This window comes from Acinetobacter sp. UBA991 (assembly GCF_002292065.1).
GTDB lineage: Bacteria > Pseudomonadota > Gammaproteobacteria > Pseudomonadales > Moraxellaceae > Acinetobacter > Acinetobacter higginsii.
In genome coordinates this window covers 1-57,671 of record NZ_DBBF01000008.1, presented here as the reverse complement: position 1 = coordinate 57,671, position 57,671 = coordinate 1, and the positions used below count along the sequence as shown (strand labels likewise).

The following is a 57,671-nucleotide window of genomic DNA, read 5'->3' as shown; positions in this document are numbered from 1 at the left end:
ATTGAACAATTTCATTCCACAAGTGACGCAGTTTGACTTGGCGGATATTACCGAGCTTGAAGCATGGCGCGGTGAACTGAAAGATGGCTTTAAAAAGCAAGGTTTGAGCTTAACCATCTTGGCCTTTATTGCCAAAGCGGTTGCGCACTTGCTGAAAGAAGAGCCGTATTTTGCTGGGCATTTGGCTGATGATCAGAAGTCTGTGCTATTGCGTAACGAAATTCATATGGGGATTGCAGTTGCAACCCCAGATGGTTTAACAGTGCCTGTATTGCGCAATCCTGATCAAAAATCAATTAAGCAAATTGCAGCAGAATTGGCTGAACTCAGCCAAAAAGCCCGTGATCGTAAATTGTCACCGAAAGATCTACAAGGTGCCAATTTTACCATTACCAGCTTAGGCAGTATTGGTGGAACAGCATTCACACCATTGGTGAACTGGCCGCAAGTTGCGATTTTGGGTATTTCACCGGCGACCATGCAACCTGTGTGGAATGGTAAAGACTTTGATCCGCGCTTAATGTTGCCATTATCATTGTCTTATGATCATCGTGTGATTAATGGTGCGGATGCAGCGCGTTTTACCAATAAGCTGACTAAATTGTTAAAAGATATTCGTAGCTTATTGCTCTAATTACTGTTTGGATTTAGAAAACCTCGCTTTTGCGAGGTTTTCTATTTTTAGGCTGAACAAAAGATGAATCTATGTATGCTATGTTGAACTTAAAATAAATTTTCATTGCTTGAAGGAGCAGGGATGTTGGTGATTTATCGGGTGATGCTGCCTTTATTGCTGATTGTTTTTGTGGCGATGGGCTTGTGGGTCAGCTTCTTACATTTTCCATGGGATTGGGTGATGTATGTGGTGATGGGGGTTGAAGTGTTGCTTGCGACTGTCGTTATGGCGATGGAATATCAAGCCCAAGATGTGGGCGGAGCGAGTGGCTGGGGTAGCTTTGGTTTTCTGGGCTTAAGTGCTTATTTGGCGTTTTTACTTGGTTGTCTGCGTGTGTTGATCTGGAGTTACCAAAAATTTTGGGTTTAACCATTCAAAACCATTTTATTGTTTGCTAGAATAGTTTCACTTCATTGGGGAGTAGCCGCTCTTTACGCAAAGTAAAGAGGTGATGATCAACATAATTGTTCAACCGAACATGGTCATCATAGCAAAGAACCAAGAACAGCTTCTCAGCTGTGCTTTTGTTGGCAAGACCTTTGATTTACCACTCTGCATCAATCTATTTGATTTTGGCTAGCAGGAGGGGTAGGTCATCGGTATATTTTGCTAGCCAGAGCATTCAACTATGTATGAATTTCTCATTTCCACCTCAATTGTTGCCCTTGCTGAAATGGGCGATAAAACGCAATTACTCGCTCTCTTGCTTGCAGCACGTTTCCGTAAACCGATTCCGATTTTAATTGCCATCTTATTGGCCACCACGATTAACCATGGTATTTCTGCTGTCTTGGGACAATGGATTACCACCGTACTCAGTCCTGAAGTTTTGTTATGGATTTTGGCACTTGGATTTATTGGTATGGCCATCTGGATGTTGATTCCAGATGAATTGGGAGATGAAACTGAAAACATCAATAAATGGCAGAAATTTGGGGTATTTGGTGCTACCTTCATCTTATTCTTCTTGGCTGAAATTGGCGATAAAACCCAGATTGCAACCGTGGCTTTAGCGGCACGTTTTGATAGTGTGTTCTGGGTGATGTTAGGTACCACATTTGGGATGATGCTTGCCAATGCCCCTGCGGTATTTATTGGCAATAAGCTGGCGGATAAATTGCCGATTTCATTAATTCATAAAATTGGCGCCGCGATTTTCTTGATTGTGGGTATTTCAACTTTAGTGCAGCATTATTTCTTCTAAATGATTCGAATTTAAAATCAGTCCAGACCCATCCAATAGTGATGGGTCTTTTTTTATAAATTATGATAAAGGTCCAATATTTGATTGAAACATGAACTAAATCCCATTATTTTATTATGGAATTAAAAATATTTCATATTTAAAGATTTTTTCTGGGGTAGTTATGAGTTTTGAACGGACAACATCGCAAATACTGTTTGATAATGGCACACATAAATGCATTAGTTTTACCAGTTTAGTCAAAGGCGAAGGTATTCAGGCCAATCAATTTTTAATTATTGATCATGATCGTGCCGCTGTCTTAGATCCGGGTGGCGATCTGACGTATGTTCCTTTAACCATGGAACTCAATCGCTATACCAAATTGAAAAATCTCGACTATGTCATGGCCTCGCATCAAGACCCTGACATTATTACCTCAATGCCGCGCTGGTTGGTGTATACCGATGCCAAAGTGGTGGCTTCTAAGCTGTGGGCACGGTTTTTACCGCATTTAAATTCAGCTTTTATGAGTGAGCGTATGAAGGGGAATTGGGAAGATCGTCTGATTGAACTGTCCGATACAGGGCAAATTATTCCTTTGGGTGAGTCTGCGATTGTTGCAGTGCCTGCGCATTTCCTGCATTCCGTTGGTAATTTCCAGTTTTATGATCCAACTGCCAAAATCCTATTTTCTGGGGATATGGGGGCTTCGATCGTTGATGATGCAAGCCTACCGATTACAGATTTTGAAACACATATCAAAAAGATGAAAGGTTTCCATCAGCGCTATATGTGTTCCAATAAGGTGATCCGTTTGTGGGTCAATATGGTTCGCCAAATGGATTTAGAGATGATTGTGCCGCAACATGGGACTGCCTTTGTTGGCAAGGTCATGATCACTCAGTTTTTGGATTGGATTGAAACGCTGGAATGTGGCGTAGATTTGATGAATGAATATGTTTTTAGTTTACCGACTGAAATGAGCTAAATTTCTGAGTCAGGAAAATGACTGGGAAATACATAAATCGTTGATTGAGCACGCTTGTCGCCATCAATAAATTTTCTTAGGATTCATCAGATAAAGGATTGAATTTGATAACGAGAATTTTAAGAAAATGTTGTCTCAAATTGCGACACCAGATGCGTGTGTCAGTTGTGGTGCGTGCTGTGCAAATTACCGTGTTTCTTTCTATTGGGCTGAGGCAGAACAGATCCCTGAGCACATGGTTGAACCACTTACAGCCGTCTATTCCTGTATGAAGGGAACCAATCAAGCACAAGTCAAATGTGTGGCTTTGCAAGGGGAGGTGGGACAGCAAGTGAGCTGTTCCATCTACCCATTTCGGAGTTCAGGTTGTAAGGAAGTACAGATTGCCGATTCACATTGTAACAAGGCGCGGTTGGCGCACAACCTGATTCCGTTGGTCACGATTGAGCAGCAGGCCTCTGAAAATAATGACAATTATGATCAGGTTTGCTAACAGGAATTATCGGGTTCGGTAAGCATAAGCGCGCATCAGAAAGCTTTTTAAGCAACGCTTGAAATTATTTTCATCATAGAAAATGAAAATCACATCGAAATTTGTTTATAATAGCTCACGGAAATTACCAGTGAGATTGTTATGCTGACCATCGTTCAAGAAGCGCTAACCTTCGATGATGTCTTATTACTTCCTGCCTACTCAACTGTTCTCCCAAAAGATGTCTCCTTAAAGACACGTTTAACTCGCGGAATTCAACTTAATATCCCTCTCGTTTCTGCTGCAATGGATACAGTGACTGAGTCACGTATGGCAATTGCGATGGCGCAAAATGGTGGTATTGGTATTTTGCACAAAAACATGGATATCGCAGCGCAAGCCGCTGAAGTTCGCCGTGTGAAAAAATTTGAAGCTGGTATGGTGAAAGATCCAATCACTGTTGGTCCTGAAACGACAGTGCGTGAGCTGATTGCGATTACCCAAGCGAATAACATTAGCGGTGTGCCTGTTGTAAAAGATGGCAAAGTGGTGGGTATTGTCACGGGTCGTGATACACGTTTTGAAACCAATCTTGAACAACCTGTAAGCAACATCATGACCGGTCAAGACCGTCTCGTGACTGTTCGTGAAGGCGAGTCTAAAGAAAATATCCAAGCATTATTGCAAAAACACCGTATTGAAAAAGTTTTGGTTGTTGGTGAGAACCATGAGCTTAAAGGCTTAATTACCGTAACTGACTTCCGTAAAGCTGAAAGCTATCCAAACAGTTGTAAAGATGATTTGGGTCGTTTACGTGTTGGTGCTGCGGTGGGTACAGGTGCAGAAACACCAAGCCGTGTCGAAGCTTTGGTCGATGCAGGTGTAGATGCGATTGTGGTGGATACTGCACATGGTCATTCTGCTGGTGTAATCGAACGTGTACGTTGGGTTAAAGCCAACTACCCACAAGTACAAGTGATTGGTGGCAACATTGCGACTGGTGATGCTGCATTGGCATTGCTTGATGCAGGCGCGGATGCCGTGAAAGTCGGTATCGGCCCTGGTTCAATTTGTACCACACGTATCGTGGCTGGTATTGGTATGCCACAGATTTCTGCAATTGATAGCGTTGCGAACGCATTGAAAGATCAAATTCCTTTGATTGCAGATGGCGGTATTCGTTTCTCTGGCGATATGGCGAAAGCGATTGGTGCAGGTGCGAGCACGATTATGGTCGGTTCACTCCTTGCTGGAACAGAAGAAGCACCAGGTGAAGTTGAATTCTTCCAAGGCCGTTACTACAAAGCATACCGTGGTATGGGTTCATTGGGCGCAATGGCCGGTGTATCTGGTTCTGCTGACCGTTACTTCCAAGATGCTAAAGCAGGTGCGGAAAAGTTGGTACCAGAAGGCATCGAAGGTCGAGTGCCATACAAAGGCCCAATGGGGAATATCGTACATCAAATGATGGGTGGTTTACGTTCATCAATGGGTTATACGGGTTCATCTGTGATTGAAGATCTTCGTCAAAATGCAAAATTTGTGAAAATTACTTCAGCAGGCATGTCAGAATCACATGTTCATGACGTGACAATTACCAAAGAAGCGCCAAACTATCGAGTTGGTTGATTTTTGGTAATTTTGTTGACAGAAAAACCGTCAGTCCACTGACGGTTTTTTCGTTTTGGTGTAAAGTGAATTAGATGAAGAAAGATATGGTTCCACACCATATAAAAGATAAGAAAGTGAGTAAAAGATGAGCTATTTTGGTACTGATGGAATTCGCGGCAAATTTGGGCAAATGCCAATTACCCCAGAGTTCGCATTAAAACTTGGCTTTGCTGCAGGGAAAGTATTAAAAAGAAATAGTCCTAAAAATAAACCGATTGTGGTGTTGGGGAAAGACACACGCTTATCAGGTTATATTTTAGAAGCGGCTTTACAGGCAGGTCTGAATGCTGCGGGTGTTTATGTACATTTATTGGGCCCGCTCCCAACACCTGCCATTGCACATTTAACTCGCGCATTACACGCCCATGCTGGGATCGTGATTTCAGCATCACATAACCCATATTTTGATAACGGCATTAAATTCTTCTCAAGCGCAGGTAAGAAGTTACCTGATACTTTGCAAGATGAAATCAATCAGGAACTCGAAAAAGATTTAGTGATTGAAGACACTGCAAACTTGGGTAAAAGTGTTCGTGTAAAAGATGCCAATGGTCGTTATATCGAATTCTGTAAATCAACTTTCCCGTACCACTTTGACTTACGTAATTTAAAAATCGTGGTGGACTGTGCCAATGGTGCAGCCTATAGCGTAGGTCCATCGGTATTCCGTGAGCTCGGTGCTAAAGTCATTCCTTTATTTAATGAACCTGATGGTTTAAACATTAATGAAAACTGTGGTTCAACCCACCCAGAACAGCTACAAAAAGCAGTGTTGGAACATCAAGCCGATGTGGGGATTGCCTTCGATGGTGATGCTGACCGTGTGGTGATGGTGGATAAAAATGGTCAATTGATTGATGGTGACCATATCTTGTATATCCTTGCAACACAGGCGAAGAATAAGCCAGCGGGTGTTGTAGGTACCGTGATGAGTAATATGGCTCTCGAGTTGGCCCTAGAACAAGCTAAGGTTGGCTTTGTTCGTGCTAAAGTTGGTGATCGCTATGTATTGCAAGCCCTAGAAGAAAAGAATTGGGTCACAGGTGGTGAGCCTTCAGGTCATATTCTCACTTTGGATAAGAGCACAACAGGTGATGCGATTATTGCAGCGTTACAAGTGTTGACCGTGATGGTAGAACAAGGCAAAGCACTGCATGAGTTGGTTGAAGGTTTTGTGTTATTCCCGCAAGTACTGGTCAATGTTCGTCTACAACACATGATTGATCCATATTCAATTCCAGCTTTGGTTGCAGAATTTGAAAAGGCTGAACAGCAATTGAAAGGTCGTGGTCGTTTGTTGATTCGTAAGTCAGGTACTGAGCCTGTGATTCGTGTCATGGTGGAAGGTGATCAGCAGCAAGAGGTTGAGGCTTTGGCGAATCATTTAGCAGATGCAGTACGCGCTCAAGCCCAAGCTGCTTAAGGGGGAGCCATCATGAGTGATGTCATTAAAGACCTGAGTGAGTTGCGTTTGAGCTATGAGCAGGGTGAATTACATGAAGCCCAGATCAGCGTACAGCCGCATTTACAGTTTCTGAATTGGTTTAATCATGCATTAGCTGCCAATTTACATGAACCCTATGCAATGTCATTAGCCACGGCAAATGCTCAAGGGCGTCCGCATGTGCGTACCGTATTATTACGTGGTGCGACAGAAGCAGGCTATGATTTCTATACCAATTATGACAGCCAAAAGGGTTTAGACTTAGCTGATAATCCGTATGCTGAGCTGCTGTTTTATTGGCCAAGTTTAGAGCGTCAGATCCGCATTGCTGGCAAAGTCGTGAAGATTTCTGAACAAGAATCGACGGATTACTATCATAAGCGCCCACGTGACAGTCAGATTGCTGCGCATATCAGTACTCCACAAAGCGGGGTGATTGAAAGTCGTGAGTTATTGCAACAACGCTTTCAAGCGCTGCAAGCTCAGGCTCAAGCTGAACTGGATAAGCCTGAGTTTTGGGGCGGTTATCGCTTAGAAGCAGATTATTATGAGTTTTGGCAAGGGCGACCAAATCGCTTACATGATCGTTTAAGTTATGAAAAACAAAATGGTCTTTGGACTATCCAACGTTTGATGCCATAAATGACGCAGATTCAAATTCAAAAAAGACCCTTGCTTACACGCCCTGAACAGTTTCAGGGCGTGCCTGCTTTTATTGCTGAAATTTTAGCAAGGCGTGGTGTGCAGTCTGAGCAAGAGCTGGAACTGAAACTCAAGCACTTGCTATCTCCAGAGCTTAAAGGCTTAGCAGAGGCAGTTGCGTTGATCGATCAAGCGATTGATCAGCAAAAACAGATCGTGATTGTGGGGGACTATGATGCCGATGGCGCGACCAGTACCGCTTTAATGGTGCTTGTCTTGCAAGATATGGGTGCCAGAGTTGAATATCTGGTGCCTGATCGTTTTAAGTATGGTTATGGACTTACGCCCGCCATTGCTGAATTGGCAAAGCAGAGCTATCAACCAGATCTGTTGATTACGGTAGATAATGGTATATCGAGTCATGCGGGTGTGGACACGGCTCAAGCGTTAGGGATGCAGGTGATCATTACCGATCACCATTTAACCACCAAACCGACACCGAGTGCTGAGGCTGTGGTTAATCCGAACCAACTTGGTTGTGGGTTTTCAAGTAAGGCTTTGGCTGGGGTGGGCGTGGCTTTTTATGTATTGGCGAAATTGGCCAGTTCACGCAGCCAGCAAGGCAAAAGCAGCAGTAAAGTGACCCAGTATCTCGACTTGGTCGCATTAGGGACTTATGCCGATGTCGCCAGTTTGGATTATAACAATCGTATCTTGATTGATGCCGGATTAAAGCGGATTCAGCAACATCAATGTCGTGCAGGTATTTTAGCCTTACTGGATATTGCAGGACGTGACGCAGCCAGTTTACGTGCACAAGATTTAGGCTTTGTGGTAGGCCCGCGAATCAATGCAGCAGGTCGAATGGAAAGCATGCGGATCGGCATTGAGTGTTTACTTGCGGCTGATATGGCAACCGCTTATCCGATTGCACAACAGTTGAATCAGCTCAATATCGAACGCCGTCAAGTTGAAACTGAAATGAAGCAGCAAGCACTGAGTGCACTACAACATATTCAGTTAGAAACAGAGCATTTACCTGCAGCACTGGTAATGTTTGATGAACAATGGCACCAAGGTGTGATTGGCATTGTGGCTGGACGTTTAAAGGAGCAATTTCATCGTCCAAGTTTAGTGTTTGCTCCTGATGAAGATGGGATTCATATTAAAGGTTCAGCACGGTCGATTGATGGGATTCATATCCGAGATACCATTGAGCAAGTTGCAGAACACTATCCACATTTGGTCAGTCATTTTGGCGGGCATGCTGCAGCCGCGGGTTTAACCCTGAAGAAAGAAAATTTTGCTGCATTCAAAACGGCTTTCACCCAAGCGATTGCTGAAATGGATGATGAATTATTCACGGCAACCTTATGGACTGATGGCGAGCTGGGCGATTCGGATTTACATTTAGGGACTTTGGATTGGATTGAACAACTTGGGCCTTGGGGGCAAAAGTTTCCACTGCCGCAATTTGAAGGGCGATTCAAAGTGATCGATTATCGTTGGCTTAAAGAGCAACATTTAAAACTCAAATTGGCGGTCGGGTCACATTCCATAGATGCAATTGCATTTAATGCGATGGACCGTTTTGAATTTAATCCAATGCTGGGTTATGTCGATTTGGTGTATACCTTGGAACGGAATGTCTTTAATGGCAATACCCGTCTACAATTGCAAATCGCTTATTTAAAACAATAAAAAATCCGCTCTGATGAGCGGATTTTTTTAATCGTTTACACTATTGATTAGAAGCGGACAGTACCGTTGAGACCATAAGAATCAACACCATCGGTTGTGGTATAGCCCACACCTAAAGCAAACTGTGGCGTAAAGAATTTTTGCGCGTGAATATTGAAAACACTGTCTGAATCATCAGCGGTAGAGTCTGCAAATGAGATGCCGACACTGAGGGTTGGATCAAGATAAAGATCAGCACCTAGGCGATACGTCGTTTCATCACCGATATAGCTGAGTGCTTCAAAGTTGGTATAGTAACCGCCAATCTGCGAAACATATTTCGCGCGTAAAGAAACAGCGGTATCGTCATTTTCGCCAGACACAATTGCAGCGTTTGAAAGTGTGTTGCTAAAGCCGTATTGCGCAACCTGAACTGGATTTAGGCTATCAGATAAATCTGCAACACCCACTGCTAGGAGTAATCCATTGATTGGTAAGAAACCTGCTTCAAGACTATAGCCATCGCCATTTTCGGAATGAGAGCCTAAGCCATTCATTGTTGCTTTGACATTGGTACGATGTAAGGCACCAGAAAGATAAAATTGTGAGTTAGGGACGTAGAACTCACCTTGAAGGCCGATAATATTGAATTGTAAGTCACCGAGATCTTCGTCATCTTTCAGTTTGCTATAGGCATAGCCGCCACCGATATTCGATGCCTTATCTAAGAAAGCAGCTTCTGCTAAGGGCGCATTACGGGTTTGCACAGGGTTAAAATAATATTTACCGCTGATGACTGCACTGTTGCCTTTCCCATCATCCATGTTGATATGTTCATATGCACCATTGGCTTCTGTTTGATAAGCATGGGCATTGATGGCAAAGCAAGCACTTATGAGTGTTGCAAGAAGACTTAGTTTTTTCATTCGAATTTCCCCCGATTAAAAATAATACATATTTTGTTACACGAAGTAGTGTATTCAAAAATAGCTAAGCGTCAATTCTTAAATACAGGATTAAGCTGGGGAAAAAACAAAAGTGGAGGATTGAAAATGATCAGAAAATGGGGGCAATAAAAAACGCCCTGAATGATTCAGGGCGTTTCCGATGTTACAAACTTCTGTTCAAGTCTTAGAAGCGGTATGCGCCACGAATACCGAATGAAGTGTAGTCATTATCAATATATGATTTATCGTTACCGAAGCCTACACGACCTTCTAAACTCACTTGTTGGTTGAAGAATTTCTTCGCAGAAATACCCCATTCATTTGAATTGACGATAGTGTCATCATATTTAAGTTTTTGATAATCCACACCAACACTTAAAGTTTTGTCGATGAAGTAATCACCTTTTAACTTCACTTCTTTACTGTCACCAAAAGCAGTATATGCTTCTAGGTTCACATCATTTTGACCAACTTTAGTTACGTACTTGGCACGAAGTGTTGGGCTTGTATCACGATCACCATCTTTTACATCAACAGTTTTCGCACCCGCAGCAACCAATAAACCTGGTGCTGGTAAGTAACCGACTTCTGCTGAGTAATGGTTGATTTTTAATTTGTCTTCGTCAGTTGCATATTTAGAATTTGGTTTGATTTCTTCACGGCCAATATTACCGCTTAAATAGAAATCGCTGTTTGGAACAAAGTATTCAATACCTGCACCATATTGGTTGTTTTTGAATGCATCATCTTTTTCATGCGCGTATTGTGCTTTTACATTGCTCGCACGGTCAAGGAACGCTGCTTCTGCAAGAGGTGCATTACGTGTTTGTACTGGATTAAAATAATATTTGCCGTCTACGCTGAAACGATCACTGTCACCAAAACGATCTTGGTCTTTATAGGTATAAGAACCACCTACCTCAGCTTGATAAGCATGAGCAGTGCCTGTTACTGCGATTGCAGATAAAAGTGCTGATGCAATTGCTAATTTTTTCATGGTTGTTTCCTCATTAAGATTTAAACCAAGTGTTAAACACTGATACATGTTTTGTTACAACTTGAGTCTAGAGTAATTTTCAATATCGTCAATCTTGATAAGGTAATCGAACAGTACGAATGTAATTGACTTGTAATTTTGACATTTTATCTTATTGATATTATTTGATAAAAAATCAATGTTTTGATTTATTAAAACTTAGGAGAGATTGTGTGTTTTAGTGTAATTGGTTTAATTTTTATACAAAAACTAGGGTCGCAGAAATCTGACTAAACATTTCAGGCATAAAATTAAGTAATTTAAAAAATCAATTTTAATAAATAAATGTATTCAAAATGACATGGCTGTGTCGACTAAAACAGTTATGTTAAAATAGCGGATTAAGTGAAAAAGTTGTGAGAAAAGACGCGTGGAAATTAATCCGTATTTAATTCAATTGAAAGACTTATCTGATCGTAGCCAAACACTACGGGGGTATCTTTGACTACGATCTAAAAGCTGAGCGTTTAGAAGAAGTGTTAAGAGAATTAGAAGACCCTGCGATTTGGAATGATCAAAGCCGTGCTCAGGCCATCGCAAAAGAAAAGGGCAGTTTAGAAAACACATTAGGTGTATTTGATCGTCTTGCTGAACAGTTAGATGATGCCAAAGCCATGCTTGATCTTGCGGTTGAAGCGGATGATGAAAGTTTATTGTTGGATGTTCAAGCAGAATTAGACAGTGCTGAACAGGCCTTAGGTAATCTTGAATTCCGCCGTATGTTCAGTAATCCGATGGATCCAAATCCGTGCTTCCTTGAGATTCAATCTGGTTCAGGCGGTACAGAAGCACAGGATTGGGCGTCGATGTTATTGCGTATGTATTTACGCTGGATCGAACGCCATGGCTTTAAAGCTGAATTGATGGAAGTGTCAGATGGTGATGTGGCTGGGATTAAATCAGCAACGATTCGTGTAGATGGTGAGTTTGCCTATGGTTGGTTACGTACCGAAAGTGGCGTACATCGTTTAGTGCGTAAGTCACCATTTGACAGTAATAACAACCGTCATACTTCATTCTCTGCGGTATTTATCTCACCTGAGATTGATGACAATATCGAAATTGATATCAATCCATCTGATGTGCGTACCGATACTTACCGTGCTTCGGGTGCGGGTGGTCAGCATATTAACAAAACCGATTCTGCAGTTCGTTTAACTCACGCACCGACAGGTATTGTGGTGGCATGTCAGAACCAACGTTCACAACATGCCAACCGTGACCATGCGTGGAAGCAATTACGTGCCAAGCTCTATGAATTAGAGATGAGCAAACGTAATGAAGCTGCTCAAGCCTTAGAAGACTCGAAGTCAGATATCGGTTGGGGAAGTCAAATTCGTTCGTATGTGCTCGATGACTCACGTATTAAAGACTTGCGTACAGGTGTGGAAAATTCCAACACCAAAGCAGTGTTAGATGGTGACTTAGATAAATTCATCGAAGCAAGTTTGAAACAAGGTTTATAAGTTTTAATCCAATTAAAACGGCAATCTCGTTCAGCATCGGTCAGTTAATCGAAAAAATATGATATTAATATCGAAAAAAATGGATATTAATATTTGAAAATTTCGATATACTGGATTTAGGTGCTGAACAAAGTGTTGCCGCTTGAGAAACGTGGTGAGTCTATGGATATTGATGTTATAAGCAAAGCCTTAGCCAATCCATTACGTCGACAGATTTTGCAATGGCTAAAAGAGCCTGAGCAATTTCTACCCGTTGAGCAATGTGGTGGTAGTTTTGAACGGGGTGTATGTGCAGGGCACATCGAACGTTTAGGAAAAGTTGCACAATCGACCATGTCGAATCATTTGTCTGTATTGCAACAGGCAGGTTTGATTAAGGTTGAGAAATATGGACAGTGGTCTTATTTCACGCGCAATGAAGCTTTGATTCAGCAATATATCGAACATTTAAAACAAGCACTTTAAATCGAAGAAGTGTAAGTTGAGGCGATCATGGCTGAACTAAATTCTACTTTGCAAGTAGGTGATTTCACGATTAAAAACCGCTTGGTTTTAGCTCCTTTAACGAGAGCGCGTAGTGGTGCGCAGCGTATTCCAAATGATTTGATGGTGGAATATTACCAACAACGTGCCAATGCTGGCCTTATTATTACCGAAGCAACGGTGATTAGCCCTAAAGCAGCGGGATATGCCAATACACCAGGCCTATGGTCGCAAGAACAAGCTCAGGCATGGCATAAAATTGTTGAAGCCGTACACGCACAAGGTTCAAAAATTGTGGTTCAGCTGTGGCATGTCGGTCGTATTTCACATCCAGACTTATTGGATGGTGATACACCTGTGGCGCCAAGTGCGATTCAACCTGCGGGTGAAGTGAGCTTACTTCGTCCAAAGCGTCCTTTTGTGACACCACGTGCGTTATCGCATGAAGAAATTCAGGAAATTGTTGCACAATATAAAAATGCAGCAGAACAGGCCAAAGCCGCTGGGTTTGATGGTGTTGAATTACACGCAGCCAATGGTTATCTGATTGATCAATTCCTGCAAAGCAGCACCAATCATCGTGATGATGAATACGGCGGTGCAATTGAAAACCGTGCGCGTTTATTATTGCAAGTTGTCGATACCTTCATCGAAGTATGGGGTGCTGGTCGAGTGGGTGTACATCTTGCCCCACGCGGTGATTCGCACGATATGGGCGATGAGAATCCATTAGCAACGTTTGGTTATGTGGTTGAGCAATTAGATCAACGCAATATTGGTTTTATTTTCACGCGTGAATATGAAGCTGAAGATAGTGTATTACCAAAACTACGTCCTAAATTTAAAGGGGTGTGGATTGCCAATGAAGGTTTAACGGCGGATTCTGCGAAACGTATTTTGGCGACAGGCCAAGCCGATGCAGTCTCATTTGGTAAACAATATATTGCCAATCCAGATTTGTTTGAACGTTTGCAACATGATTTGCCTTTAAATCCGCTTCAACCACAAACTTTATATGGTGACGGTGCTGAGGGTTATACTGATTATCCTGCCTTTGAGCAGTTAGAAGCTTAATCTGTTTTAAAACTTAAAAAATGACTCATGTGATTTACCAAAATCGCATGAGTTTTTGTTTTAAATTCCGCATAATGAGCTGGAATCACATTGTCAATTATGGTCTCGGATGGCGCAGAACACAGCAGCACAGCAAACACCGTTTTGGTATAACTTTTTACTGGCTTGTATCAAGCCGTTGTACCGCTGGAAAATCAAACAACGGGCTGAAAGTGATGCGCTGTTTCAACAGGAATGTATTGAGCGTTTTGGGCCGTTCCAGCCCCCTAAAAATTTAGGGGCAATTTGGTTCCATGCGGTATCAGTCGGTGAAACCAACGCGGCTCAACCGTTAATAGAACATTATTTAAAATTAGGTCATCCCGTTTTAGTGACCAATACCACCAAGACAGGGCAAGCGCGTGCCAAATCCCTGTTTTTAAAAGCCCCTTATCTCAATTTATTTCAAGCGGTATATTTGCCTGTCGATCAAAAAGCATTATTAAAACGATTTTTTAATCTGTATCAACCGCGACTATTGGCATTGGTTGAAACAGAGATCTGGCCCAATTTAATTGCCCAAGCAAAACAGCAACAGATTCCTTGTATTTTATTGAATGCGCGTCTGTCAGAGAAATCAGCCAAAGGTTATGGCAAGGCTCGTCGTTTAACTCAACCGATGCTGCAACAAATCACTTGGCTATTGGCACAAGATGTGGCAACCCAACAGCGTTATGTTGAATTAGGTTTAGAACAAGCCAAAAGTCAGGTGGTTGGCAATATTAAATTTGATATTTCAGCACCAGAGCAGTATCTGCAACAAGCACAGCAGCTCAAACAGGATTGGCAATTGGCGGATCGTCAGATTATTACTTTAGCCAGTACGCATGCGCCCGAAGAACAAAGTTTACTCAAACAATTGCAGTCACATTTAAATTCAAATCCAGCTTTGCTGTGTATTGTGGTGCCGCGTCATCCTGAACGTTTTGATGAGGTATACCAAGTTTGCCAAAGTTTAAATTTAAAAAATCAACGCCGTAGCCTGCAACAACCGATTCAAGAAGATACCCAAGTCTTCCTTGCTGATAGTATGGGGGAAATGTGGTTATGGTACGCCTTGAGCCAAGCCTGTTTTGTCGGTGGTTCATTGAATGAACCAGGTGGCGGGCATAATATTTTAGAGCCTATGGTCTTGAATGTACCCACCGTCATTGGTCCGCGTTATTTCAACTTTCAAACCATTGTGGATGAGTTTGTGGCTCAACAAGGGATTTTGATTGGAGAGGATGCAGCACAGGTGGGGCAGCAATTATTAGCCTGTTTAGAAGATGATGCTCAGACTCAGCAACTGGTTACGCAGGCTCAGCGGGTTCTACAAACAAATAAAGGCTCACTACAGCAGCATATTCAGTGTCTTGATCACTATTTACAGCAAACAGCATTATCATGAATATTGTTTTACTCGAGCCAGATCAGTGTGTTTCAGAGGATGTATGGCAGATCAGCCAGCCCAGACAATTGCAGCATTTAGCTCAGCACTTACAGCTCAATGTTGGTGATACCTTAAAGGTTGGGATTCGTGCAGGTCAGCGATACTTAACTGAGGTGGTCGCTATCAGCGAAAAATGCATTACAGTTCGGCCAGTTCAAACTGAAGCGGTTCCTGCAAAGCTTCCCGTGCATCTGATTCTAGCCTTGCCACGTCCTAAAGTATTGCGTCGCATCATTATGGATGCGGTGACCTTGGGCGTGGAACGGATTAGCCTGATTCATAGTTATCGAGTGGACAAGAGCTATTGGCAAACGCCGTTTTTACAGCAGCTGAATGATTATGTGACTTTGGGTTTAGAACAGGCAGGCGATACTATTGCACCCGAAATCCAACTCTATAAACGCTTTAAACCTTTTGTGGAAGATGTTTTACCGACGTTGATTAGCGCAGAACAGCCTGCTTATGTGGCACACCCTTATGCTGAACAGCCAATGCCTTATGCGATTCCGCATCCCTGTAGTGTGGTCATCGGTCCAGAAGGTGGTTTTATTCCCTATGAGGTCGATCTACTCATAAAAAACGGCTGCCAAGCGATGAGCTTAGGCAACCGAATTTTGCGAACTGAAACAGCCGTATCGAATATTTTAGGGCGATTATTTGTCTAAAGCATCGCTCAGCTCAGATTGATCACCCCGATAGACTTTGACTTCCTGCACTGGATAAGGAATTGAAATTCCTTTTTCATCAAAAGCAGTCACCACCAATTCTTGGATTTCACTGATAGAGGCTGAGGTGGTGGTTTCAGTGGTATTGACCCACCAGCGTACTGTTAAATTAATTGAGAAGTCTGCCAGTGCGGTAACGTTGACCGAGAAGCCGGGTTGACTCAGTACATTTAAATTACGATCCAGAATATCGAGAATAATCTTCTTGGCTTTTTGCATGTCATCTTCATAGCCAATACCGACCACAAACTCACAACGACGACGTTGATAGGCATTGTTGACTGTGACTGCACTGGTGTACACCGTGGCATTGGGAATTACGATACGGCGGCCATCAGGTGAACGTAAGAAGGTTGCGCGGATTTGAATATCCTCGACGTTTCCTTCCAAGCCATTGACGACAATATCATCACCGATACGAAACGGTTCGCTGATTAAAATCAGAATCCCTGACAATAAGTTCTGGAAGATGTCTTTGAAGGCAAAACCAATCGCAACTGAACCAATCCCCAAGGCACCAATCAATTGACTTGGGGTAAAGCCCGGGATGGCAATCACCAACGCAATCAAGAAGCCAAAGAAGATAATAAAGGTACTACCGACACGATTGAGTACTAGGACTAAATTTTGACGGGTATAGCTGCGATTTTCTAAAGTCTTGCGAATAAAGAGCTTAAACAACTTGGTGAGTAACCAAAAGATAATGAAAACTGTAATCGCGATACCGATATAGGGAATACGCTCCCAAAAGCTGTCCATGATTTTATCAATCGTGGTATAGGCATCGTGGTACTTTTCAGTATGGGCCAAAACCGTTTCAGTGGTCTTGGTGCTGGCTTGATGAATCAGCGCACCTGTATCTTTCGCCACTTCAGTCAATGTTGTTTGTTCGTTTGCCACAGCAATATCTCTATTTCGCAAAGGAAGGAGTAAATAAGGGAAGCAATCATAATGAATTTATTGTCAACACGCATGCAAAATTCAGTCTTTGTTTCCCATGATGATCAAATCAATTCGCTGAATATGGTCGTTTAAAAATATTCGGTCGTATTTTGAATGATTTGGGTTGGGGCTTCCCATAAATCTGGGCTAGCAAAATAATAAGCAAAAATGAATATCGTAAACATCATGAATAGGCTGAGCAGAATCATGAGCCATGCCAGTAATTTTTCCCAGCCACGAGATGGGCGAACATCACCATAGTCATTGCGATGCGGCGTTCCTGGTGCAAGCAAAACATATAAGGTAAATAACAGCTGAAGCACCGGCACCAATAACAGCAAGCATAGCCAGCCAGTCTTATTTAAGTCATGTAAGCGACGAATCAAAAGCACGATTTGTAAATAAAAGGCACCCAACCACACTGCAATCATGGCAAAGACAGACATGCCTGAAAACGCGCTAAATATGGCATCATCAATGTTGCTGCTTGCAAAAATACCAGCAAAGGCAAAGATCAAGATAAATGCAGCCAGACAAGCCAAACTGAGCAAACCGTACCAACCTAAATAGCTGAGACGGTTAAAACGACCCTTAGGAGAAAGTGGATGGTCATTGATTGGTTGTACTTGGGTCGTTATTACAGGGTCAAACATAGTGCATTCCTATTTTTCTGATTATTAAATCTTTTAAGCTTTTGGCAATGATCAAAATAATCACTTATTTTAAAAACAAAAAGCATAGACAAGCAGTTCAAATTTAAATTATTTTGAGTAAATTTTTGAAAATAAATTGATCGTAAAAGCGTCGGCTTTGCTATTTTAGCCTATAACTTAGTCAAGGTCGAAAGATTAAAAGTCCCGACATTTCTACGACCAAAGCCGCATTGTTTGCACTTGTAAATGGTGTCAATACTGCAAGTGAGAACAAAACATACCCGTGTAATAGATGAGAACATCTAAGGTATGAGATAAAAAACCAAGGAAGTGAGCTATGAAAGAAATCTACCCAGTGCCTGATAAATTCAAAGAAACGGCAAGAATCTCTGAAGCAGACTATTTCAAACGTTACCAGCATTCGATTGAGCAACCAGAAGCATTTTGGGCAGAGGAAGCCAACAAGATTGAATGGATCAAACCATTTACACAGGTCAAAAATACCAGTTTTAATCAAGATAATTTCAAAATCGAATGGTTTGCTGATGGTGAGTTGAATGTCTCAGCCAATTGCTTAGATCGACACCTTAAAGATAATCCATTAAAGCCTGCCATTATTTGGGAAGGTGATCACCCTTCGCGTCATAAAATCATTTCATTTTCTGAATTGCATGATGAAGTCTGTCGTTTTGCCAATGTGTTAAAGAAACAAGGTATTCGCAAAGGTGATCGGGTTGTGCTGTATATGCCAATGGTGCCTGAGGCGGCAATTGCCATGCTCGCTTGTGCGCGTATTGGTGCAGTGCATTGTGTGGTGTTTGGTGGTTTTTCACCAGATTCATTGGCTAGTCGTATTGAAGACTGCCAAGCAAAACTGGTGATTACTGCGGATGCTGGCATGCGCGGTGGCAAGTTACTACCACTGAAAGAAAATGTGGATGCAGCTTTAGATATTGATGGCACCAGTAGTGTTGAAAATGTAATTGTGGTACATCGCACGGGTAATCCAATTCAGTTTAATGCGGAACGTGATGTTTGGTATCACCTTGCCATCATGGAGGTAGACGAACACTGTCCACCAGAACCAATGAAAGCAGAAGACCCTTTATTCATTCTGTATACCTCAGGTTCAACTGGTAAACCGAAAGGCGTATTACATACCACAGGTGGTTATCTGGTCTATGTCAACACCACCTTTAGAGAAGTCTTCGATCTACGTGAAGATGATGTGTATTGGTGTACTGCCGATGTCGGCTGGATTACAGGACATAGTTATTTGCTTTACGGTCCGCTGAGTAATGCCACTACCACGGTGATGTTTGAGGGGATTCCACAATACCCAACTTGGGCACGTATCGGTCATGTGATTGATAAGCATAACGTCACCATTCTATATACGGCACCGACTGCGATTCGCGCCATGATGCGTGAAGGTGATGCCTATGTACGTGAGAGTGATCGCAGTAGTTTGCGCCTACTAGGTTCGGTGGGTGAGCCGATCAACCCAGAAGCATGGAATTGGTATCATGAAGTGGTTGGTGAAGGCCGTTGTCCAATCGTGGATACATGGTGGCAAACAGAAACAGGTGGCATTTTAATTTCACCTTTGCCGGGCGCAACTGCCTTAAAACCAGGATCTGCGACACGTCCATTTTTCGGGGTGCAACCCGCCTTGGTGGATGGCGAGGGCAATGAGCTAGAAGGAGCAACCGAAGGCAATCTGGTGATTAAGGATTCTTGGCCGGGTCAAATGCGAACCATTTGGGGTGATCCACAACGTTTTATCGAGGCTTATTTCTCAACCTTTAAAAACTACTATTTCACAGGTGATGGCGCACGTCGAGATGCTGATGGTTACTATTGGATTACGGGTCGTGTCGATGATGTACTCAACGTCTCAGGGCATCGTTTAGGGACGGCCGAGATTGAAAGTGCCTTGGTCTCGCATGTCGCAGTTGCAGAGGCTGCGGTAGTGGGTATGCCGCATGATATTAAAGGACAAGGGATTTGTACTTTTGTCACTTTACAGGCCGATGTGGCTGAATCTGAGGAGCTGCGTAAGGAGTTGGTGAATTGGGTGCGTAAAGTGCTTGGCCCTGTGGCAACTCCAGATGCACTGCATTGGGCACCCGCTTTGCCAAAAACCCGTTCAGGCAAAATCATGCGTCGTATCTTGAGAAAGATTGCTGCCAATGAATTGGATAGTTTAGGAGATACCTCGACCCTTGCTGAACCTGCGGTGGTTGATCATTTGATTGCGACAGTTTATCCAAACCGATAAACCCGATGCAAATGTGAAAAGAGCGTTCGATTGAACGCTCTTTTTTTTATCTGCATTAGAGTTCTTGCATAAGTCATTTTTTAAGCTGTGTTGAATTCGCAATGAAAGTTCCCTCTCCTTTTTAAAGGATAGGGCTAGGGAGAGGATTTATATGAAGAATTCCCCTCATTCTTTTGCAGACTCACAGCCCTCATCTCAAAGGGAGAAGGGACTTTCAATACTAATTATTTACCAATGATTGATCCTTTTTCGGCTTTTGAAAGAGCTCTATTATTTAATGGTGCGCTAAAAAATCTGCGGTGGCACAGTGGCGAAGAAACCCAGTGCAGATAAGAACGCCGTTTGCACGTCTGCTGCTTTGACGATTTTACCCGCATGTTCCAGATCACGGGTTGCAGTGGCGTCTGCGATGACGATGGGTTGGTAGCCAAGCTCTTTGGCTGCACGTGTCCCAGAGTCAATACAGACATGGGTCATCATGCCTGTAATCACTAACTGTTCAACTTGATGCTGTTCAAGGATGGCTTGAAGGTTGGTTTCTAGAAAGCTATTTGGGAAATGCTTTTCGACAATCAGTGATTGATCTGTGACTTTAAGTTGAGGATGTAATTCAACACCCACGGTATTTTCCTGAAAAAAACTGGCTGAGGCAGGATTAATATGCTGAATATAAATAATCGGTAAATTGTTTTGAATAAAATGATCTTCTAATTGGTTGGTTTTCGCCAGAGCGAGGTCTGGATTGACCAATTCCATTTTACCATTTTTAAAATAGTCGTTTTGAACATCAATAATCAGTAAGGCTTGTTTCATTGTTTTTAGGTCCAACATTAAGATAAAACAAGAGTAGGGTGAAACTGAGAAATCGGCTATATTCAAATGAAAGCATTGTTGCTGGTTTTCTTTCGTAATGAAAAATGAATATTGAACTTGATCCCATCGACTTAAAAATTATTGAACTGCTAAAACAAGACTCACGTTTAAGCCATAAAGAAATTGGGCAGCGAGTGCATCGTACTGGGCAGGCGGTGGGTGCTCGTATTGCACAGTTAATGGATGCAGGTATTATCAAAAATTACACCGTCGCGATAAAATACGAACATCAACAATTCATCCAACTGTTTATGAATGATCAGCAAGCTTTTATTGAGGTTGAGCACTTGGTCAAACAATATGAGCAAGTGGATGAGTGTTTTAAAATTCTCGGCAATGCCTGTTATATGATTGTTAGCCACTTTAATCCATCACAATTGAATGAATTTATTGAGCAACTGTCGCAGTGGTGCCGTTATTCGGTTGAAACTGTCATGCGAGAAATTGAGACTCGCTAAAATAAAAAAGCCCCAAGCCGAGCCTTGGGGAGTATTTGCCATGTCTTTTGTTTTTCTTCTTATTTAATACTAAAACTACGCTGATTTTGCTGCGAGATGATGCTCCTGTTGTTGTTCAAGTTGACGGACGAGGGGGAGAACTTTTTCTCCAAAATATTCAACCTCCTCAATGAAATGAAGAAATCCAGAAAGAACCAGATCAACGCCCACATTTTTTAGGGCCACAATGCGTTCCGCAATTTGCTGTGGTGTACCGATCAGATTGGTTTTAAAGCCATCGTTATATTGCACCAAATCATCAAAGGTCGATTTTGCCCAGTTGCCCTCACGCTCAGGGGCTGCTGCACCTGCTTCACGAGTCGCATCACCGAAGGCATTCACCGCTTCGACGTTGGCTTGAGCAATGATTTCATTCAGTACTGCTTTGGCTTCTTCCTCAGTATCACGGGCGATGATAAAGGCATTGACCCCGATCTTGACTTGTCGATTGGCTAACTTTGCTTTGCTGCGGACATCATCAACCTGCTTCTTGATTTCTTCAACGCTATTGCCGTTGGTAAAATACCAGTCAGATACACGCGCGGCCATATCACGTGCTGCACGAGAACTGCCGCCTTGAAATACTTCGATATAAGGTTTTTGCAAAGGTTTTGGTTTAAGCGTGTAATTATGGAATTGGTAATATTTGCCATCAAAGCTGTAATTGTCAGTTGTCCAGATACCTTTGAGGGTACGAATAAATTCTTCTGAGCGAACATAACGTTCATCATGCTCAGGCCAATGTTCACCAATCGCATCAAATTCGCCACGGAACCAGCCGCTGACGACATTAATCGCAATACGCCCTTGGGTAAGGTAGTCAATGGTTGCTAGCTGTTTAGCCGCAAGTACAGGCTTCCAAGGGCCAGGTAGGATTGCTGCAATTACTCGGAGCTTTTCAGTTTTTGCCAAGAGAGCATGGCTGAAACTCACGGATTCATGTTGGTTTTCTGCGCCATAGCCAGCGGTAAAACGGATTTGGGTGAGGGCATATTCAAAGCCGCTTCGTTCCGCTGCTTGTGCGAGGCGCACATTATAGTCATAGCTCCAGTCAGTGCGTTGTTCAATGTTGCTTACAACGAGACCGCCACTCACATTGGGAACCCAGTAGGCAAATTTAATTGCGGATGCTGTTGTTGTCATCGTTGTATCCTCCATAACAGATATGGTTTATGCGACGTTGGTTAAATTCTTGGTTGACTTTGGGTGTAAGCGAGATTCAGCTGCATCAAGATTCGGTACTGCCGCAGATGGTAAGACTTCGGCTTGTTCGATTTGTTTGTTGATGCCGAGATTCTGATTGGCTTGCTCAGTTTTGGCTTTGATGGCCGCTGCACGTTGGCCTTTGGCTGGTGCCCATTCTAAAATTGGTAAGGCACGTGCCACAGCGAGGGTGACGCGATCAGACAATTGTTCGCTTTTTACCGTATATTCAGGAGTGAAATCACGATCAGTGGCATAGACCCCGATCGGTAAGGTTTGTGCTTGGAAGAAACTGAATAAAGGGCGTAATTGATGTTCTAAAACCAGTGCATGACGGTCGCTGCCACCTGAAGCGGCGAGTAAGACCGGTACATCAACCAAAGCTGTTTGCTCAACAAAGTCGAAGAAATGCTTAAATAAACCTGTAAACGAAGCACGATAAACAGGGGTGCCCACAATCAATGCATCTGCGGCTTCAACTGCAGCCAAATCATCTTGTACGCGTTGAGGCAGTTGATTACGATAAATTGCACCACCCAATAAAGGTCCAATTTCACTGAGCTTCACGAAGTGCACTTTAATATTAATTGCTTCAGACAGCTCATCCAGAATTGCCTGAACTAAGCTTTCTGTTTTTGATGGGCTATTTAAACCACCAGATACGGCAACAATATTAAGGGGAGTTGAGAGGGTATTGTGATTGGACATAATAACGGCCTAAAAAATCATTTCGAATTGCTATTTATTTATCTACACCGCATGCCAAACTGTAAAATAAGGAAATGCTGCAAGCTTATCTTTTTTAAAGATATGTCGATAAATCACAATAAATATCAAATTTTAGGTCGTTAATTTTCTGTTTCTATTCAATATTTTTGAATCTGTTTTATGCAAAGATGATTTTAATCAAGTTATATCAATATTTGATTTATTTTGCGGGAAAAGGAAATAAATCGTACCTTGTGCTTGACCTAGCCTTGAATTGAAAATAGGCTTAAGCGGATTGAATTTAAATAAACATCGTACAGTGACGTACTTGCAGATAGCTTAAGCGCTTATGAATATTTTAATTGTAGACGACCATCCTTTATTTAGACATGCTTTGATTCAAGCGGTTCGTTATAGTTTGCCTCAGGCGCAGATCCAAGAGACTGCAGATGTAGATGAATTCTATGCACGTTTAGAACACGGTGCAGAACCTGATTTGGTCCTTCTGGATTTAAATCTACCAGGTGCTTCTGGTTTCTCTGCATTGGTATACGTGCGAGCACAGTATCCAGCGATTCCGATTATTGTGGTTTCCGCACATGAAGAAGTGTCGATTATTCAGCGTGCGATTGCGCATGGTGCAATGGGCTATATTCCGAAATCCTCCCATCCAAGTCATATTGGGGAAGCGATTAAGCATGTTTTAGAAGGTGAGATCTGGTTACCGCCAAACTTACCGACCCATGCGGGCTTTGATCCACGTGCGGCAGATGAAACGGCTTTAGCTGAACGTTTACAATCACTCACGCCACAGCAGTTCCGTGTGTTGATGATGGTGGCAGAAGGTTTATTGAATAAACAAATTGCTTATGAATTAGAAGTATCTGAAGCAACGATTAAGGCGCATGTGACTGCGATTTTCCGTAAACTGGGTGTACAAAATCGGACTCAGGCAGTCTTGGCAATCAGTGCCTTAAATATTGAAGATAAGAAGATGTAAGATTTAAAGATGAGAAATTGAAGTTCTCATTTTATTGAAGATCAGAAAACAAAAAACCAGTTCATCAGAACTGGTTTTTTGTTATGAATGAGATGTTCTATGTAGAACTCAAATCCAATATTAGAAACGGAACTTCGCGTTTAAGCCAACAGTTTGCGTATCTACGTTTGCATGTAATGCATTTGCATTTACATAGCTAGCACCAACAGCAATCGCTGGAGTGATGAAGTAGTTTACGTTCGCGCCCCAAGCAGACTTGATTGGCGAGAAGTTGTCGTTAGTTGGGTTTTTGCTAAAGTTTGCTTCAGCATAAGAAGCACCAACGCTTAACTGAGGAGTTACATAAAGATCAGTTTTCAAACCGTAAGCTTGGTTTTCGCCGTATACAAGGCCAGTTTCAAAACCTAATGCCATGTTTGTACCGTCGATGTTACCTACGTATTTAGTACGTGCAGTTACAACGTCTTGTTTGTCACCAATTGTTGCTGCATCAGCAACAGCGCTGAATACGCCATTTTCAACAGCTTTGTTTGCATCTAAAGCAATTTGGTCAGCAACGCGAGTATAACCTACAGCTACCAAGAAGTTAGGTAAAACCATAGCACCAAGTTCTACAGAGTAGCGGTCGCCATTGTCTTTTTCGCCTTCAAACTTAGTTTGAGAGTGGCTGTATGCAGCACTTGCATAAGCAGGTACATAAGGAGTAGGAAGGTAAACTTCACCTTTTGCACCGAAAGTGTTGTTCTTAACAGTTAATGACTCATCACCGCTTAATTTTGCATAGCTGTAAGCAGCAGAAACATTAGAAGCTTGGTTTAAGAATGCAGCTTCAGCTAAAGGACCTTTAGAAGCATCTACATTTTTGAAGTAGTAAGTACCTTTTACCGCACCAGTATAATCTTGATCATTTAAGTCTTTTGCTTCGATGAATTCAGACTGACCTTGAACTTCTACTTGGTATGCGTGAGCACCGGTCATGGCTAAAACTAAAGCAGTGGCTAAACCGAGTTTTTTCATAATAATTTCCAGCTTTAAAACAAGAAAGAGTAAAGTTGGAGCCATTGTATTGTAACAAAGTATGAAGTCAATGTAATAAATTTGAGCTTCCGATAAATGAACAAATACCGATCATGCGGTGTATAATAAATGAACAATTAAGAAAAACGCTGTCAACCTTTTATAAAATACATATCTAACAAATAGATAAGTTTATTTTTTAACAAGATAAGTGATGTCATAATAATGTCATCCGTAAATATTTCAATTGGTTTATTCAATCATTGTGATCGGTTTTTTCATTTAAGTCATTCTTGTTATTGTCATAATTTTGACGATAAAAGTGTGTATTGAAATATTGTTCTACTGTTTTTATGCGACCTGCTTTGCATAATTTCATATTATTGACTGCGTGTTAATATAAACCAAAAGCATCGAATAAATCTGATTTTTAATGAACAATCAACAAAATCGATTGTAACGATAAACCCGATCTATTTAATCAACTTTACTTTGTGAGAGCCAATTCACATAATACAAAGCAAGGGATATCTAATTTGCATTTAAGTATCTCATAACATTTTCTTTTGAGTTTTTTGATGTTTTTACATCATCGTTTTACTAGCTCGGCTTTCCCCAAGGCTGAGCTTTTTTTTGTCTGTTTTTTTACAAAGTATTGATGAAAATAACACTACAGAACAACGGAGATAAAACACTTATAGTGGCAGATTATTCTACTTTTCCAGCTTTATCATGATGTCGAAAAAATTAAAATGTCTGGCCTTTTTTACAGCCATCTTTTTTGCAATTCCCATGACTGCTTGTCAAAGTTTTAGCCAACAAAAGCAACAGCTCTCGACACAAAAAAATGAGCAGCAGCAGATCTCAAGTTTATTCCAGAGTGCCCAAACCAGTGGTGTTTTGGTGATTTATGATGGTAAGAAAATTCAAAGCTATGGCAATGACGTACATCGTGCAGAACAGCGCTATATTCCTGCCTCAACCTTTAAAATGTTAAACGCCTTGATCGGAATACAGCATCATAAGACCACACCAGATGAAGTGTTTAAATGGGACGGCAAAAAGCGGGCATTTAGCAGTTGGGAAAAAGATTTAACCTTAGCTGAGGCGATGCAGGCATCGGCGGTACCTGTCTATCAAGAATTGGCAAGACGTATTGGCTTGGAACTGATGAGCCGTGAAGTAAAGCGTGTGGGTTATGGTAATAAAAATATCGGGACACAAGTCGATAATTTCTGGTTAGTTGGCCCCTTAAAAATCACTCCCGTAGAAGAAGTTCGCTTTGCCTATGCGCTGGCAAAACAGAAACTGCCCTTTGACCAGCCAACGCAGCAACAAGTCAAAGCGATGTTATTGGTGGATCAGATTCAGGGTACCAAAATCTATGCCAAAAGTGGTTGGGGAATGGATGTCAGCCCGCAAGTGGGATGGTGGACAGGCTGGATTGAACAGCCAAATGGCAAGATCACTGCATTTTCACTCAATATGCAAATGAGCCAGCCTGAGCATGCAGATGCACGTAAGGCGATTGTGTATCAAGCCTTGCAGGAGTTGGGATTGTTAGCCCATTAAATACGCAAAAAAAGACCCAGCTTTTGGGGAAAGCTGGGCTGAGAAAGGATGTTTAGCTTGGGGAGAAAACATCCTAGAGGGTTAGGGGGTTAAATTCTGCAATCTCTATATGCTTAAATTATGTGCTTTGGAAAGTAATTTGTAAAATTGATAATTTATATACTTGGGATAGTTTTTTTCGATTTTTAAATGCATTCAAGCGTGGAAAAGCAAGTGCATAACCCAAGTGAAATATGATTGATATGATTTAAACTAGAAGTTTAGTGGCAAAACGTTTAGATCACTGGTGATGTGTAATGAGACTCAAAACGTTTTGCCCATATGAGTGCATTAAATTTCGTGATTACCACTCGTAGCGTAAGCGAAATAAATGCATGTCAGGCGTATGGTTGCTATCTTGGGTATATAGGCGCTCATAGTCAAAGCCAATACCATGATTGAAACGGATTGCCACGCCAATGCCATGATCGCGTCGAGAGAAATCGTAGCCGCTCCGATATTTTAAATAATTCCCCATCAGATAAGGTTGAATGTATTGCATACCATGATGGTCAAGATCGACATGATAGCCTGCATAATATTCAAGTCCATAAGCCTCCGTGTCTAACAGGTTTTCAACTGATTGGGTGGAGGCCTGATTGAATGCATCAAAATTAGGCAATAGATTTTTGTACCAGCCAGCACCAGTACTGAGCATCCATGTCCCATCAAAATAGAATAGGGCAGTCGCAAGCATGTCTTGAGAGAGCTTAGATGTTGCATGATCAGATTGCAGCTGAGCTTTGTTGTGTTTCCATGAAATCGCCCAGTTTAAGTTTTTATTTAAGTGAATATCGACAGCGGCTTCTTGCCCCGCTTTGCGTTGATAACGGAGCGGATTCAGACTAGTGTGATCTTCAAATAAATAAGCCGCATAAAAATCAATATTTTTCGTTTTTTTCTCATATCTTAAAGTCTTACTGGCCGCTTGAGTCCCATCGAAATAAGCAAAAGGGCTCCATGTTTGTGGTTGCGCCAAGGTACTGTAGTCCCAAAGATCGGTTTTACTCCCGACCACATCGTAATACAGACTATAAATTTTTCCATATTTTAAAGTGCCATAGCGATGGCTCGAGATTCCCGCATAGGCTTGTTCTGTGGTCAGACGCTCATCATTGTTTTGATAATGCCCATCCCAATCTAAAATTTTGGCTGGATTAATAAAATTCTGATAACCCGTAATCAAATGCAGATCATCATTGATTTTATAGTCGGTATTTAGATAAATCCTGCTGGTTGAGCTATAGCCATTGCGACGATATTTCTGTGCTGCATTGGATGGCTGATACTGATCGAAATTCAGGGCTTGCAATCTGAGACTACCAGCACTGGTCAGTTTAAAGTTGTCCTGCGCAGTGAAAATCTGATCCTGATTGATCAATTCAATCTGTGCAAATGCCGAAGAGCAGAGTGCAAAACTCAGGGCAATAAAAACCCGATGGTATTGAAGTTTGAACTTAACCATTTTTAAATACGTCCATGTATAGATTTAAGTGTGAGTGGTTAATCTCCGATGAAAATATTCATCTAAGATGTTGTAATGATGTGTGTTATCCAGTAACTGGAAGGAGACAAAGTCTGGGTCGATGGCTTTCCTTCGATGAAAATACGACTGACTTTGCCCGATCAACTCATCGAGCTCTTCAGCACCACAGAAGATGGCATAGGGCTTTTGAACAGCGGCTTCGATCAGGAGGGGACTATATTGTCGAATTTCCTGTTCCGAGAGATTCAATGCTGTATTTAAATGGGTCTGTTGAATGGGCGTGAGATCATAAATACCACTCAATAAAACGGCTTCACTCACAGCAGGATGGGTGAGCATTAATGCAGATAAATGAGCTCCTGCAGAATGCCCAACCAGCATGATGTCTTGAGTGTTCCATGCTTGTTGTTGGATAAAATCAAGCGCTTGTTGGATTTGCTTGACGATTTCGCCCATGCTGCGTTGCGGGGCCAAGTCATATTCAAGCAAGACACACTGCATATTGTTGGCAACAACATCCGTGGCGATAAAGGCAAAATCGGATTTATTGCACCATTGCCAATAGCCACCATGCACAAACACGATGGTTTTGCGTGCCTGAGCTAAAGGAAAGAGATCTAAGCAGGATCGAGCCGTTTTGGCATAGGCAATATCCTGAATACAGGAGTGTTGCTGATAGCTCAACCGACTACGTTGTTGAAACTCCATCAGAATAGCCTGCTCATTTGCAACCGTTCGAGAATTATCATAAAGCTTCATGGCGTGTTTACTCGGAAGCTTCGGTGTTTGTGCTTAAATCGAGCTTTGCCGAGCTGCGTTTTAGCATATAAAAAACGATTAACAGCACAATAAAAGGAATGCCAAACTGTAGCGTAGATTTAAATTCGGCAGTAAACCAGGTGGTGAGGGTAATGCTCAGAATACTGAATAAACCAAACAGTGAAATGAACTGACTTGCTGGAATTTTGTATTTTAATCCAATGCCATTTTTCGCAATATGCCGTCTAAAACAGATATGGGTCACAAAGATGCTGGCCCAAGTAAACAATGCGCCGAACATGGATAAGGCAATCATGATGGGGAAAGCCGATTCAGGATTGATGGTATACACCACGCTGGCAACAGCAATCCCCATGGCGGATAAAAACAGCGCATTGATGGGCACGCCATTGGGACGGATTTTACCGAAGATTTGAGGTGCATCGCCTGCCCGTGACAAGCTAAATAGCATTCGGGTTGAAATATACAGCATGCTATTCATGGCAGAGAGGGCGGCAACAATCACGATGAAATTGAGAATGCTATCTGCATATGGAATCCCGACAATTTTCATCACAGTCACAAAGGGGCTGCTGGCATCTTTGCCAATCAGTTCTGTCCATGGAACCAGTGCCACGATTAAAGACAGGGACAGTAAATAGAATAAAATTAGACGCAGTGCGGTACTTTTAAAGGCGTATTTAACCGCTTTTTCTGGGTTCGATGCTTCACCTGCAGCGACGGCAATCATTTCAATACTTAAATAGCTAAAAATTGAAATAATCACCCCAATCCAGACGCCACTGAATCCATTGGGAAAGAAGCCGCCGTGTCCAGTCAGATTACTCACAACATGGTGACTTTGCTGCGTGTTTTGAGTCAGAATACCGATTGCCAACAGAATAAACACGATAATGGCAAAAATTTTAATGGTGGAGAACCAGTATTCCACCAGTCCAAATGCCTTGACGCTATAAGCATTCACTGCAAGCAATGTACCTGAAAAAAACACGATCCAGATCCATGCGGGCAGATCGGGAAACCACATTTTCATATAGTCTGCGACGGCGGTGATCTCAGTACCAACCGCCAGTACGATACAGGCCCAATAACTGTAGCGCACCAAGAAACCCGCCAAGGGACTGATATAATGTTCAGCATAGGCCCCAAATGAGCCTGAAGTTGGGTGTTGCACTGTCATTTCGGCGAGACATGCCATCAGTGCAAAGGCAATTAGCCCGCCAATGGCATAACTCAAAATGACAGCAGGGCCAGCAAAGCTAATCGCAAATTTGCTCCCCATAAACAGCCCCGTTCCAATCGCACCACCAATTGCAATCATTGCCATCTGCTTGGCGGATAATTTTTTATGTAGTCCTGCTTCACGTGCTTGAATCTTATCAAAATTATTCATTGGCCTCTCCTAGCCATCAGCTCAATCCGAAAGTGACGACTTAGGTCACTTCACCCCGTACCAGGTAGCTTTCATTGTTCCATTCTTGATGCTGCATGATGGCTTTGAGATGTTGCACCGCATGCCAAATATCTTCAAATCCCAGATAGAGTGGGGTAATACCAAAGCGTAAGACTTCAGGTTCACGATAGTCTCCGATCACACCACGGGCGATCAGTGCCTGAATAATTTCATAGCCATGCGGGTGTTGATAGCTGACATGGCTGCCGCGATATTGATGCGCTTTCGGGGTGATCAGCTCAAAACCATACTCGGCACATTCCTGATCAACCAACGCAATAAATAGGTCGGTTAATTTAAGCGATTTCTCACGAATTTTCTGTATGTTGGCTTGCAGGAAAATATCTACCCCACATTCGATCAGACTCATGGAAATAATCGGCTGAGTACCACACAGATAACGGCGGATATTGTTGGCTGGCTGATAATGCTGAGCCATGGCGAAGGGCTTTTGATGTCCCCACCAGCCAGAAAGTGGTTGCCAGAACTGATCCCGATGTTTGGGATTGACCCAGAGCAGCGCAGGCGAGCCAGGACCACCGTTGAGATATTTATAGGTACAGCCAATGGCAAAATCACTGTCCGTTTGATTGAGATCCATCGGTACAGCGCCAACAGAGTGGCATAAATCCCAGATGATTAAGGCATTACTGGCATGGATTTGCTGATTAATCGCGGTCATATCATAGAAATAACCAGTGCGATAATTGACATGAGACAGCACCACAACAGCGACATCAGTCGTTAAAATTTCGCTTAAACCTGCGGGGCCCTCAATCAATTCGACCTGATAGCCTTGATTGATCAAGTCAATGAAGCCTTCGATAATATAGATATCGGTGGGGAAAGCGTCTTTTTCCGCGACAATGATTTTACGATGTGGATACTTCTCGGCCTGAATTTTGACTGCAGCGGATAACACTTTAAATAAATTTAAGGTGGTCGAATCAGAAATCACGGTTTCGCCAGCATTGGCCCCGATCAGTTGTCCGACTTTATCGCCTAAACGGGTCGGTAAGCCCCACCAATCTGCTTTATTCCAACTGTTAATGAGATCTTCACCCCATTCTTGTTGAATAATATGTTGCGCATAATTTAAAGATTGCTTCGGTCTTGCACCTAAAGAGTTACCATCTAGATAAATGACATTGTTAGGCAAGGCAAATTCATTTTTAAATGTGCCGAGCTCGTCTTGTTTATCCCAATAAAGGCATTGTTCTTGTGTCACCATATTGAATTACATCCCTATATTTATTGAATTCCACTGTTAAATTTTATCACTGCAATTTTTGTTTTTTATCCGATAAAACCAGTAGATAAAGTTGAAAACTAGGATATGATTTCAATAATATTTAAATTATTAGAATAATTTCCGAATATGAATATTGATGCGATTGATCTTAAAATTCTAAATTTCTTGCAGAACGATGCACGCCTGAGTAATCAGGAATTGGCCGATCTGGTGAATCTTTCACCCTCAGCCTGTCATCGACGGGTCAAGCTTTTGGAAAGAAATGGCATTATTGAGAAGTACCAAGCTAGGCTCAATTATGAAAAACTAGGCATTAAAATTGAGGCCATAGTTGAAATAAAATTGATTCAACTCACTGAAACTGATCATAATTTTTTCTTAAAGCAGATTGAGGACTTTGAAGAAGTCGTGAATGCCTATGTGATTACAGGCGAATCGAATTATGTGCTGCATGTGGCGACCAAAGACCTGAATGCGTTTTCACAATTCATTATTAATAAATTGAATAAGATTAAAGGCATTATGAGTATTAATTCTAAGATCATTTTAGATAAGGTCATTCAGAAAAAACTGCTTTGATTTCCGATTTTCTATTGAACCTTGGTCTAGATTTAAAAATATTTATTTTAATGATATAAAATACTTAGATTAATTTAATTAAATAAAAATCATTCTCATAATCAATTTTGAAAAGTAATTGCGGGACTGAAATAACGATTGAATAAAGTCAGTCGCGATTAATGTAACCAAAAACCTCGGTTTAAGCGTGGTAGTGGGTTTTATAATTCAGGTAAAATTAAGTTCTGTTTAAAAATCAATTGAGATCGTTTTTGAAAAGTACAAGGTGTATGAATGGGGCGTGAATTAAAAAGCTCGAAATTACGTTCTGAGCAGATTAGTCGTCGTCTCTTTTTCTGCATGATAGTCATTATCTTTTCGATTTTTTATCTCTCCATCCCTTTAATTATTAATAGTTATCAAGAATATATAAAATCAGAACAAACACTCAATGAAATTACCTGCCTTCGTACATTAGTTAAAACAGCCAATAAAATTTCCAGAGAACGGGCACCTTCCAATAAAGTGATGTCGAGCGAACCGAATGTGTTATTGGAAAACCAAAAAGAATTATTCGAGTATCGCAAGATTGTTGATGCAGAAATTGATAACAGCATTGAAGTCTTAAAACAAAACGGGTTTAGGCTGATTGCTTATGAACTGGAAACTGATTTAAAAGTTAAATTGGCTGCAGCACGCGCCATTGTTGATGCCTATGCCAGCACGCCACATGCTGAGCGAACATCGAAGCAATATGATCATGCGATTTTATCCATGTTTAGTGTCTGGGATGAAAGCCGTGAGTTCTTAACGTGGTTATTGGTTCGTTCCAATAGCAAAAACAGCAAGATGTCGAATTATTTCACCTCAATTTTGGTACTCACCGATATGCGTGATCAGGCTGGTAGAGTTGCATCTAATGTTATGGCACCGGTGACATTTGGGGAAAAAATTTCGGATGAAAATCGAGCACGCTCATTACAGACACAACATCAAGCGATCTATCTGTGGGAATTAATTGATACGATCCAGCCTGAACAGTCGAAGACGCTTGAATATGTAGACTTATATCGTCGTGTTAAAACGGAGTTTTTAGATAAAGGATTACCGATTATTGCGCGCTTATTGGATGAAAGTAAAAATAATAAAGCCTACTTTCTGTCTGGGACACAATTGACAGAGCGAATGGTGGGGAAATTTACGCCAGTCATGGACTTGCAAAACTATATTCTGGATTACAGCATCCAGGTTGCAGTGAATGAAAATAAATTCGCAAAGCGGCAGTTTATTTTTACTTTAATTATTTCGAGTCTGTCTTTATTGATTGCAATTTTCACCATGATTTATGCCAAGCGCAAGGTGTTTAGTCCACTGATCCATGCCCGTGATATGATTTTGCGCTTATCAGGAACTTCAGATGAACTTCCTTCAGGTAAAAATAATAAGGAAGAGTTTTTCTCGTTGTTTGAAGCGATTGATAAACTCAAAGTCATGTTGACGCAGCGTGATCAAATGGAACTACAACTTAAAAAAATTGCGAATTCAGATGTATTAACGGGTGTCGCAAACCGTTTGGCTTTAGATGAATATATTCAGCTTCTTGAATCCAAGCCTGAGGCTTTGTCTCAGACTTGTGTGATTGCGATTGATATTGATAATTTTAAGTTTGTAAATGATCAGTATGGGCATATTGTCGGTGATCAGGTGATTAGCATGATTGCTGATCAGCTCAAGCATAATGTTCGTGCATCTGACTTAATTGTGCGTTATGGCGGTGATGAGTTCTTGGTGGTGATCGAGAATATTCAGATGACCGCTGCCAAAGTGGTGGCAGAGAGTATTCGTTCGGCTATTTTAAAGGAAAGGATTGTGATCCCGAATGTAGCTGAGTCGATTCATGTATCAGTCAGTATTGGTGTTGCGATTGGGGCCAAGAGTTGGTTAGAGTTATTAGAAAAAGCCGATCAATCATTGCTCAAAGCGAAGGCAAAAGGGAAGAATATTGTAGAGACTTAACGCTTGTGCGGAAGGTGTGATGCTTATTTTGCTTTAGGTATCTTGAAATATTGAATCAAAAACAGGATTAAGTTGGTGTACTTAATCCTGTTAGAAAACGCTAAACCTTTAAAGAAGGATCATTTCAACAAAGGTTTTAAGAACTTCGCTGTATGTGAAATTTTAGATTTCACCACTTGCTCAGGGGTTCCTTCGGCAATGATTTGACCACCACCCGAACCGCCTTCAGGACCGAGATCAATCACCCAATCGGCTGTTTTGATCACATCCAGATTATGCTCAATCACTACGATGGTATTGCCCTTATTGCGCAGCTCATACAAAATGTCGAGTAACTTGGCAATATCATGGAAATGCAGACCTGTGGTTGGTTCATCCAAGATATATAAGGTTCGACCTGTATCACGTTTTGCCAACTCACGTGCCAACTTCACCCGTTGCGCTTCACCACCTGAAAGGGTTGTCGCTGCTTGTCCTAAACGGATATAGCCAAGCCCGACTTGGGTCAAAGTATCTAAACGACGATGAATCACAGGAATAGCACTAAAGAACTCAGCGGCATCTTCAACCGTCATTTCCAAGACATCAGAAATATTTTTGCCTTTATAACCGACTTCTAAGGTTTCACGGTTATAACGCTTGCCATGACAAGCATCACATGGCACATACATATCAGGCAAGAAGTGCATCGCGACCTTGATCATGCCATCGCCTTCACAGGCTTCACAACGTCCACCTTTCACGTTAAACGAGAAACGGCCTGCACTATAACCACGCGCTTTGGCTTCAGGTGTTTGTGCAAATAATTCACGAATCGGCGTGAATAAACCCGTATAAGTTGCAGGGTTTGAACGTGGGGTACGGCCAATAGGACTTTGGTCAATATCAACCACTTTATCCAAATGCTGTAAGCCATCAATTGAATCAAATTTTTCCGCAGTCAGCGTGGTTGCACCATTCAGTTGAGTCGCAGCCAAAGGTAATAAGGTACGGTTAATCAGCGTTGATTTACCTGAACCTGAAACCCCTGTGACACAGGTCATGATGCCCAATGGGATAGTCAAATCCACATTCTGTAAGTTATGTCCGCTTGCGCCAGACAACTTGATGACTTCGTCTGGACGTGGCGATTGAGTACGCTGTTTTGGCACTTCAATCTTCAATTTACCTGACAGATATTGACCTGTGAGTGAGTCAGGATGATTGGCCAACTCATCATAAGTACCTTCAGCAATCACCGCACCGCCATGAATACCCGCACCTGGTCCGATATCAATAATATGGTCAGCGGCACGGATGGCATCTTCATCATGCTCAACCACAAGCACGGTATTGCCCAGATCGCGTAGGCGAATCAGGGTTTGTAATAGGCGATCATTATCACGTTGATGTAGACCGATTGATGGTTCATCCAGCACATACATCACGCCCATCAAGCCTGCACCGATTTGTGACGCCAGACGGATACGTTGTGCTTCACCACCTGAAAGGGTTTCAGCCGAACGTGCCAAGCTGAGATAGTTCAGACCAACACTGACCAAGAAGTGTAAACGCTCACGAATTTCTTTAAAGATTTTATCGGCGATTTCGCCTTTAGCCCCTTCAAGATTTAGGTCTTGATAATAATTTTCCGCATCACCAATCGACATTTTAGTGATTTGGGCAATGGTCTTGTCTTTGACACGCACATGGCGAGAAATTTCATTCAGACGTGACCCACCACAAGCATCACATGCTGCATTCGACAGATATTGCGCCAGATCATCACGCACATAATTCGATTCAGTTTCGCGGTAGCGACGTTCTAAATGCGGCAAAATCCCTTCAAAGGCTTGCACACGGCTGTGTTTACGACCACGTTCATCGATATAGCTCAGATCGATTTTCTCTTTGCCTGAGCCTTGTAAGAATTTTTTCTGAGTGTCTTTATCTAATGTGTTCCACGGTTGATCGAGGTCAATATTGAAATGATCCGCGACTTTTTGCAGCATAGTGTAGTAATAAGGACGTTGTCGATCCCAACCACGAATTGCACCTTGGCTGATTGAAACTTCAGGATTTGGAATTAGTTTATCTGAACTGAAATGGCTACGCGTTCCTAAACCATCGCAGACAGGGCAGGCACCGAATGGGTTGTTGAATGAGAACAGACGTGGTTCAAGTTCAGCCACGGCACGATCGCACTCAGGGCAAGAATGTTTTGCTGAGAAGACACGTTCAGGATGCTCGCCGTTCATCCACGATAAAACCGCAATATCACCACCTAGACGTAATGCGGTCTCAAATGATTCTGCAATACGATTACCTAGATCATCACGTACTTTAAAACGATCCACCACCACTTCAATAGTGTGTTTCTTCTTTTTGTCCAGTTCAGGTGGGGTATCAATATCAATGATTTCACCATCGACACGGGCACGCACAAAACCCTGACCTTGTAGCTGTTCAAACAACTGGGTGTATTCACCCTTACGCTCACGCACCACAGGAGCGAGCAACATCAGGGCGGTGCCTTCTTCAAGGCTTTTTACTGCATCAACCATTTCTGAAATGGTTTGTGCCACCATCGGCAGATCATGTTCAGGGCAGTAAGGTGTACCGACACGGGCATAGAGCAAACGCAAATAGTCGTAAATTTCAGTAATGGTACCGACGGTTGAGCGTGGGTTGTGGCTGGTTGACTTTTGCTCAATCGCAATCGCCGGGGAGAGACCTTCAATCGAATCGACTTCTGGTTTTTCCATTTGTGACAGGAATTGACGCGCATAGGCCGAAAGTGATTCGACATAACGACGTTGACCTTCGGCATACAAGGTATCAAAAGCCAATGATGATTTACCAGAGCCAGAAAGTCCCGTAATCACCACAAACTTGTCACGTGGAATATCGAGTGACACATTTTTTAAATTATGGGTACGTGCGCCTCGAATACGGATATGACTTTGACTCATAAATACATCTCAATAAGCTGAATATGAAAACGTGTATATGATAGCGATTTAAAATCGTTCAAGTGGTATAAAAATAATTAAAACGACAAATTGTGACGGTTAATGAACTGGTTCACATTTATCTCACGCTAAGCGCCTAGTATTTTTAGCATTCAATGCCTCAGATTACCATGTAAAAATTGATCACTTATTAAAATACATAATTTACTAGACGACTGGTCTAATATTGATTTATAGTGTGACGATGAAACGATCAAATAAAAGTGAAGCCACTCGACAACATATTTTGGATACCAGCTTTGAATTGGTATTACGTAAAGGTTTTGTTGGTGTTGGCTTGCAAGAGATTCTCAAAGCCTGTGATGTCCCGAAAGGGTCGTTCTACCATTATTTTGCTTCTAAAGAGGCATTTGGTTGTGCCTTACTGGAACAATACATGGCGGATTATAAAATCCGTGTCGAGCAGCTTTGGCAGCAGACCGAACAAAATGCGTATGCGCGTTTGATGGCGTTATGGCATGCGTGGATTGATGACCCTGTTCATGGTAGTTGGGCAGAGAATTGTTTGATTGTGAAATTGGCCGCAGAGGTTTCAGATTTATCTGAAGACATGCGCCAAATTCTCAACCTCGGTGTGCATCGATTAACACAACGTGTGGCGTTGTTATTACAAGAAGGGCAACAACAAGGCTCGATTCCTACCCATCTTGACCCACTCAAAACGGCCCAAGTGATGTATCAACTGTGGCTGGGTGCCGCCTTGATGACCAAGTTGGCTCAAGACAAAGCACCACTACATTTAGCTTTAGAAACCACTCAACAACTGCTCCAGCCGATTAAGGAATAAAACATGCAAAGTATTATCCATCACAGTTTTGGTGAACCCGTTGATGTGTTGCAGTTGGGTGATATGCCTCAGCCTGAGCCGAAAGCAGGTGAAGTTCGTATTAAAACCATCATGTCTCCTATGCATAATCATGATGTTTGGACCGTACGTGGTAGCTATGGTTATAAGCCAACCTTGCCTGCGATTGGTGGTAGCGAAGCGGTGGGTATTGTCGATGCAGTGGGTGAAGGTGTTGATGCAAGTAAATTAGGGCAGCGCGTTGCTGTTGCAGGGGTACATGGCAGTTGGGCAGAATACTTTATCGCGCCAGCAGCAAGTATCATCCCTTTAAATGATGCGATTGATGATCAGACCGCAGCACAGCTAATTGGGATGCCGATCAGTGCTTTGATGTTGCTCGATTTTGTTAATGTACAAGCAGGTCAATGGCTGATTCAAAATACGGCTAATGGTGCGGTAGGGAAAACGGTTGCCATGATTGCTCAAGCACGTGGACTACAAGTGATTAATTTGGTTCGTCGTACTGATGCGATTGCGGAAATGCAGGCCTTGGGGATTCAGCATGTGGTTGCGACGGATCAGCCAGATTGGAAACAACAGGTAAAAGCGATTCATGCGGATCAGCCATTAATTGCTGGGGTGGATTCAATTGGCGGCAGTGCCAGCGGGGAAATGTTGAATTTACTCAGTGAAAATAGCCTATTGGTTTCGTTTGGTAGTATGACTGGTGAGACTATGCAGATCTCATCGGGTGATCTGATTTTTAAACAAGCCACGGTTAAGGGTTTCTGGGCCAGTGTGGCCAATAAAGAAATGCCAGCAGAGCGTAAAAAGGCTTTGTTTGTGGAACTACTGACACTTGCAACTCAGAAAAAACTGATTTTACCTGTTGAAGGGGTTTTTGGTTTCGATCAGATCGAAGCGGCGGCATTGAAAGCAACTCAAGGCGCGCGTCAAGGTAAAGTGTTGTTAACACCATCACTGTAAAACATATGAGGTCAGTCTAGGGATTGGCCTCATTAAATTCGAACACAATAAAAAGGAAAAAATCGCATGTTGGGACAAGTACTGATCGGGTTAATTGCAGTATTGCATGTTTATATTTTGGTGCTGGAAATGTTTTTATGGGACAAGCCTTATGGTTTAAAGGCCTTTGGCAATAGTCTGGAAAAAGCACAACTGACCAAAGTGTTGGCACAAAATCAGGGGTTGTATAATGGTTTTCTGGCGGCTGGGTTATTCTGGTCATTACTAGCACCTGCAACATATGCCATTGCGATTGCCAATTTCTTTTTGGGCTGTGTCTTGATTGCTGGGATCTACGGTGGGCTCACCGCGAGTAAAAAGATTATTTATATTCAGGCTGTACCTGCATTGATTGCTTTAATCGTGGTGAATGTTTTTTAACCCAGCAATAAAAGTAGGCATTTAAACTGATTTATGCTTTAATGCACTCAGTTTGAGATGAGCCTCATACAGTATATCGGACGATACGATATACGACTAAGCCCCTTAATTGGGGCTTTTTTATGTCTATAGAAAATACAGAGAGAAGCTGTTTAAGCTTGATCTAACCCTAACCATTGACGTTGTTGATAGGCGCTGTCCCAGAACAACCACTCCAGTTTTGCACCCATGCTATAGGCTGCATGCATTTTGGCTAAGGTATCTTCATCACAACGGGCTGCCACTTTATCAACCGTCGCAATCACATTACGTACCGCGGTATTAAATTCCTCTCCTGCATAGGTATCGATCCATGCTTGGTAAGGATTGTTGGCAACCGATTGGCTGACGATATCTTTACCCACTTCGGCATAAATCCAGAAACATGGCAGTAAGGCCGCCAAAATCACAGGATAGCTTTCTGACCATGCGGTTGCCGTTAAGAATGAGGTGTAATGATGGCAGGCCAAAGTCAGCGGTGTGCTTTCAAACTCAGTTTTGCTGATCTCGAATTCCTGCATAAAGTCGCTGTGCAAGCTGCGTTCTACAATAATGGCGATTTTTGCTGCTTCAGAAAATTGAATCACATCATCAGCTTCATAAGCTTTTGCGGCAGCAACCGCTAAGGCACGACCATAGGCCAATAAGTAATGCGCATCTTGAATCACATAATGACAAAAAGCTGAACGATCGAGTGTGCCTGCTGCAAGCTCTTGATTAAATGGAAGCGCTAATATTTTTTGATATAAATCTTGATTACGTTGCCAAACTTCTTGAGAAAACGTCATGGATTTGAACCTGTTTAAAACACGAAAATAAATCTGTTCGTACTATAGCAGAGTCTGGTCTGGATGGTTTTTTGCTAAAACAAGTCCAACAATCTTTTCTCTTTTTGGGTCAAAACTCGCCTACAATAAGCACATTTTTATCACTCTACATTTGGATAAAAGGCTGCTCATGAAGCATTTCCGTTTCTCAATATTTTTTACGATTGTGTGTTTAGCACTTTCGGCCTACTGGGGCTATACGCATGGCCCTGAAGCGGGTGTTGCCACCATGCTAAAAGCACTGACTATTACTGCCATTCTAGCGGTGATGGAAGTGTCTCTTTCCTTCGATAATGCGGTGGTGAATGCCTCAGTACTGCGTGGTTGGGATCATTTCTGGAAAATGATCTTCTTGACCGTGGGTATTCTGATTGCCGTATTTGGGATGCGTTTAATCTTCCCTGTGGTGATTGTCGCGGTAACCGCTGATATGGGCATGGTTGAAGTCGCCAAAATGGCCCTGAATGATCCGAAGACTTATTCAGAACGCTTAATGGCCCATCATGCTGAAATTTCAGCCTTTGGGGGTACCTTCTTGTTGATGGTGTTCCTCAACTTCTTCTTTGACGATGGTAAAGAAACCCATTGGTTTAAATGGTTGGAAGCGAAATTAGCCCATTTGGCTAACGTGCCTGCCATGTCGGTGTTCTTGGCTTTGATTGCGATGATCATCATGGCGGCGAATGTCGATGAGTCTGCTCGTTTGGCTGTGACCATGGCAGGAATCTGGGGCATCGTGGTGTATATTGGAGTGCAAGTCTTGAGTCATTTATTGGGTGGTGAGCCTGAGATTGATGAAAATGGCAATGCCATTGGCCATGACTCAAGTGGTGCAGCTTCTGGTGTGGTAAAAGCCGGTTTTGGTGGTTTCCTCTATCTTGAAGTGCTAGATGCATCCTTCAGTTTTGATGGTGTGATCGGTGCATTTGCGATTACAAGTGATGTGGTGATCATCATGCTGGGTCTAGCAATTGGCGCGATTTTTGTCCGTTCAATGACCATTTATCTGGTGGAAAAAGGCACTTTGGATGCGTATATCTACTTAGAGCATGGTGCGCATTATGCGATTGGTGCACTGGCATTCATTATGATTGCCAGCGGTACAGGCTTACATGTACCTGAAGTGGTCACGGGTTTGATTGGCGTGGCCTTTATTGTGTGGGCGGTGTTGGCCTCGATTCAATATAGCAAGCGAGAACAACAAGCCTCTTAAGCTTTTTTTCAGCTTGATCAGCTAGTGTAAATAAAGGAGCGAACATCGCTCCTTTATTTTTTCTCTGCAGAAAGATTGTGTTTTTCATGATCTAACTTACAACCTTTGTAGGCGAATGGCTTATAATTCGCTGAGCCAGTTATAGTGTCTTATCAACAATGAATGCTTTAGAACGTCGTTCAACCTTTGCCTTAAGTAGCATTTTTGCCTTGCGCATGTTGGGCTTGTTCATGATTATTCCTGTGTTTTCAGTCGCAGGACAATCCTATCAATACGCTACACCTGCCTTAATTGGTCTTGCGGTTGGGGTATATGGCTTAACCCAAGCAATTTTACAGATTCCGTTTAGCTTATTGGCCGATCGCTTTAGCCGTAAGCCTTTGGTGGTTTTGGGCTTATTGTTATTTGCAATTGGTGGTGCAATCGCAGGTTTATCCGACACGATTTATGGCGTGATTATTGGTCGTGCGATTGCAGGCGCAGGTGCGGTATCTGCGGTGGTGATGGCATTACTGGCCGATGTCACCCGTGAAGAGCAGCGAACCAAAGCCATGGCCGCAATGGGCATGAGTATTGGCCTGTCTTTTGTGGTGGCCTTTAGTTTAGGGCCGTGGCTGACTAGCTTGGTGGGCATTTCAGGTCTATTCTTTGTGACCACGATTATGGGTTTGGCTGCAATTGCAATGCTCTTGCTGGTCCCTAAAGTCACGCGACACCATCGCAACTATCAGCAAGGTTATCTGAATCAGCTCAAGCAAGTCATCCAAATGGGCGAGTTGAATCGTCTGCATGTCTCGGTGTTTGCACTGCATTTATTGCTGACTGCGATGTTTATTTATGTGCCTTCACAGCTGATCGAATATGCAGGAATTCCTTTAGCAAAGCATGGCTTAGTCTATTTACCTCTATTAGTCATTAGCCTGTTCTTTGCCTTTCCAAGCATTATCATTGCGGAAAAATATCGCAAAATGCGCGGCATTTTTCTTACTGCGATTGCAGGGCTTATCGGCGGTTTGCTGATTCTAATCTTTGGTTATGAGTCTAAATATGTATTGCTGGCAGGACTGGGTTTATTCTTTGTCGCCTTCAATGTCATGGAAGCCTTATTACCCTCTTGGTTATCCAAAGCAGCTCCGATCCAATCCAAAGCCACTGCGATGGGCGTCAATGCCAGTAGCCAGTTCTTGGGTGCCTTCTTTGGCGGGACCTTGGGTGGGCAGCTTTTGATGTTACAGAATACTGCGCTCGGGTGGAGTGTGCTTACGGGGATTGCTATAATATGGCTGCTAATTAGTTTTGGTCTGGCTCAGCCGAGATATTTATCTTCCATTGTGTTGCCTTTACCTCAGGCGATACAAACAGATGAATGGACTTCAAAACTGTTGGCGATTCGTGGTATTGAAGAAGTCGTGGTGATGCCAGAACAGCAAGTTGCGTATATTAAAGTCGATAAACAGTGCATTGATGATGCTGGGCGACAAGATTTAACGCACTTGATTGGCAAAGAGGTAGCCATTTAATCATAACTCTTATAAAGTAAAACGTAGAAATATATAGGATGAAGACAGCTAATGCGTGGTGTGAATAAAGTTATTTTAGTAGGTACTTTAGGTAAAGATCCGGAAACAAAAACTTTTCCAAATGGTGGATCATTAACTCAATTCTCGATTGCGACAAGTGAATCGTGGATGGACAAAAGTACAGGTGAGCGTAAAGAGCAAACAGAATGGCACCGTATCGTGTTGCACAACCGTTTAGGTGAAATTGCACAACAGTATCTCCGTAAAGGCTCAAAAGTGTATATCGAAGGTTCATTGCGTACCCGTCAATGGACAGACCAAAATGGTCAAGAGCGTTACAGCACTGAAATTCGTGGTGATCAAATGCAAATGCTCGATAGCCGTCAACAAGGCGAGCAGAGCGGTGGTGATTTTAACCAACCCCGTTTTAACAACAATAATAATAACCAAGGTGGCGGTTACCAAAATACGGGCTATAACAATAACAACAACCAAGGTGGTTATGGTCAAGGCGGCGGCTTTAATGGCGGCAGCCAGCAAGGTAATTATGCAGGTAGTCCACAAGCAGGCAATGGTTTTAATACACCAAAAGCAGCACCTCAACCTGCTGCGGCAGCGCCAGCGGATTTAGATGACGATTTACCGTTCTGACACCTACTAGAGACCATGTTTTGTAAAGTTTATAAAATTATTCTTTATTAGTAGTTAGTTACAAAAGAAATTTACAGACACTAGAAATAGTTCTGTAAATTTTTTTAATTATATTTTATGATATTTAACACTTAGATATTTTGTTAAATTTAATCATGATGTCTGTTAAAAGATTTGTAATGAGTAGTGGTGAGAGATTCGCTGTTCTTTTGAATAGTGATGGTGTTCCTATGACTTATCCAAATTTATATACGATCATTCATCTAAGAAATCGTGGTCAATCAATCAATACAATTTCTGCTATTTTGGAAGATATTAAGTTGCTCTTTCAGTTGTTGGATAAGTTAGGAATTGACTTGGAACAAAGGATAAAAAGTAAAGATTTTTTAAAATTAAATGAAATCGAAGCTTTAGTAAATTTAACCAGTTTCAATCGTAGCCGATTAAGCGGGACAGCTTCAAAAAAAAAGATCATAAGTTTTCCAAAAAGTAATAACAAAGAGCGAGCTAGAGCAAAATTGGTCGTTACTCAGGACTATGTATCCAAACAATTAATATATCGGCGGCTAACTAATTTTGCTGAATATATTGGATGGTTTGAGACGCATCTTCATTCATCAGCAATAACAAGTACAAAACGTTTGTTAAAATCTCGTAGACCTCGTAAGTCCATGGATATTCAGTCTGAATACAAATCTTTTGATAGTGATCAATTAAATAAAATTTTCAAGGCGGTTGATCCTGATAATCAGAATCGTATCTGGACTTCAGATTACCTTACTTATAGAAATGAGCTAATTATCTATTTGTTTTTATATCTTGGATGTCGTAAAGGTGAATTATTAAATTTAAAAATTACAGATATAACTCCCTCTCAAGGTGTTACATCATATCTTACTATTAGGCGTAATCCTCATGATGGTAGTGATTCTAGGCTATATCAACCTTTGGTTAAAACTAGAAGTCGATCAATTGCAGTCAATCAAAACTTAAAGAAAAAATTAGAAACTTACATTTTAAATTATAGATCAGCCATACCGCATGCAGAGCTAACAGACTTTTTGATTTTATCAAATAAAGGTAAACCTTTATCAATAAAAGCTCTAGATAAAATCTTTTCTGAAATTTCTAAAGTTGTTCTATTCAATGTACATGCACATGCATTTAGACATACTTGGAATGACAAATTTTCTGAGAAATCTCAACTTTTAGTGGCAACAGGTCAAACGACTGAAGCTCAAGTTGAAAATGATCGTGCTTATCTAATGGGATGGATACCTAACTCACAAAGCGCAAGAAGATATTCAAGGCGTGCAGAGAATAAGCGTGCCGTAGAGGTTGGCTTAAGTATCCAAGAAAAATTTGAGGATGAAAATGAATAAATCAATTCGAATCGATAGTTTAGATAAGTCGCAAAATACTTTTACCTCATTCAAAGGTTATGAGTTTAGTATCGATGATCAGAAATGGGTATTAGATATCAATAAAACTATAGATATCTCTCGTATACGAAATTTTGAGTTTTCTGTCCAATCTGATGTAGTCATGACTTTGGTTCATTTTGCTAAGTATAGTTCAAGTTCACATACAGCAAACATGTGCGAATATATTGGTAAATATTTTGATATTACAGGAGAGGATCATTTTTCAATTAAAGGTCTTTTAAATTATAAAAATTTTTATTCGGCAAAAAAAGATGAATACAAAGTAGCTATGCTACGAGTCTTTTTGAAGAAACTATATGATTTAGGTTATTCCTCAGTAGATGATGAAGTTTACGATCTAATGGATTCATGGAGATTGAGTGGCAATGAAAAAGGAGCAGCAGTCCTTTCCCTTGATCCAGATGAAGGCCCATTTAGCCCATTTGAATTTCAAACAATTATCACTAGAACCAATGAATATTTAGCAGAAAATAAGATTTCTTATTACGAGGCTGCTCTAATTCGTGTTTTTTGTGCGACTGGTAGACGACCAATTCAAATTTCAGGATTAAAGGTGAAAGACCTATATGTGTCGGATAAATATAATTTTAATGATACAAATGCAGTTCATATCCTTAACATTCCGAGAGCTAAAGTTAGAGGTGCTAGTGGATTCCGATTTGCTTTTAATGAAGTGGGAATTCGGGAAAGTATTGCGAAAATCTTATTTGAACATATTCAAATTTTAAAACAGAAATTAGCAAAGCAAATAAAGCGAGAAGTATCTGAACAGGAGCTTTCAGAGTTGCCAATTTTCTATGATATTAAGGTGTTAGCCAATCTAGATTGGAGCAATGAAAAAGAAATTTCTCAAATTTTGCCAACAGAAATTATTCATTTACCTACTATCAAATTAACTCAAATATTGAGAGATGCTGTTCAAAAACTTGGTGTCCGTTCAAGAGAAACCGGTAAACCAATACATATCACTGCATATCGGTTTCGCTATACGCTTGGAACAAATGCGGCTAGGCAAAAAGCAGGTGTGAATGTCATTGCAAAGCTGTTAGATCATCATGATACGCAAAATGCACACTGTTATGTACAGAGTGTTCCTGAAATTGCACAACAAATCTCATCCATCATGGATGAAAGCTTACGCAAATATGCAGATGCTTTTCAGGGGAAAGTTGTAAAGGATGAGATTGAGGCTCAATCACAAGTTAAAGAGGCGAATAGAATTTCTTGTGTAGAACAGGATTGTGATGTCGGCTCATGTGGTACACATCAATACTGTAACGATCACGCACCAATCGCATGTTATCTGTGTAGCAAGTTTATGCCTTGGGCAAATGCACCTCACCATCTAGTTCTAGAGCAATTAATTAAAGAACGGGATGATCTAATTACGATGGGGTGTAGCCTTGAGGTCGCTGCCGTGAATGACCGAACAATTATTGCCGTTCAGCAAGTAATTGATGCTTGTAAGGAGTTCAATCATGGATGATTTAATATATTTCCCATCTGACAAAATTCAATCTCCTTACTCCGAAATTAAGCGGTTTATTGATTTTGTTAAACAATTATCAGAATTAAATGAAGATATTAGATTTGATGAGAATTATTGGAAAGGCGAAGTAAACTTTGTCAAAACAGGTATTTCATCCAAAGATAGATCACCTGAAAATCTTTTGCATCATTCAATTATAGAATTTGCCAAAGCGTATGTTAAGTATCAGAGAATTAAGAGTAAGTTAAAAACCCAAGATACAATTTTTTCAATTCGGGCAATAGAACAAATATGCTTAGACCGATATGGTGAAGTTGATTTAACTAAATTGGTTATTGCAGATTTTGACTTGGCTGCTGAAAATGCAAAAGTAAATTATAAAGCGAGTTCTGCTTACCATGTAGGTAGACAACTAAAGATTCTATTGGATTTTCTTCGCCAATTAAAAATAGTTGCTTTACCAGAATGGAAAAATCCAATTAAAAAACCTGCTGATAAGTCGATTGTGCTAGATGAGGAGTCAGAGGAACATAGAGCATCTAAACTTCCTGATGAGGATGCGATTTTTGCATTAGCTGATATTTTTTCACGGAAAGATTCAGAATTGTCAGATAGAGATATTTTTGTCACCAGTGCTGTGAGTTTGCTTCTAGCTGCTCCAGAACGAGCATCAGAGCTATTTTTCTTAAAGCATAATTGTATCCATGAGGAAGAAGTCCAAACGGTTTCTAAGAGCAGTTTAGGGCTTGTGGCAGATGGTTCTAATATTGAGAAAGTATTAGGTATCAGGTGGTATGCACAGAAAAATTATGGGTATGACATTAAATTCATTCCGAGTGTCATGATTCCAACGGTCAAACGGGCTATCGAACGTTTGATTAAGATGTCAGAAAAGTCTAGACATTTAGCATATTTGCTTGAGACAAGTGATAAATTTCCGAGACATGAGCTTTGTCCCAAAGTGCCTGATGATCAGTTATTAAAACGTAGTGAAGTGTTGTTGGCAATGGGCTTTGATGTGTCGCAATATGATGACAGTCAAGCAAATAAAAGTGCAAAACAGTTTTTAAAAACTCGTGATATTCCTATTGGCGATTATGAAGTCTGCCTCAACGATTTAAATATTATCTTGCGAAATAGATTGCCAGATGGCTTTCCTTACGTACCTTTTAAAACAGGTAATGGCGTACAGGTTAAATGGTCTGAAGCTTTATTTTGTTGTTTCGCAAAACAATTTGACAAGGTTAAACCAACTATTTTCTCAGAATTATGGATACCACATATTGATACTTTAAATGAAGACTTATCTCCCACCAAAAAAAAGAAGAAAGGACGTGATGAGTTAGTAAATGTTCAATCCATTTTCCAACGATGGGGATATGGTGACTACAGTGTGTCTACACATCAATTTAGGCATCTTCTCAATACGATAGCAAATACCAATGGAATGGATAGCATGTTACTCGCTAAATGGTCAGGGCGGGCTGATATGAAGCAAAATCGAGTATATGACCATACTTCGGTTGAAGATCGTAATTTTAGCTTAATTGAGATGCAGAAAAATGAGGTTGGTACAGTAAATACTGATAGTACATTTACATTCCAAATAGCTACACCTCGAACTCTACAAGAGCTAAATACCAAAACAACATTGTCTATGCACACTACCGAGTTTGGACTTTGTACACATTCTTATATTGATGAACCCTGCCTAAAGTATAGAAATTGTCTTAATTGTACGGAACATGTCTGTATTAAGGGGGATGAAGAAAAGAAAAAACGGCTTCAAGATCGACTTAGAAAAGAAAAAATCTTATGGGCAAAGGATAAGGAAGCTGTTAGTAAAAATGTAACTGGTGCAACGGTCTGGTTGGGGACTAGAGAGCTTACGATTAAACGTTGTGAACAGTTAATTGCCCTACTAGATGATCCAAACATTCTTGATGGAACGCCTTTAAGTTTGCCGCCTTCGGAAGATGTTACACATCTTGATTTAGCGTATCAAAAAGCAGGTCGTAAACGTATCCCCGTTATTGAGAATACTCAACGGAAAAAGATAGAGGATGAACCACATTTGCTCAGTCCTGCATTGCAAATGGATTTATGGATTTGATATGGCACAGCATTTAACCGATAAAGACATTGAGAATATAGTTGAGCTTCTTGATTATTGGCCTTTAGATCAGAAATTGACTTGGGAGCGGCTATGTCAGGCCATTGAGCTACAGCTCGAATTTGTGCCTGCACCAACTCGTCAAACTTTACAGAAATATGTGCGTATTAAGACTGCCTATGATCAATGCAAAAAACCACAAGTGTCAAAGGTTAAAAGCATTACAACACAGAAACTACCTGCTAGTTTAAAAATTGCTCAAACTAAAATTGAAGCTTTGGAGGTTAAGAATGCCAGACTGGAAAAAGAGAACGCTTTGTTGTTGGAACAGTTCGTAGTGTGGCAATACAACGCCTATAAGTATGGGCTAAGTATTGCTAAACTAAATGAGCCGATGAGTAAAAAAAGTTCTGACTGAATTGGTCAAGGTTGCTTTGCAAAAGGCAACGTAATAATAGATGAACCAGACTAGCAATAAAGTAATCAAAATTGATGTCTACGCTCCTCTTTCTGGATTTTAGGAATTGGAAGACATGATGAGAATGAGGAAATAATGGATATTAAACCAATTAGAAGTGATGATGATCTTACGAAGGCTTTGTTGCATAAATATTTTGCAAGATACTGATTTTTAAGAGGTTTGTTAAAATTTTAATAAAAATAAATATAATAAAATCATAGTTTTGGGTATTTGTGCAACAAAGCTTCTTACGAATGCTTTTATTCGCTTAGAAAATATCTTTCAGGCAGATGAAGGAACGCCTGAAGCTGAGGAAATGGAAATTTTAGTTAATCTTATTGAAGCTTATGAAGACAAATATTACCCAATCTAATGTAGAGTCTAAAGTAGTGTTAGCAAAATCCTTGCTTAACACTGCGGATCAGCTTGGCCTGAAAGAGGCACAGCTTGCATCTGTGATTGGGGTGCATTGTGACACTATCAGTAGTTTTAAAGCCAATCCTGAACTCGACCCTGCGACTAAGCAAGGAGAACTGGCCATATTGCTCATTGATATTTATCGTGCAGTATATGTACTCAGTGGTGGAGATTCAGAATGGATTCACTACTTCATGAATTCCTATAATGAAGCGACCAAAGGAGTTCCAATTGAGCAGATTCAGACTATTAGTGGCTTGACCACAGTGCTACATTTTGTTGACTCGGTTCGAGCGAAAATGTGATTTCTATAAAGAGATTATGTGTATTAGAATTTAATTCTATTGTTAAGAAACTCTGAGAGATGCAGCATGGTTAAACGTTTTAAAGACTTTATGACTGAAAATCGCAAGCCTCGTCCACCTTCGATGAGTCAGGTTGTGCCAATGCAATTTGGAGATGATGAGGCTTCAATGCGTGTAATGATGCATGCCGCTAATCGTGTAATAAGTCGGCATCTAATTGAACTTAAAAAGCTTGCCTACAAATGACATTAACTTCTGTCGTTACTGCCCATGATGTAATCTTATACATGGCTCAGGCGGTAAAATGTACAGTCTAAAGCCTAGATAATATGTGTATTTAATAATTCTTCTTTTTCACATACTGTTCTTATTTTTATTAGTAGAAAAATTCAAAAATCTTATATTTCCTAATGCCATTTTTATAAATATGTTAAATTTCACATCAATATATTTTTTAAATTTTAGTGTAAAAAACACTTAAAATTTTTGGAGCTTATTCAGAATGTCAGCTTTAACTAATTTACTTCAATCTATCGAAAAAATTACACTTACAAATAGAGATAAAGGCACTTCATTTGAAAATTTGATGGTTCAATATTTTTTGAATGAGCCTAAATATGCTGAACTTTACACAGAAGTTTTGTCTTATGCAGATTGGGTGGAAAAGTACGGTGAAAAGTTAAATATTACTGATAAACGTGACTATGGTATTGATCTAGTTGCGGTAACGATGGGTGGTGAATTTCATCCAATCCAGTGTAAAAATTACAACACTACAAAAATTCAGAAGAAAGATATTGATAGCTTTTTAGGTGGATCTGGTAAATCCTATTTTTCATATCGTTATATCGTGGCTTCAACGGATGATTGGACTGATAACGCAAAATCATCTTTATTAGATGCACATCCCCCTGTTGCGACTATTTCCTTATTAGATTTAGAAGGCAGTTTAATTGACTGGACACAGTTTGATTTTGATCCAAATGTGAAGCCTATTTTTCGTGACAAAAAACAATTACGCAAACATCAACGTCCTGCACTTCAAGCTGTTAAACACGGCTTGGCGGCGGCTGATCGTGGCAAGCTCATTATGGCATGTGGTACGGGTAAGACTTTTACTTCTTTGCGTATTGCAGAAGAATTAGTGGGCCGTGGTAAAAATGTCTTATTCCTTGTGCCAAGCCTTGCATTATTAAGTCAAACGCTGGATGAGTGGACGCAAGATACCATGATTGGTATTCGTAGCTTTGCAGTATGTTCTGATAGTGATGTTGGTAAGAAAAAAGATGATGACAATATTGTAGTTGGGATTAGTGACTTAAAATTCCCTGCTACAACCAATCCCCAAAGTTTAGTTAATGCATTTAAGGCAAGAGATTTATTTAAACCGAATGAAGCAAATGAGGACATGAATGTTGTTTTCTCAACCTATCATTCCATTGATGTGATTGCAGAAGCTCAAAAAGCTGGATTCCCTGAATTTGATTTAATTATTTGTGATGAAGCTCACCGTACCACAGGGGCAACTTTTGAGGGAGATGATGAATCCAAGTTTGTGCGTATTCATAATAATGATTATGTACAAGGCAAGAAACGTCTATATATGACTGCGACACCACGTATTTATGGTGATACGGCTAAAGAAACAGAGGGTGTAACACTTTGCTCAATGGATGATAAATCACTGTATGGTGAAGATTTATATGTCATCACATTCTCACAAGCTGTAAAAATGGACATTTTATGTGATTATAAGGTAATTGTACTTGCTGTTGAAGAAAGCCATATTAATCGTCAATTACAAGGCTTATTAAAAGACGAAAATAACTCTCTAAAAGTTGATGATGCTGCAAAAATTGTTGGCTGTTGGAAAGCCCTCGCTAAACAAGGTTTATATAATCCAGATGGCACAGTTGCAAAGCCAATGGAACGTGCGGTTGCCTTCTGTCAGGTGATTGAAAAAGAATATAAAGGCAAAAAACATAAAGTTAGTTCTAAGCAAATTACTGAAATGTTTAGTGCTGTTGTTGAAGCATATCAACAAGCAGAAATGGATCATTTATATAGAACAGAAGAAGACCCTTATATTGATCCTTCATTAAAACTAAATTGCCATGTGAAACATGTTGATGGCGGTATGAATGCAACAGAAAAGAAAGAAAAAATCACTTGGTTAAAAGAACAAGCCCCTGAAAATACTTGTCGTATCTTGTCTAATGTGCGCTGTTTATCAGAGGGTGTAGACGTTCCGTCACTCGATGCAGTTCTTTTCCTAACACCTCGCAACTCACAGGTCGATGTAGTGCAATCTGTTGGACGTGTCATGCGTAAAGCTGATGGTAAGCAACTTGGTTATGTCATATTACCTGTAGTGATTCCTGCGGGTGTAGAGCCTGAACAGGCGTTAAATTCTAATGAAGCCTATCGTGTGGTATGGCAAGTACTAAACGCTCTACGTGCGCATGATGACCGCTTTGATGCGATGATCAACAAGTTAGAGTTTAATGGCAAAGACGTATCCCGCATGGAGGTTATTGCGGTTGCTGATAAGGTTGTTAAAAAGGCTAAAAAAGCCAAACCCAAAGATGATGAAGGTGAAACAAACACAACAGGTTTAAGTGAAGGTAAAAAACGAAGGGGTACAGCACAAGCCAGAGGTGGTTCATCTATTGGTACAGCAGAAACCCCGCTACCAGTTCAAGAGGAAATGGTATTTGAAGTCGGCGAGATTGAACGAGCTTTATATGCCAAGATCGTAAAAAAATGTGGTAATCGCCACCATTGGGAAGATTGGGCAAGTGATGTCGCAAAAATTGCTAAAACTCATATTGACCGTATTCAAGCCATCCTTGAAAACCCTGCTAATACAAATGAAATTGCAGCATTTAATGAATTTGCAAATGAACTACGTGATGACTTAAACAATAGCGTATCTGATGCTGAAATCATTGAAATGTTGGCACAGCACTTAATCACCAAACCAGTATTTGATGCCCTATTTAAAGATCATAGCTTTGCTGAACACAACCCAATGAGTTTAGCGATGCAAAAGGTGCTAGATGCGCTGAATGAGCATCATTTGGATAAAGAAACAGATACGCTTAACTCATTCTATGAATCAGTCAGACTGCGAGCAGAAGGCATTAATACTGCTGAGGGTAAGCAAAGCATCATCTTAACCCTATATGATTCATTCTTTAAAAATGCTTTCCCACGCATGACAGAAAAACTAGGGATTGTTTACACCCCTGTAGAGGTGGTGGACTTTATTATCCATAGTGTGAATGACGTACTCAAAAGCGAATTTGGAAAAACATTTGCTGATGACAATGTTCATGTACTTGATCCATTTACGGGTACAGGGACATTTATCAACCGTTTGCTTCAATCAGGTTTAATCCCTGCGGATCGTTTGACCTATAAATATAAAAATGAAATCCACGCCAACGAGATCGTTTTATTGGCGTATTACATTGCTTCAATCAACATTGAAACCGTATATCACGATCAGATGAAAACGGTCAATCCTGAAATGGAATACACCCCATTTGAAGGGATTTGTTTAACCGATACCTTTGAAATGTATGAAAAAGAGGATTTGGTCAGTAAAGTTCTTGTTGATAACAGTGCAAGACGTAAACGTCAAAAAGAACTTGATATTCGAGTGATTATTGGGAATCCTCCGTATTCCGCAGGACAAAGTTCTCAAAATGAAAATAATCAAAATGTAAAATATGAATATCTTGATAAAAGAATATATGAAACATATACGTTAAATTCAGCAAACCTATTAGGAAAACGAAGTTCTCTTGACTCTTATATTCGAGCAATTAGATGGGCTAGTGATCGAATTGAAGATCAAGGAGTAGTTGGATTTATTACTAATTCAGGATATCTAAGCTCGAATGCAGCAGATGGAATTAGAAAATGTTTGATCGAAGAATTTAGTTCTTTGTATATTATAAACTTACGTGGTAATTCAAGAACTACAGGTGATATTGCAAAAAAGGAAGCAGGTAATATATTTGATATTAGAACTCCTGTAGCAATTGCAATTTTAGTAAAAAATCAAAAAACAGAAATACAAGGTCAGATACATTATTTTGATATTGGTGATTATTTAAGTAAAAAAGAAAAGTTAGAGAAACTTTCTAATTTACATAGTATTTCAGGTATTAACTCATTAAAGTTATGGGAAAATATAATACCTGATAATCACAATGATTGGCTAAATCAAAGAGATGACTCCTTCGAAGATTTTATAAAAATTCATGATAAAAGTAATACTTCCATTTTTGAAAAAATATCACTAGGAGTTATCACAAATAGGGATGCTTGGAACTATGACTTTTCTTTATTAAAGTTAAAAATAGAACTAAAAAAGCTTTAGCATTTTTTAACGAAGAAGTTACTCGCTATAAAAAAGCTTGCACCGGATTAACTCCAGACAAGTACCCTAATATGATGGATTTTGTACACAAAGACTTATCAATTACAAGTTGGGGCGGTCGCTCTTGGAAATCTCCTTTTAAAAGATTCTTAGAGCAGAGTTATAATGATACTGATTTCAAAATAAACTCATATCGACCATTTATGAAGCAATATCATTATGCTTCTACAGTCTTTAATCATAGCTTTTACTCAATTAAAGATTTTTTTGAGGGTGATAACATTGTAATTTGTATATCAGGAAATCAAGGATTATTTATTACAAATAACATTCCTGATCTGCATTTTATTGGTGATACACAAGCACTACCTTTGTATTTGTATGAAGAAAAATCAACAGATAGTAATCTATTCGATCACTCAATTGATCCACTTATAAATGAAAAAACAAAAACAGCCAATAGTAAATACACTCGTAAAAATGCGATTAGTGATGAAGGTTTAAAACATTTCCAAGATGCTTACCCAACTGAAACTATTAGTAAGGAAGATATTTTCTACTATGTATATGGCTTATTACACAGTGAAGATTATCGTATTCGTTATGCTGACAACCTTAGCAAAGAATTACCACGTATCCCATGCGTGAAAAAAACTGAAGATTTCTGGATATTCTCTAAAGCAGGACGTGATCTAGCACACTGGCACTTAAACTATGAAAAAGTTGATCCATACAAAGCTAAATTGGATTTAGGTAGTAAGTCAATAAAGCAATTAGAAGATAAAGACTTCTATGTAACTAATATGACATTTGCTAAAAAAGGGAAAGAAAAAATTAAAGATACAGTAATTTATAATAGTTCTATTACTATTCGTGAAATACCTCTAGAAGCTTATGATTATATCGTAAATGGTAAGTCAGCACTTGAATGGGTTATGGATCGTCAAGGTGTTTCTACGCATAAAGAAAGTGGTATTGTAAACGATGCAAACGATTGGGCGATTGAAACGATGGGCGATGCCAAATATCCATTAGAATTGTTCTTGCGTGTGATAACGGTAAGTTTGGAAACAATGAAGATTGTGAGAAGTTTACCGAAGTTGGATATTTAAAATACTGTAAACTCCATCAGTATAAAATCTGATGGAGTTTTATTTATAAAATTAAAGGGGAAGAAAGTGAAAGGTGTATTTTCAAAAAGTTTAGATCCTAAAGATGAACAAAAATTAAAAAACCTTCTAAATGAATTGGATCAGTTGAATAAAAGCTTAACGGCAAAATATACCTTAAGAAATGATTTAGAAGCTATTACTGATGGGCGTTCTGCTGCTGCGAAATTGATTAAAGAGGAAATTGATGCGCTAAGATTAGAAACTCAACAGTTAAAAGTACAAAAAGAACAATTAATAGATGACTTAAATTCATTATCCGAATTAAAACAAGATACAGAAGAACTAAAACAGATTCTACAACAAAACTATAAGCCAAATGTAACCTTGTTAAATTATCTCAAGCAGTTTATGACAGAGGAAAAAATTACTGAGTTAGAGAGCAAAGTAAGTAAAATTGATCATTTATATAGCAACTTTTATGATGAGAGTTCGTCAGAAAAAAATAAAGTAGATCAAATTAATGAAATATATGTGAAAGCGGATACATTCAATAAATATTTCTTTGAAGATGAAATTGAATTTGACGGATTAAAAATTCAAAGAGAGCAAGCTATCAAAAAGGAATATGAAAAGATCTGTGATTTTTATGATGAATTATTTAAAAATTCAGAAGATGAAAGTGGGGAAGAAAAGCTTTCTATATCTAAAATAATAAAGCAACAAGAGAAAAAAATTGACCATTTTTACAACAAGATTTTTGGTTCAAGTAACCCTGAGCAAAAAGCACTTTCTGATGTCTTAGATCATAGACTTCAGAACTTAAAAGAAGTAGAAAGCGAAGCCAAAAAAATTATTGGTCTTTCAAGTATTGCTGGACTTGCTGGTGGATTTGTAGAAAAAGGCAAAGAAGCGAGGATGAATAAATACGTAAGTTTAGGAGTTTTTGTTGCATCTTTAATTTTATTAGCTATTTTTAACTTTAAAACTATAGATTTTAATGCGTTGGATAAAATCACATTAATCTCTATTACTATACGGTTAGTTATAAATATCCCTTTAATTTGGATCGCTACAGTAGCTAATCTTAATTTAAATAAATACAGCAAATTAGAAGCAGAATATGGACATAAAGAGTCTTTGGCTAAATCTTATGAAAAGTATAAAGATGAAATTTTAAAGCTTCATCAAATATCATCAGACAATCAAGAAGCTTATGATAATATTTATGCTGATTTAATTAAAATTAATCTTGAAGCTTTTAAGAAAAATCCTGCTGATGGAATGGATACTGCAAAATCAAATAGTATTTTGGATCAAATATTGTCTAAGATTGATAATAAAAGTTCATAACTTTTGAAGGTAATGATTAATTAAGAGGTCTTATTATAAGTGGCTATTCAATCTATAGATGTGTATGTAAAAAATCAGCGAATGAATACGCATAAGAGCTAATTGAATCTAAAATTTATTCAGTGAGCTATTCAGCGTTACTCGGCTCACACCAAAATGTTTGGCTACTTCAGTTTTAGTAATCTGAGGATCACTCAGCATTGCTTTCGCTTTTTTAATATCGTTTTCTGACATTGAAGGCTTACGTCCACCTTTACGTCCTCTTGCTCTCGCTGCATCTAAACCTGCTATGGTACGTTCACGAATTAGACTATGCTCAAACTCAGCTAGTGCACCAAAAATATGAAAGACTAATCTGCCAGTAGCAGAGGTGGTATCAATTGCCTCTGTAAGCGATTTAAAGCCTATCTCACGCTGATTTAAGTCAGTAATAATCTCGACTAAATCTTTTAATGAACGGGCAAGACGATCAAGTTTCCAAACAACCAGAACATCACCTTTTCTTAGAGCTTTCAAGCAACTTATCAATTCAGGACGATCCTTAATTTTTCCTGTTATCTTTTCCTGAAAAATTTGTTCACAGTCTGCCTTCTGGAGTGCATCTAATTGTGAATCTAGATTTTGGTCATGTGTACTGACCCGAGCATATCCGATAATCATAATAAAACGTACCTAAACTTTACATAGATTTATTATCGCAATTTCTTTACGTTATTTTGAATAAGAAATGTAATTCTAGGATTATGTTTTAAATGTAAAGAAAACGACCATTTAATTAACACTAATTTTATGGAGGTGTCTTTGTGACATATTAGTCGTATTGTGGGTGGTGTTTCAAAAAGTA

At 40.4% G+C, this 57,671-nt stretch carries 48 protein-coding genes, 1 pseudogene and 1 riboswitch (1 of these 50 running past the window's edge); of the genes and pseudogenes, 34 read left to right on the top strand and 15 right to left on the bottom strand.

All coding sequences use genetic code 11. The annotated features are described in order from the left end of the window. From B2727_RS01910 to recJ, 9 genes are all read left to right on the top strand, one after another. On the top strand, positions 1-634 hold the 3' portion of the coding sequence (locus tag B2727_RS01910; RefSeq protein WP_033132700.1) for a 2-oxo acid dehydrogenase subunit E2. It extends 1,334 nt beyond the left edge of the window; 634 of the gene's 1,968 nt are visible here — the last part of the coding sequence; its start codon lies beyond the left edge, outside the window; the stop codon is at positions 632-634. Between the two features lie 123 nt (positions 635-757). After that, positions 758-1,045: a hypothetical protein gene (locus tag B2727_RS01905; protein ID WP_004803620.1), complete on the top strand. Its 288-nt coding sequence runs from the start codon at positions 758-760 to the stop codon at positions 1,043-1,045. A gap of 34 nt (positions 1,046-1,079) precedes the next feature. After that, positions 1,080-1,221, top strand: a riboswitch (yybP-ykoY riboswitch). Positions 1,222-1,304: 83 nt separating this feature from the next. Continuing rightward, the gene (locus tag B2727_RS01900; RefSeq protein WP_005201585.1) at positions 1,305-1,880 is read left to right on the top strand and encodes a TMEM165/GDT1 family protein; all 576 of its coding nucleotides are present in this window, start codon (positions 1,305-1,307) and stop codon (positions 1,878-1,880) included. Positions 1,881-2,043: 163 nt separating this feature from the next. Continuing rightward, entirely contained in the window at positions 2,044-2,850 is an 807-nt protein-coding gene (locus B2727_RS01895; RefSeq protein WP_033132699.1) for an MBL fold metallo-hydrolase, read from the top strand. A 127-nt stretch (positions 2,851-2,977) separates the two neighbouring features. Then, complete coding sequence (locus B2727_RS01890; protein WP_033132698.1) at positions 2,978-3,343, top strand: YkgJ family cysteine cluster protein; 366 nt, start codon at positions 2,978-2,980, stop codon at positions 3,341-3,343. A 141-nt stretch (positions 3,344-3,484) separates the two neighbouring features. After that, entirely contained in the window at positions 3,485-4,951 is a 1,467-nt protein-coding gene (gene guaB, locus B2727_RS01885; protein WP_004803627.1) for an IMP dehydrogenase, read from the top strand. A 127-nt stretch (positions 4,952-5,078) separates the two neighbouring features. Then, entirely contained in the window at positions 5,079-6,416 is a 1,338-nt protein-coding gene (glmM, locus tag B2727_RS01880) for a phosphoglucosamine mutase (RefSeq protein ID WP_004803629.1), read from the top strand. A gap of 12 nt (positions 6,417-6,428) precedes the next feature. Then, complete coding sequence (pdxH, locus tag B2727_RS01875; protein WP_004803631.1) at positions 6,429-7,079, top strand: pyridoxamine 5'-phosphate oxidase; 651 nt, start codon at positions 6,429-6,431, stop codon at positions 7,077-7,079. Continuing rightward, positions 7,080-8,780, top strand: coding sequence for a single-stranded-DNA-specific exonuclease RecJ (gene recJ, locus B2727_RS01870; protein ID WP_033132697.1), 1,701 nt, complete (start codon positions 7,080-7,082; stop codon positions 8,778-8,780). Positions 8,781-8,827: 47 nt separating this feature from the next. On the opposite strand, the gene B2727_RS01865 is transcribed toward recJ, so the two are convergent. Both B2727_RS01865 and B2727_RS01860 read right to left on the bottom strand, forming a co-directional pair. Beyond that, positions 8,828-9,685, bottom strand: coding sequence for a putative porin (locus B2727_RS01865; protein WP_004803635.1), 858 nt, complete (start codon positions 9,683-9,685; stop codon positions 8,828-8,830). A 205-nt stretch (positions 9,686-9,890) separates the two neighbouring features. Next, entirely contained in the window at positions 9,891-10,703 is an 813-nt protein-coding gene (locus tag B2727_RS01860; protein WP_004756917.1) for a putative porin, read from the bottom strand. Positions 10,704-11,112: 409 nt separating this feature from the next. On the opposite strand from B2727_RS01860, the gene prfB reads away from it, so the two are divergent. The 5 genes from prfB (at position 11,113) to B2727_RS01835 (ending at position 15,901) form a co-directional block, all read left to right on the top strand. Next, positions 11,113-12,208 (top strand): peptide chain release factor 2 gene (prfB, locus tag B2727_RS01855; RefSeq protein WP_096089470.1). Its coding sequence is split into 2 segments (ribosomal slippage): positions 11,113-11,184 and positions 11,186-12,208, totalling 1,095 coding nucleotides; the frame shifts between segments, so codons are not numbered across the junction. Between the two features lie 162 nt (positions 12,209-12,370). Next, positions 12,371-12,673, top strand: a complete 303-nt coding sequence (locus B2727_RS01850; RefSeq protein WP_010590065.1) for an ArsR/SmtB family transcription factor — start codon at positions 12,371-12,373, stop codon at positions 12,671-12,673. A 27-nt stretch (positions 12,674-12,700) separates the two neighbouring features. After that, complete coding sequence (locus tag B2727_RS01845; protein ID WP_004803643.1) at positions 12,701-13,765, top strand: alkene reductase; 1,065 nt, start codon at positions 12,701-12,703, stop codon at positions 13,763-13,765. A 109-nt stretch (positions 13,766-13,874) separates the two neighbouring features. After that, a complete protein-coding gene (locus B2727_RS01840; protein WP_033132696.1) occupies positions 13,875-15,194 on the top strand; it encodes a 3-deoxy-D-manno-octulosonic acid transferase in 1,320 nt (439 codons plus the stop codon). Beyond that, the gene (locus B2727_RS01835; protein ID WP_033132695.1) at positions 15,191-15,901 is read left to right on the top strand and encodes a 16S rRNA (uracil(1498)-N(3))-methyltransferase; all 711 of its coding nucleotides are present in this window, start codon (positions 15,191-15,193) and stop codon (positions 15,899-15,901) included. The genes B2727_RS01840 and B2727_RS01835 overlap by 4 nt, the downstream gene beginning before the upstream one ends. Here the strand turns inward: B2727_RS01835 and B2727_RS01830 are convergent. After that, positions 15,890-16,861: a mechanosensitive ion channel family protein gene (locus tag B2727_RS01830; RefSeq protein ID WP_004803649.1), complete on the bottom strand. Its 972-nt coding sequence runs from the start codon at positions 16,859-16,861 to the stop codon at positions 15,890-15,892. The genes B2727_RS01835 and B2727_RS01830 overlap by 12 nt on opposite strands. A 131-nt stretch (positions 16,862-16,992) precedes the next feature. Then, positions 16,993-17,556: a DUF805 domain-containing protein gene (locus tag B2727_RS01825; RefSeq protein WP_004803650.1), complete on the bottom strand. Its 564-nt coding sequence runs from the start codon at positions 17,554-17,556 to the stop codon at positions 16,993-16,995. A 337-nt stretch (positions 17,557-17,893) separates the two neighbouring features. Between B2727_RS01825 and acs the strand changes: the two genes are divergently transcribed. After that, the gene (gene acs / locus B2727_RS01820; protein ID WP_033132694.1) at positions 17,894-19,837 is read left to right on the top strand and encodes an acetate--CoA ligase; all 1,944 of its coding nucleotides are present in this window, start codon (positions 17,894-17,896) and stop codon (positions 19,835-19,837) included. Positions 19,838-20,122: 285 nt separating this feature from the next. On the opposite strand, the gene B2727_RS01815 is transcribed toward acs, so the two are convergent. Continuing rightward, positions 20,123-20,650 (bottom strand): cysteine hydrolase family protein, encoded by a 528-nt coding sequence (locus tag B2727_RS01815; protein ID WP_374755503.1) that lies wholly within the window; start codon positions 20,648-20,650, stop codon positions 20,123-20,125. Positions 20,651-20,754: 104 nt separating this feature from the next. Between B2727_RS01815 and B2727_RS01810 the strand changes: the two genes are divergently transcribed. Beyond that, positions 20,755-21,168, top strand: a complete 414-nt coding sequence (locus B2727_RS01810) for an Lrp/AsnC family transcriptional regulator (RefSeq protein ID WP_005317409.1) — start codon at positions 20,755-20,757, stop codon at positions 21,166-21,168. A gap of 75 nt (positions 21,169-21,243) precedes the next feature. Here the strand turns inward: B2727_RS01810 and sfnG are convergent, their stop codons facing one another. Together sfnG and msuE are read right to left on the bottom strand one after the other, a co-directional pair. After that, on the bottom strand, positions 21,244-22,350 hold the full coding sequence (gene sfnG, locus B2727_RS01805) for a dimethylsulfone monooxygenase SfnG (protein ID WP_033132693.1): 1,107 nt from the start codon (positions 22,348-22,350) through the stop codon (positions 21,244-21,246). 27 nt (positions 22,351-22,377) lie between these two features. Then, complete coding sequence (msuE, locus tag B2727_RS01800; protein WP_033132692.1) at positions 22,378-23,118, bottom strand: FMN reductase; 741 nt, start codon at positions 23,116-23,118, stop codon at positions 22,378-22,380. 349 nt (positions 23,119-23,467) lie between these two features. Here msuE and B2727_RS01795 point away from each other — a divergent pair, with 349 nt between their 5' ends. Next, positions 23,468-24,118 (top strand): response regulator, encoded by a 651-nt coding sequence (locus B2727_RS01795; RefSeq protein ID WP_004657203.1) that lies wholly within the window; start codon positions 23,468-23,470, stop codon positions 24,116-24,118. Between the two features lie 120 nt (positions 24,119-24,238). On the opposite strand, the gene omp33-36 is transcribed toward B2727_RS01795, so the two are convergent. Then, the gene (gene omp33-36, locus B2727_RS01790) at positions 24,239-25,180 is read right to left on the bottom strand and encodes a porin Omp33-36 (protein WP_264673600.1); all 942 of its coding nucleotides are present in this window, start codon (positions 25,178-25,180) and stop codon (positions 24,239-24,241) included. Between the two features lie 690 nt (positions 25,181-25,870). Here omp33-36 and blaOXA point away from each other — a divergent pair. After that, a complete protein-coding gene (blaOXA, locus tag B2727_RS01785; protein ID WP_033132691.1) occupies positions 25,871-26,707 on the top strand; it encodes an OXA-286 family carbapenem-hydrolyzing class D beta-lactamase in 837 nt (278 codons plus the stop codon). A 343-nt stretch (positions 26,708-27,050) separates the two neighbouring features. Here the strand turns inward: blaOXA and B2727_RS01780 are convergent, their stop codons facing one another. Genes B2727_RS01780 through kynU form a run of 4 tightly spaced genes read right to left on the bottom strand, consistent with a single transcriptional unit; the run spans position 27,051 to position 31,696 of the window. Next, positions 27,051-28,211 (bottom strand): porin, encoded by a 1,161-nt coding sequence (locus B2727_RS01780; protein WP_033132690.1) that lies wholly within the window; start codon positions 28,209-28,211, stop codon positions 27,051-27,053. A 24-nt stretch (positions 28,212-28,235) separates the two neighbouring features. Then, the gene (locus B2727_RS01775; RefSeq protein WP_033132689.1) at positions 28,236-28,991 is read right to left on the bottom strand and encodes an alpha/beta hydrolase; all 756 of its coding nucleotides are present in this window, start codon (positions 28,989-28,991) and stop codon (positions 28,236-28,238) included. Between the two features lie 7 nt (positions 28,992-28,998). Continuing rightward, a complete protein-coding gene (locus B2727_RS01770) occupies positions 28,999-30,405 on the bottom strand; it encodes an amino acid permease (RefSeq protein WP_033132688.1) in 1,407 nt (468 codons plus the stop codon). A 40-nt stretch (positions 30,406-30,445) separates the two neighbouring features. After that, entirely contained in the window at positions 30,446-31,696 is a 1,251-nt protein-coding gene (kynU, locus tag B2727_RS01765) for a kynureninase (protein ID WP_033132687.1), read from the bottom strand. Between the two features lie 147 nt (positions 31,697-31,843). Here kynU and gigD point away from each other — a divergent pair, with 147 nt between their 5' ends. Continuing rightward, complete coding sequence (gene gigD, locus B2727_RS01760) at positions 31,844-32,296, top strand: Lrp/AsnC family transcriptional regulator GigD (RefSeq protein WP_033132686.1); 453 nt, start codon at positions 31,844-31,846, stop codon at positions 32,294-32,296. A gap of 273 nt (positions 32,297-32,569) precedes the next feature. Further along, positions 32,570-34,291 carry a GGDEF domain-containing protein gene (locus B2727_RS01755; RefSeq protein WP_033132685.1) on the top strand — a complete coding sequence of 574 codons (1,722 nt, stop codon included), beginning with the start codon at positions 32,570-32,572 and terminating at the stop codon, positions 34,289-34,291. A gap of 119 nt (positions 34,292-34,410) precedes the next feature. On the opposite strand, the gene uvrA is transcribed toward B2727_RS01755, so the two are convergent. Next, a complete protein-coding gene (gene uvrA / locus B2727_RS01750; protein ID WP_033132684.1) occupies positions 34,411-37,242 on the bottom strand; it encodes an excinuclease ABC subunit UvrA in 2,832 nt (943 codons plus the stop codon). Between the two features lie 244 nt (positions 37,243-37,486). On the opposite strand from uvrA, the gene B2727_RS01745 reads away from it, so the two are divergent. The 3 genes from B2727_RS01745 to B2727_RS01735 all read left to right on the top strand — a co-directional run bounded on the left by B2727_RS01745 (position 37,487) and on the right by B2727_RS01735 (position 39,496). Then, positions 37,487-38,089, top strand: coding sequence for a TetR/AcrR family transcriptional regulator (locus B2727_RS01745; protein WP_033132683.1), 603 nt, complete (start codon positions 37,487-37,489; stop codon positions 38,087-38,089). A 3-nt stretch (positions 38,090-38,092) separates the two neighbouring features. After that, a complete protein-coding gene (locus B2727_RS01740; RefSeq protein WP_033132682.1) occupies positions 38,093-39,076 on the top strand; it encodes a zinc-binding dehydrogenase in 984 nt (327 codons plus the stop codon). Between the two features lie 66 nt (positions 39,077-39,142). After that, positions 39,143-39,496, top strand: a complete 354-nt coding sequence (locus tag B2727_RS01735) for a DUF1304 domain-containing protein (RefSeq protein ID WP_004803688.1) — start codon at positions 39,143-39,145, stop codon at positions 39,494-39,496. Between the two features lie 152 nt (positions 39,497-39,648). Here the strand turns inward: B2727_RS01735 and tenA are convergent, their stop codons facing one another. Further along, positions 39,649-40,323: a thiaminase II gene (gene tenA, locus B2727_RS01730; RefSeq protein ID WP_005201544.1), complete on the bottom strand. Its 675-nt coding sequence runs from the start codon at positions 40,321-40,323 to the stop codon at positions 39,649-39,651. A gap of 169 nt (positions 40,324-40,492) precedes the next feature. Between tenA and B2727_RS01725 the strand changes: the two genes are divergently transcribed. The 11 genes and pseudogenes from B2727_RS01725 (at position 40,493) to B2727_RS01670 (ending at position 56,827) form a co-directional block, all read left to right on the top strand. Continuing rightward, the gene (locus B2727_RS01725) at positions 40,493-41,575 is read left to right on the top strand and encodes a DUF475 domain-containing protein (RefSeq protein WP_004657231.1); all 1,083 of its coding nucleotides are present in this window, start codon (positions 40,493-40,495) and stop codon (positions 41,573-41,575) included. Positions 41,576-41,733: 158 nt separating this feature from the next. Then, positions 41,734-43,095 carry an MFS transporter gene (locus tag B2727_RS01720; RefSeq protein WP_004803692.1) on the top strand — a complete coding sequence of 454 codons (1,362 nt, stop codon included), beginning with the start codon at positions 41,734-41,736 and terminating at the stop codon, positions 43,093-43,095. Positions 43,096-43,146: 51 nt separating this feature from the next. After that, entirely contained in the window at positions 43,147-43,746 is a 600-nt protein-coding gene (gene ssb, locus B2727_RS01715; RefSeq protein ID WP_033132681.1) for a single-stranded DNA-binding protein, read from the top strand. 155 nt (positions 43,747-43,901) lie between these two features. After that, positions 43,902-45,128 (top strand): site-specific integrase, encoded by a 1,227-nt coding sequence (locus B2727_RS01710; protein ID WP_278595579.1) that lies wholly within the window; start codon positions 43,902-43,904, stop codon positions 45,126-45,128. Beyond that, positions 45,121-46,677, top strand: coding sequence for a site-specific integrase (locus tag B2727_RS01705; RefSeq protein ID WP_125518670.1), 1,557 nt, complete (start codon positions 45,121-45,123; stop codon positions 46,675-46,677). The genes B2727_RS01710 and B2727_RS01705 overlap by 8 nt, the downstream gene beginning before the upstream one ends. Beyond that, a complete protein-coding gene (locus B2727_RS01700; RefSeq protein WP_278595580.1) occupies positions 46,670-48,793 on the top strand; it encodes an integrase in 2,124 nt (707 codons plus the stop codon). Before B2727_RS01705 ends, B2727_RS01700 begins: the two co-directional genes overlap by 8 nt. A gap of 1 nt (position 48,794) precedes the next feature. Beyond that, positions 48,795-49,211, top strand: coding sequence for a hypothetical protein (locus B2727_RS01695; protein WP_168397430.1), 417 nt, complete (start codon positions 48,795-48,797; stop codon positions 49,209-49,211). Between the two features lie 389 nt (positions 49,212-49,600). Continuing rightward, positions 49,601-49,975 (top strand): antitoxin Xre-like helix-turn-helix domain-containing protein, encoded by a 375-nt coding sequence (locus B2727_RS01690; protein WP_017396149.1) that lies wholly within the window; start codon positions 49,601-49,603, stop codon positions 49,973-49,975. A gap of 66 nt (positions 49,976-50,041) precedes the next feature. Then, a complete protein-coding gene (locus B2727_RS01685) occupies positions 50,042-50,221 on the top strand; it encodes a hypothetical protein (RefSeq protein ID WP_161418518.1) in 180 nt (59 codons plus the stop codon). Between the two features lie 256 nt (positions 50,222-50,477). Then, positions 50,478-55,477: pseudogene (locus tag B2727_RS01680) on the top strand (DEAD/DEAH box helicase). 66 nt (positions 55,478-55,543) lie between these two features. After that, complete coding sequence (locus tag B2727_RS01670) at positions 55,544-56,827, top strand: hypothetical protein (protein ID WP_017396146.1); 1,284 nt, start codon at positions 55,544-55,546, stop codon at positions 56,825-56,827. Positions 56,828-56,935: 108 nt separating this feature from the next. On the opposite strand, the gene B2727_RS01665 is transcribed toward B2727_RS01670, so the two are convergent. Continuing rightward, positions 56,936-57,487 (bottom strand): recombinase family protein, encoded by a 552-nt coding sequence (locus B2727_RS01665; protein WP_017396145.1) that lies wholly within the window; start codon positions 57,485-57,487, stop codon positions 56,936-56,938. Positions 57,488-57,671: the final 184 nt, after the last annotated feature.

Excerpts from the sequence above, each read along its gene's own strand:
- B2727_RS01905 (WP_004803620.1), top strand. The coding sequence starts at position 758 with ATGTTGGTGATTTATCGGGTGATGCTGCCTTTATTGCTGATTGTTTTT.
- B2727_RS01900 (WP_005201585.1), top strand. The coding sequence starts at position 1,305 with ATGTATGAATTTCTCATTTCCACCTCAATTGTTGCCCTTGCTGAAATG.
- B2727_RS01895 (WP_033132699.1), top strand. The coding sequence starts at position 2,044 with ATGAGTTTTGAACGGACAACATCGCAAATACTGTTTGATAATGGCACA.
- B2727_RS01890 (WP_033132698.1), top strand. The coding sequence starts at position 2,978 with ATGTTGTCTCAAATTGCGACACCAGATGCGTGTGTCAGTTGTGGTGCG.
- guaB (WP_004803627.1), top strand. The coding sequence starts at position 3,485 with ATGCTGACCATCGTTCAAGAAGCGCTAACCTTCGATGATGTCTTATTA.
- glmM (WP_004803629.1), top strand. The coding sequence starts at position 5,079 with ATGAGCTATTTTGGTACTGATGGAATTCGCGGCAAATTTGGGCAAATG.
- pdxH (WP_004803631.1), top strand. The coding sequence starts at position 6,429 with ATGAGTGATGTCATTAAAGACCTGAGTGAGTTGCGTTTGAGCTATGAG.
- recJ (WP_033132697.1), top strand. The coding sequence starts at position 7,080 with ATGACGCAGATTCAAATTCAAAAAAGACCCTTGCTTACACGCCCTGAA.
- B2727_RS01865 (WP_004803635.1), bottom strand. The coding sequence starts at position 9,685 with ATGAAAAAACTAAGTCTTCTTGCAACACTCATAAGTGCTTGCTTTGCC.
- B2727_RS01860 (WP_004756917.1), bottom strand. The coding sequence starts at position 10,703 with ATGAAAAAATTAGCAATTGCATCAGCACTTTTATCTGCAATCGCAGTA.
- B2727_RS01850 (WP_010590065.1), top strand. The coding sequence starts at position 12,371 with ATGGATATTGATGTTATAAGCAAAGCCTTAGCCAATCCATTACGTCGA.
- B2727_RS01845 (WP_004803643.1), top strand. The coding sequence starts at position 12,701 with ATGGCTGAACTAAATTCTACTTTGCAAGTAGGTGATTTCACGATTAAA.
- B2727_RS01840 (WP_033132696.1), top strand. The coding sequence starts at position 13,875 with ATGGCGCAGAACACAGCAGCACAGCAAACACCGTTTTGGTATAACTTT.
- B2727_RS01835 (WP_033132695.1), top strand. The coding sequence starts at position 15,191 with ATGAATATTGTTTTACTCGAGCCAGATCAGTGTGTTTCAGAGGATGTA.
- B2727_RS01825 (WP_004803650.1), bottom strand. The coding sequence starts at position 17,556 with ATGTTTGACCCTGTAATAACGACCCAAGTACAACCAATCAATGACCAT.
- acs (WP_033132694.1), top strand. The coding sequence starts at position 17,894 with ATGAAAGAAATCTACCCAGTGCCTGATAAATTCAAAGAAACGGCAAGA.
- B2727_RS01815 (WP_374755503.1), bottom strand. The coding sequence starts at position 20,650 with ATGAAACAAGCCTTACTGATTATTGATGTTCAAAACGACTATTTTAAA.
- B2727_RS01810 (WP_005317409.1), top strand. The coding sequence starts at position 20,755 with ATGAATATTGAACTTGATCCCATCGACTTAAAAATTATTGAACTGCTA.
- sfnG (WP_033132693.1), bottom strand. The coding sequence starts at position 22,350 with ATGACAACAACAGCATCCGCAATTAAATTTGCCTACTGGGTTCCCAAT.
- msuE (WP_033132692.1), bottom strand. The coding sequence starts at position 23,118 with ATGTCCAATCACAATACCCTCTCAACTCCCCTTAATATTGTTGCCGTA.
- B2727_RS01795 (WP_004657203.1), top strand. The coding sequence starts at position 23,468 with ATGAATATTTTAATTGTAGACGACCATCCTTTATTTAGACATGCTTTG.
- omp33-36 (WP_264673600.1), bottom strand. The coding sequence starts at position 25,180 with ATGGCTCCAACTTTACTCTTTCTTGTTTTAAAGCTGGAAATTATTATG.
- blaOXA (WP_033132691.1), top strand. The coding sequence starts at position 25,871 with ATGTCGAAAAAATTAAAATGTCTGGCCTTTTTTACAGCCATCTTTTTT.
- B2727_RS01780 (WP_033132690.1), bottom strand. The coding sequence starts at position 28,211 with ATGGTTAAGTTCAAACTTCAATACCATCGGGTTTTTATTGCCCTGAGT.
- B2727_RS01775 (WP_033132689.1), bottom strand. The coding sequence starts at position 28,991 with ATGAAGCTTTATGATAATTCTCGAACGGTTGCAAATGAGCAGGCTATT.
- B2727_RS01770 (WP_033132688.1), bottom strand. The coding sequence starts at position 30,405 with ATGAATAATTTTGATAAGATTCAAGCACGTGAAGCAGGACTACATAAA.
- kynU (WP_033132687.1), bottom strand. The coding sequence starts at position 31,696 with ATGGTGACACAAGAACAATGCCTTTATTGGGATAAACAAGACGAGCTC.
- gigD (WP_033132686.1), top strand. The coding sequence starts at position 31,844 with ATGAATATTGATGCGATTGATCTTAAAATTCTAAATTTCTTGCAGAAC.
- B2727_RS01755 (WP_033132685.1), top strand. The coding sequence starts at position 32,570 with ATGGGGCGTGAATTAAAAAGCTCGAAATTACGTTCTGAGCAGATTAGT.
- uvrA (WP_033132684.1), bottom strand. The coding sequence starts at position 37,242 with ATGAGTCAAAGTCATATCCGTATTCGAGGCGCACGTACCCATAATTTA.
- B2727_RS01745 (WP_033132683.1), top strand. The coding sequence starts at position 37,487 with ATGAAACGATCAAATAAAAGTGAAGCCACTCGACAACATATTTTGGAT.
- B2727_RS01740 (WP_033132682.1), top strand. The coding sequence starts at position 38,093 with ATGCAAAGTATTATCCATCACAGTTTTGGTGAACCCGTTGATGTGTTG.
- B2727_RS01735 (WP_004803688.1), top strand. The coding sequence starts at position 39,143 with ATGTTGGGACAAGTACTGATCGGGTTAATTGCAGTATTGCATGTTTAT.
- tenA (WP_005201544.1), bottom strand. The coding sequence starts at position 40,323 with ATGACGTTTTCTCAAGAAGTTTGGCAACGTAATCAAGATTTATATCAA.
- B2727_RS01725 (WP_004657231.1), top strand. The coding sequence starts at position 40,493 with ATGAAGCATTTCCGTTTCTCAATATTTTTTACGATTGTGTGTTTAGCA.
- B2727_RS01720 (WP_004803692.1), top strand. The coding sequence starts at position 41,734 with ATGAATGCTTTAGAACGTCGTTCAACCTTTGCCTTAAGTAGCATTTTT.
- ssb (WP_033132681.1), top strand. The coding sequence starts at position 43,147 with ATGCGTGGTGTGAATAAAGTTATTTTAGTAGGTACTTTAGGTAAAGAT.
- B2727_RS01710 (WP_278595579.1), top strand. The coding sequence starts at position 43,902 with ATGATGTCTGTTAAAAGATTTGTAATGAGTAGTGGTGAGAGATTCGCT.
- B2727_RS01705 (WP_125518670.1), top strand. The coding sequence starts at position 45,121 with ATGAATAAATCAATTCGAATCGATAGTTTAGATAAGTCGCAAAATACT.
- B2727_RS01700 (WP_278595580.1), top strand. The coding sequence starts at position 46,670 with ATGGATGATTTAATATATTTCCCATCTGACAAAATTCAATCTCCTTAC.
- B2727_RS01695 (WP_168397430.1), top strand. The coding sequence starts at position 48,795 with ATGGCACAGCATTTAACCGATAAAGACATTGAGAATATAGTTGAGCTT.
- B2727_RS01690 (WP_017396149.1), top strand. The coding sequence starts at position 49,601 with ATGAAGACAAATATTACCCAATCTAATGTAGAGTCTAAAGTAGTGTTA.
- B2727_RS01685 (WP_161418518.1), top strand. The coding sequence starts at position 50,042 with ATGGTTAAACGTTTTAAAGACTTTATGACTGAAAATCGCAAGCCTCGT.
- B2727_RS01665 (WP_017396145.1), bottom strand. The coding sequence starts at position 57,487 with ATGATTATCGGATATGCTCGGGTCAGTACACATGACCAAAATCTAGAT.